The sequence below is a fragment of the Anabaena sp. UHCC 0253 genome (assembly GCF_009712085.1).
Lineage (GTDB): Bacteria > Cyanobacteriota > Cyanobacteriia > Cyanobacteriales > Nostocaceae > Dolichospermum.
This window is the reverse complement of record NZ_VILD01000009.1, coordinates 1-55,592: the sequence shown is the minus strand read 5'-3', so window position 1 is coordinate 55,592 and position 55,592 is coordinate 1. Positions and strand designations below refer to the sequence as shown.

Sequence of the window (55,592 nt, the reverse complement as noted above, 5' to 3'; positions counted from 1 at the left end):
TCAGCTTTGCAATATCGCTGATAGTTGGAGATCGGAATAAGCAAATTAAAGGTAAATCCACATTAAATACCGAGCGAATTTCCCCAATTAACCTAACTGCAACTAAAGAATTCCCACCCAGATGAAAGAAATTATCTTTAATTCCCACTGGAGAAATCTGAAGTACCTGCTGCCAAAGTTCAATTAAAGTTTGCTCAATTTGATTTTGAGAGATTCTTGAATTGCAAATATCCCCAGCCGCAGCAACTAACATCGGTGCAGGTAAAGCCTGACGGTCAACTTTCTGATTAGGAGTCAGGGGAAATGCTGTCAACAAGACAAAATTAGAAGGAATCATGTACTCAGGCAATAGAGAGAGTAGGTATTCTCGCATAGTTGCATTGGTCGGCTCATGTCCAGGCTGTGGGACTAAATATGCCACAAGACGCTTATCCCCCGGCACATCTTCACGGACAACAACCACCCCTTCCCACACTGCCTCATGTCTGTTTAAAATTGTCTCAATTTCTCCCAATTCAATCCGATATCCCCGCACCTTTACCTGAAAATCCATTCGTCCCAAAAACTCCACATTCCCGTCTCTTCCGTAGCGAACCTCGTCCCCAGTCCGGTATAAACGTGCCGTGGCATCCGTACTAAAAGGATTGGCAACAAATCGCTCCTGAGTCAACTCTGGTCTATGCAAATATCCCCGCGTCACTCCCTTACCGCCAATATACAATTCACCAGCAACACCAACAGGAACAGGTTGCTGATTTTTGTCAAAAATGTATAACTCAGTATTCACAATCGGACGACCAATAGGAACTACTCCATCAACTTTACCTAGAGTATGGGTTGCTGACCAAATAGTGGTTTCTGTTGGACCATACATATTGTGGACTCGTCCCGGCACAATTTCCTGGAGTTGAATTGCCAAAGCCTCAGTCAAAGCTTCTCCACCCACCATCATCTCCCTAAGTTGTCCCATGGCTTTGCGGGTAGCGGTTTCTGCAATTAGTAAATTTGCCATAGAGGGAGTACATTGCAGATGTGTTACCCCATGACCTTGAATCAGGTCAGCTATAGATTCAGTCGGAGTTGGATCATTAGCCAGTGTCTTCAATTCATTTAGCAAAGGTAGTTGAGATAGCACCCTATCCGTATCTACGCCATAGTCAATCAGGCAGGCAATTTCATCAACACCAATGTCCCTCACTCGATTCACCATCTGCAAACAGGTGTCCACAGTCCCAAACAGACCACTGGTTTCAAAATACCGCTCAAAAGAAAAATCTAGCACCTCAACCATATCCGGATCAGACAAATGAGATATGGCAAACCGTCCCTTTTCGTCCGTAGTTTTCTGCTTGAAAGTCGGGAAAGACCAAGCCGCAAGCTTGATTAAATCCAAAGAACTAGCCAAATATTGCCGCATGGGTTGACGGACAATTTCTTTGACAATATCATCACTTTCCCCCACAAAAGTGTGCATCATCACAGTGACAATTCCCTGTCCAGAATGTCCATTTTCTTGCCAAGCTTGACGATAAATAGCAATCTTGGCTGCCAACTCATCTAAACCCTGCCCCAATAAGTGAGTTAAAATATTAGCGCCGCTTGCTCCTGCCTGATGGAACGTTTCCGGGTTGCCTGCCGCTGTAATCCAGACTGGGAGAGTAGGCTGAATGGGGCGGGGCAGAGTTTGCACCTCGACGATTTCGCCTTTACCGTTGGGATATGCTAAAGTTCCACCTTGCCAGAGTTTCCGCACCTCCTCAACTTGCTCAAACATAATTTCCTTGCGGTTCTCAAAGGCTTGGGGACACAGCACAAAGTCATTAGGCTGCCAACCTGCTGCAAAGGATATACCAACTCGACCACCAGAAAGATTATCAACCAAAGCCCAATCTTCAGCCAATCGCACCGAGTGATGCAAAGGAGAAACACAGCTACCGGCACGAATTTGGATATGCTTGGTAATAGTAGCGATCGCTGCACTACTAATCACAGGATTGGGAAATAAGCCACCAAAAGCATGAAAATGACGTTCAGGAGTCCAAATAGCTTTAAAGCCATTGGCATCAGCAAATTTAGCCCCTTCTAGCAACAGTCTATACTTGGTTGCTGCATCTTCACCTTGCTCATGGCTGGAGAAGTAAAAAAGACTAAAATCAGTGTGTTTTAATTGATTTGACGGCGGCAAAGTTGACTGTTGTCGTTCTTGTTTGGGGTTATAAATGACAACCTTAAACCCCCGTGCCAATGTCCAAAACAATTCCAAGACGGAAATATCAAAAGATAAACTGGTGACAGCCAACCATACCCCCGGCGGATCATGGTCAATCACAGCATCCATACCAGTGAAGAAGTTGACCACATTCCTATGCTCCACCATTACACCTTTAGGTTTCCCCGTTGAGCCGGAAGTGTAGATGATATAACTCAGGTTTTCCGGTTTCACCCCACTATGGGGATTTGTGATTGGTTGTTGAGTAATTTCGCCCCAGATCATATCAATGGGGATAATGCAGACATCATCATTAACAACCAGTTTAGGAATTAATTTCTCCTCAGTTAAGATCACCGGAGCTTGGGAATCTGCCAGCATCAAAGCCAAACGCTCTGGGGGGAAATCGGGGTCAAGGGGAAGATATGCCCCACCGGCTTTATGAATTGCCAATAACCCAATCATCATTTCTAATGATCTTTCGAGATGAATACCTACCAAAACATCGGGACCAACCCCCTGTAGTTGCAAATAGTGGGCTAATTGATTGGCTTGTTCATTCAATTCCCGGTAAGTTAATTGTCGCTCTTGAAAAGCCACCGCTACACCATCAGGAGTAGATTCGGCTTGAATTTCAAACAACTCATGAATACACCGATTTGTAGGCAAAGGCTGTGCTGTATCGTTCCAATCCCCCAAAATTTGCTGCTGTTCGGACACCGATAACAGCGGTAATTGATGTAGCGGTTGTTGAGGATGCTCTATACAAGCAGTGATAAAACTCTGGAGTTGTTGAACAATGGCTTGAGAGTCAGCTTCATTCAGAGAGCTAGTATGAATTAACTCTGGTAAACTGCCATCCTCATAAGCCACAAAAACCATAGATGCTTCCAAATAATGCCAATCTAGGCAATCTGGACTGCTTGCTAAGGCGATTGCTACAGGCAGAAAATTACTCTGGAGGCTATCTTGTAATTCTGGATAACGTCTCAACAGGCTATGTCTAAAGCTACCCAACCGCGAAGTATCATCTAAAGCAATTGCAAACCGCTTTTGAAATTGACTAAATGACTCCCCTATCTGAGTTTGTATACGGATAGGAACTCGTTGAGCAAATATTTCGGGCGCAATGCTACGTTGTGAATCCGTTTGCAGTCCCAAATCAAATTCCATTTCCGTTGCCAAGCGCCCACAGTAAGCCGCAAACATAGCCAGCAAAGACTTAGCCTCTACCTGCTCTGTGGACAACAAAATGCCATAGCAATCCATGGAGATATCTAGAGACTGACTAGGCATTTCCCTCGGCAAATAAGGATGTCTAAAGGGTGCAAGCTGCATCAAACGTTGTGACCAAGTTTGCTCATAGCGACAAATAGCCGCATTGCGTTGATTAATTGCCTCCCTGACTTCCCCATCAATTACTGGCAAGACATCACCGACGCGCACACTATAATCTTTTCTCAATTGTGCTGGGGAAATATTCTTTCCCCTTAATGTCGTTAAACCACTTAATTGCACAGCCCCATCTATAGTGGCAACGCACATTCCCTCCTCTCCTAGTTTCAGCACTTGTCCTGGAGTACCAGAAGCAGTTTTGATGACATGGGCAGAACCGACAGCAACCACTCCTCCTGGCAACCACACCTTGGGCAAACCTAGTTCATTGCGAATGGGTCCAAAATCTAATGCTTTGACCAGATTACAAATATCCTTACTACTAACATCAAAAGAAATAAGAGCAGCCGCATCAGGGCGATCGCTAGAGCTAAAATAACTTCGTTGTGATAGGTCTTGATGCCAAGGCTCTATCAGATCCATTGCCAGTTCTTGCACCAATTCGGTGAAGGAATTAACTGCTGCATCAAAACAGCTAACATTCAGGTTAAATACTGTATCATCTGCCAAAATCGGCACAGCTTTTTGTTTAAAGATCCGCCCAGCGTCAATTTCACAAGCTACTTCGTGCCAGGTAATAGCATATTCAGTTTCACCATTCAGCAAAGCCCAAGAAGTTGCATACAAACCTGCATACTTAGGTAATGGGGAATCATGGTAATTAATAGTAGCTTTTTTTGCCCTAGCGATCGCATCGGCGGGAATGATCCATTTGATGTTATTAATACTAAAAAGATAATCGTACTCAGCCTCCAAGAGTGTTTTATGGAAAACGTGTCGAGAAGGAGCATGAGTGATGCCATGTTCTTGAGACCACTTTTGCAATGAATGATCTGTGGAATACACTCCCAGCACTTGGCAGTTTTTCTGCAACAAAATTTCTAAACAACTCAAAGGCAGGACACCATCGCCGACAACAAAACAAGAAAAGCTGGACATAATTCATCTATCCTCGAAGAAAATAATTGACAATTGACAATTGATAATTGACAGCTAAGAAGGGAGGCGTTGCATAATTGAAGTATGAATTAGCCTCACGCAAAGGCGCAAAGACGCAAAGGTAAGAGGTTTCAAAGTTGGACTGGGTGGATTTCATACCTCGATTTAGCAACGCCAGAAGGGAAAATAGTCTCGAATCTGGGTTATTAAGCGTTGTCAATTGTCAATTATCAATTGTCAATTAGTTAAGTGATGTATCGCCGAATCTGATCGGCAATTCTTTGACTAGCTCTATCAGCAGTAATTAGTTGAATCTGGTCTGGATGAGATACTCCCACACCTAACTCTACGGCGGTGCTAATCTGTGCTAACTTCCAAATAGATCCTTGGGTAACTTCATTTGTACTGCCTAACAAACGCAGCATTCCCAACCCAATAACATCAATAGCTATCCGATCTGTACTGGCTAGAATCACATTGGCCGCCACCTTCTTACCAGACTCTGGTCCCCCTTCCACAAAGGTTTCCACACCATCCATTAAGACCAAACTGGGCTGATAGACGGCATTAATTTCCGCGATCATCTGCTGCATATATGGTGAAGTATGCAAATCATTCATATAGTTGAAGGGATCACCAGGAACATACTTTGCGACCATACCTACTGTATTTTTGAGTGACAGGGTATAATGCGCTCCCCTATGAGTTTTCAAACAACAGGTATTGACAACCGCTCCAGCCTGGAGAATTGGCCGCGCAAAGGCGAAACCTTGTTGCCAGTGAGTTCCTGATGGTGAAAAATATTGCCACTGTTCAGTAGACATTTCATCAAAAACCATCGCTTCTAATCCATAGCGTTCTGCCAGTTGGAACACCCCTTTTAGCTTCATAGCTTCACGAGTCTGAGCCATTCCTGAGCGATCGCCTACAGTAATTTTTCCCACTCCAGCTTTTTGCAGTTTTTCCACCAAGGCTGCTAATAATTTAGTATCTGTAGCTGCTGGCGATGGATCGGCGGTATTGTAATTGGGTTTGAGAAAAATACTTTTTCCTTCGATCCCATCTGGCTGTAATAAGTCAAGTGCTTGCTGTGTCCCTGATACCCGATCTTCGGTGTGAACTAAGACAACTTTGCTAATACCAGTCGGTTTTGGTGATGCTACTATTTTCATGGCCTGACTATTCTTGGCATTAGCAGCTTCCAGAATAGATTTAGATGTTTTCAGGGTATGAATCACAGATCCAGGGGAAAACCCCGATATTTTCAGGTTGTGAAGAACAGGAGCAACAATAGCCGCCCCCGTAGCGATTCCAGCTAATTGGAGAATATTCCGCCTTGTGCGCCGGGGATGAGAAGATTGACTACGCATAACACTAAGTAAGGTGACAGGTTACAGGTAAGAAGGAATAAGCAGGAATCAGGAGGTAGGGGCGCAGGGCCTGCGCCCAGTCATGAGAAGGAAGAAAAAGATTAGTCTCGAATCTGGATTATTAAACGTTGTCAATTATCAATTGTCAATTGTCAATTGTTATTAGATTCGGACTAAGTTACTTGGGACTTCAAACTTGACAGTTTCCCCAGGGGAGTAAACAGCTTTGTCTTCTGTATCACTGAGAATGATTGATCCTGCACCAATAATATTTTCTTTGCCAATTTTGATGTAATTGCGGATAGTAGCATTCAAACCCATAAAAGTGTATTCTCCTATGTTGACTCCACCACCAAGAACGACATTAGAGGTCAGAAAACAATGATCATTGATCACACAATGGTGGGCGATAGAATTCACACCCAAAAGTAGACAGTTGTTGCCGATGGAGGTGAAAGGCTGAATAACATTATTTTCCATGATAAAGCAGTTTTCACCCACTGGTGTACCATAATAAGATGCTTGAGAACTGATATAGGAAATAAAGCTATATCCTCGCTCTTTTGCATTCAAGTATTTTTCTGCCCGCAATTTATTAACTTGTTGGTAACTAATGGCTATGAATAATTTGTATTGATCAGGCGGATAATACTTTTCTAGTTTTTCATAGGGGACAATTGGTAAATTATGGAAACTCTCTGTTTTCAGATAGGCTTCATCAACAGTAAAACCAACTACTTCATGTTCAGAATCTCTCTGAAGATAGAAATGGGCTATTTCGGCTATTTCACTACTTCCGAAAATAACAACCTTAGCCATGATTTATACTCCAATTATATCTTTTATTGATGTTACTTTTCATGGCTAATTTAATCTCCCATAAATTCTTCCATTGTGGCATGATTTTGCTGACTAATCCCTTGCTGTTGCATAACTGTCCAAACAGTCAGGAAAATAATTTTCAAGTCTAGTAATAAACTCCAATTGTTGATATACAAGATATCTAGGTTAAATTTTTCTTCCCAACTCAGGGCATTTCGACCTCGAACTTGTGCTAAACCTGTAATCCCTGGTTTTACTTCCTGTCTTCGTGCTTGTTCTGGGGTATATCGAGCCAGATATTGTACTAATAATGGTCGTGGTCCGACAAAACTCATATCTCCCTTGAGAATATTCCATAGTTGGGGAAGTTCATCAAAACTTGTTTTTCGGAGAAATTGACCAAAAGATGTTAAGCGTTTTTCATCGCTAAGTAGATTACCTTTTTCATCGCACTCATCGGTCATGGTACGGAATTTGTAGAAATTAAAAACCCGTGCATCTTTACCTGGACGAGGTTGGATAAAAAGAACTGGACTACCCATATTTATGTAGATAGCGATCGCGACACCTAGCATAATCGGAGAAAGAATAATTAAGGCGATCGCTGCTACAAATCTATCTAGTATTGATTTGAGAAATCTGCTATATTTGTTCATGAGTTCACCTTTTATTCAAACCAAAAACCATGAATACGAAATATTAAGCAGCAATTAATTTGCAGAAATACCTGCTTGATGTTTTCACTAATCAGCAAATAATGAAATTATTGAATTCCATTAAATCTATCAAGCCTTATTTGATTTTTTGAAGTCTTTTTTGCACCGTGAATAATTTACAGGATAGACTTGATTTCTAAAATCAAATCGCCAGCCTGGCACTACTTTTATGAGTATTTGATGAACAATATTTAGTTAAGATAATTGACAATTGATAATTGACAATTGACAATTGAAAATGCTTAATAATCCAGATTAAAGACTGTTCTTCCTCTTCCTCTTCTTCCCCCTTCTTCCCTGTCACCTGTCACCTGTCACCTGTCACCTCCCTTCTTCCCTATCACCTTCTTCATATAAAGCTTCGTGTAACTTAATAATGTGGCGGAGGTCATAATCTATTATCCGGTTACGCCCTTTTTGACCCATAATACGAGCTGCTTCGGGATGATCTAATATCCATGCCATTGCTTTTGTTAGTTCTTCTATATCACCCACTGGCACAAGAAGACCACAACCGTCCGCTAGTAAGTCTCTAGTTCCCCTAATTGCTGTGCCAATCACAGGAGTTTGTAGTGATATTGACTCCATTACACATCGGGGTAATCCTTCTTGTTCAGAAGCCAATATAGTAGCCACTGATATAGATATTAAAGTTGTAATATCCTGACGCACACCCAAAAAACTAACTTGATCTTGTATCCCCAATTGCATTGCTAACTGCTGCATCTGATTCATCAGTGGACCATCTCCAGCAAAAGCTAGGCGGGTATCAGGTCGCGCTAGACAAGCATAAGCTTTTAAAACATCTTGAGGGCGTTTGCGGGGAATTAACTCTCCCACTGACAAGAATAGTGAGGTTTCTGGTGCTAACTTTAATTCTTGGCGTAGTTGCTCAACTTGAGTTTCGGTAATAGCATCCTGACTGTAATAATTGGTATCTAAGCCAATTCCCGGCATATAGCAGATGTTTTCGGGAGATTTAATTCTGTGGGACTTTGCGGCTTGTTCATCATCACGATTGATCACGATTAAACAGTCATGCCAATTTCCTGCTAGTTTTTCTAACCCTAGAAACAAAGCATTCTTCAATGGTTTTCCACCAGGATGGAAGTGAAAGCCGTGAGCAGTATAGATGACTTTTGTATGGAGATGCTTTTTTAAGTTTCTCAGGGCGTACCGAGTCACAAAAGCAGCGACAGGCGTATGCACATGAACTATGTCATATTTCTCTTGCTTGACTATATTTTGGATAATTTGCGGTGTCTTTAGCAAATTGCGTGGATCTAGGGGATTACGTGACCACTGGATATCCCAAACATGATCAAACTCCTGTATGCAATCTCCACAAGCCGAAATACCACAAGCCATACCATCTACACGCCAACCTTGATCACGAAAATGACGGGCAAAAGGCAGGAGAAAGGCACGTAGAGTAGCCGGAATAGTCGCTACTATTAAAATTTTCTTCATGTTTTGATTTTTAAGCATTTGTGTGAGGACTTACGCAAAATATCTCTGAACCCCTCTTTTCTATCCCTAACGGGACGCTGCGCGAACGTGTCCTTCGTTCCTATCCCTAACGGGACGCTCCGCGAACGTGGTTCGTTCTTTCGTGACTGTGTGTAAGTCCTGTGTGTGTTGTCTCTAACAACTCTGCTAAACCTTCACGAATACTGATATTTGGCAACCATCCCAAAGTTCTGAGAGCGGCATTATTGGCGAGACTGTGACGAATATCACCAGGGCGGGATTCTTTGTAAATGGGATGCAAATTTTGATCTGTTAAATCGTTGAGGATATGAACGATATCTAGTAAAGATGTGGCGACACCGCGGCCAACATTAAAGGTTTTACCTGTGGCGTTTGGGTGTTCCATGACGAGTAGGTTAGCAGCCACGACATCAGAAACGTGAACAAAATCACGACTTTGCAAACCATCACCGTAAATAATTGGGGCTAAACCTTGACGGATGCGATCGCAGAATATAGAAATTACACCTGAATAAGGACTGGATGGATCTTGACGCAGACCAAAAACATTAAAGTACCGTAAGCAGACAAATTCTACCCCTAAAGTCCGGGCATAGAAGTGACCCAACAGTTCTGAGGCTAGTTTGTCTACTCCATAGGGTGTGATTGGGTTTGCAGGTATTGACTCTATTTTTGGCAGAGTTGGTTCATCACCATAAGCAGCAGCACTGCCAGCAAAGATTACACGGTGAATACTATGTTTGCGTGCCGTTTCCAAAACATTGAGAGTAGCACCATAGTTGACCTTACTGCTGCCGATAGGATCGTTGATAGATTTGGGAACACTAGCGATCGCGGCTTCATGAAAAACATATTTGCATCCTTGCATAGCAGCATCAACGGTGGATAAATCTGCAACATCACCGATGATGACTTCAATATCCTGGGGATGAAGAGTAGCAATATTTTCCAACTTCCCAGTCGAAAGATTGTCCAAAATCCGCACTTTATAGCCTTTTTTCACGAGGGCTTCGACAATATGCGATCCAATAAATCCACAGCCACCAGTTACTAAGACGGTTTTCTGAGCTATTTTCATCGTCTTTCACTTATTTGCTAAGTTTTCTGAGTTAAAAGCCATTTTTCGGTCTGCGATCGCACATAACGGTAAAATCCAATTCTTTGCTCGCGCAGCACTTCATCTCTATAATCTTTCGCTTTCTCTAGGTTACGGGCTGACATTCGCGCCATGCGTTCTGGGTCAGTCACAACCTCCTGGATTTTGCTGGCTAAAGCATCTACATTACCGGGCGTTACCATATCCTCAATTGGCAATAGTTCGGGAATACCGCCTACTGTTGAGCCAATACAGGGTAGTCCCCGCGCCATTGCTTCTACCATTGCTCTAGGTAGCCCTTCTTGGTAAGAAGGTAAAACAAATAAGTCAGCTTGATCTAACTCAGTAGTGACAGCTTTTCCTGCCGCTAACTGACCACGGAAACAGACTCGCTCTTTTAAACCCAAGGCTGCTGCTTGTTCCTCCAGTTCAGTGCGGTGCTTACCATCGCCAATCATGGTCAATTTCAGGTCTATTCCTTTTTGTATACAGATAGCCATGGCACTGAGCAGTATATGAGGCGCTTTATAGAGTTGAGCTAAAGTACCCACAAAAATCAGATGCAATGTCTTCATCTGGTGAAATTGACGGGGAGTTAAAATTAAAAACTCCTCTGGGATGTCTACGTCTGATATGCCTACTGAATAATGAGGACAAGGATATCTAGTTTGTAAAGCCTCTTTGGTGACATAAGCTGCTGCACAAGCATTGGCACATTGTCGGCGCAATATTTGAGGAGACCACCACCGGAAAAACGGACGCAAAGGATGTCTAATAGAACCTGGAGCGAAGACATCATAAGGATCGGCAACGACTTCTACAGCATAAGGATGATGGGTAGCGCGGAGTTTGGGTTCGATACAGGAGGCAATTGTCGAACTGACTCTCAAAATTACAGCATCTTCTGGATTTACAGCCTGTTGAGCAATCCGTTTGACTTGGAGCGATCGCCATAAATACTGCACTGGTCCAATATAATAGGGAATAGCAGTAAAGGAAACATGATCGCCATTAGCCTCTTTGCAATCAGATGGTACTGTGGGTAAGTTCCGAACACGGGCAACCACCTGCACATGATCAAAAACCTCCAGATATCGCTGCCAAAATGAATATGGGAACTGTGTTTGTGTCCATACCATTCCATCCGGTGTGCGATCGAAACGGTATTCAAGTGCAACGATAATATTCATAACATTTGACAAAATGAAGAGTTTTTTCTGTACGTATATGAAAGCCAGTTAAGTAGGTAAACGGAAAAAAACGATATTTTTTACTTTGCATAAATTCCCTACAAAATAAGTAAAACCAACTAAATCATTTAAAGTTCGTAGTGAGGACTTCAGTCCTCAAATGAGCAATAAATTCCTCACGACGAAATTATCTCCAGACTTTTTTACATTACTTAATCTACTGATGATCAGTTAAAAAAAATTGATTGATAGCAATGGACAAGGCAGTTAGAACATCAACTAATCCTAAAACTTAGACAATAAAAGGCTTCTTGCACTGTCACCTGCGATGCACTGAGCTTGTCGAAGTGTCACCTGTTCCCTGTCACCTGTTATATCTATCAATTCCTTTTGAGAACTTAACCAAACAACTAAAACAGGCAACCCACTATTTTTGATTAAGAAAAAAATGTCATTATCAAAGTCACTTGTAAGCACCATAAAACAAAAATTGACAAGCATCGGCAATAAAATCAAGCGACTATCTGAAGATTTCCAACTAAGCAGGCAACGCTGAACCCAGCCAACCAAAATCCCTAGTGGAATAAATGCTAGGGGGACAGCAAAAAAACCAAAATTAAGCATTGCTTCTCCTGCAATTCCGTAGACTTTGGAAGTTTCCCATACACCCATTTTGTAAGATCCTTTACCAAAAAATAGTTCTGTTCCTTGCATAACCTTATGTTTAAAAGGCTTATCAGGCATAATGAATTTGGGTATTAAAATAGTTGCTCCTGCTATATAAGTTTCTCCCCAAACATATTCATAATCACTATGAGGAAGCATCAATCTGTAGAGCATATAAGCATGGACATCACTGCGTCCAATATCTCCCAGCAGCAAGCCTTGCCATGTTCGTCCTGATTTCTCTTCCAATTGGGCAGCATCTTCACGACTTTCTAGCGCCGTATTGACTCCATCCAGTCCTCCTGCTTTAAAGAAACCATACAAGTACATAAAAAAGAGCAGAAAAACTATTCCTATAGCTACTTCTTTTTTAGTAATTGGACGAATCATGAAATGAATCATACCTGCCGCCCAAAATAAAGCCCAAATTGTATTAGAACGACTGCCTCTAAGACCACCAAAAAACATCTGTAATACTAGAAATACTAGCAAAACTAAAATTAATATTGGCCAAGATTGAAAACGTTTATTTCTTTGGGCGTAAATACTAAATACCATCATTGCCAAGATAGGGAAAGTTTCTGAAAATAAGAATACAATTCCCATACCTTCTAAATTTGATTCACCCTCTTGAGTGGCAGAGGCAATATAACCCATCACTCCACCAAACTGCTGATAGACTCCAATCTGAAGTACCGCAGAAAAGATCATAGCAAAGCTAACAATAAAATAAAAACGCTTGAGATTGATTTGCCATACAATTTGAGTTGACGGATTTTTTGGTTTTTTGACAACGAGATTTCTGCAAAAGCGATATGCTAAAAGACCTAATAAATTGAGGATTGCCATACCACCTAACCACGGTCTCCAGTCTGGTGGATAGTCAAACCAAGCCTCTAACCAACGATCCCAACTCACATGAAGTATGGGGGCTAAAAAAAAGAAATGGAAACCTAATACACCGATAATTCCCACTGGGTCAAATATATTTAGGTGATTGCGAAACCATTTGATAGCATCAATACCAATCACAATTCCACTTAATGTGACAGGTATTAAAAACCAATGCTCGAATTGTTTTGAGCTTTGAAGACACCACAACAGTATGACGCAGCAGATAAAAACAGAAATAAAGATGCTATTTACATAAGTTTTGGGGAAAGTTCTTTTGTGATTCATTATGAAATTGCTTTGGTAAACTGGGTTTGATAAATCTTTTCCAACTGCTGTACGGAAGTTTCAATATTGAAAGGACTAGTTTTTACAAGTCCCAAAGAATCTGGTTGCATATTATGAGAGAGTTTAGATTGTTGAGACAGGATCTCATGAACCCACTCGGAAACAGGTTGGTGGAGAGAAAGTCGCTTGACTAATTGCTTTACTATGTCTGCTTCTTCTGGAATCGCATCCGATAAAATACAAGGTAATCCTGCTGCTTGGGCTTCAATTAATACTAAAGGTAATCCTTCTGTGAAGGAGGGAAATACAAATACATCCATAGCACCCCGCATTATTCTGGCAACATCAGGGCGACTACCCGCAAAGATGACTCTATCAGCAATACCAATATCCCTAGCTTGCTGTTTGATTTCCGAGATTAAACTACCTTCTCCTACTATTAAAAGGTATGCTTGCTGTTCTTGGCTGGCAATAGTGGCGAATATTTTCAAAAGAAATTGATGATTTTTTTCTTTCTCAATGCGACCAACATGACCAATAACAAAAGCATCTGCTGGAATATTCAATTCATTGCGAATCTCAAACCTATTTATAGATTGTTGGAAAGGGGTCAAATTGATACCGCAGTAAAGTATTTGCCAACGAAGATCGTTTTGCCAATTTTGACCAAAGAAATCTGCATTAACAACTTCGCTGCATCCCAGACCAATAGTAGAATGATACTTAATCAAATATTTTGTCAACCTTAGATACAATTGCCGATATATTCCTTGGTTGGCTTCTAGTGCCGAGCTACAATGGCTATGGAAAATACGGTTTGGTATACCAGCTTGTTGGGCTAAATGCAAGACATATCCACTGAAGTGATAAACGTGACTGTGGATGATATCATAATGTCCATGTTTGTGGAGAATCTGTCGGAAATTGGCAGCATATAGCCAAGGATTTGAGGGATTTAAACAAGGGATAATCTGGCTACCAAGGGCGAGTATTTCATCATCGTAAGCACAAGGTTGATCGGTATGAACTAGAAAATCCATTTGAAAGCGATCGCGGTCAATATGACGGAGAATATTCATTAGCCAGGTTTCAATCCCCCCCCGATTCATCCCGCCTACAACATGAAGAATATGCTGTTTCATGATTTGCATTCACTCCTTATTTAGATAAAAAAACTATTGCTTTACCCAGAACAAAATCACCATTATTAGCAAGCGGATAATTCAGTAATTAGTCAATTTAATCTTCTGAAATATTCACTGCTGCTAAAAAGTTTGACCCAATTAGGTAATCATTTTTATTCGGAATATTCTCTAAACTTAAAATCACGGTTGAAATCCTTTTTTGTTGAGTAGTTTTTATAGGTTTAATGTCAATATATACCTCTTTCTTTCCAGGTGGAATCGTTATAGAATTAGAAATCTTTTGATAATCAACCCCATTCTTTGCTGTGCCTCTAATTGTATATTTAACCTGTAAATCCTGACTGATATTACCTGTGCGATTGATGCGGAAATGCCCAGAAGGTTCAGATTTAGAGGTATACAATTTAGCTGCTACTATTTCCACAATTGTAGGGTTGCTACGAGTAAATTGTAAATCAACATATTGGTTTTTTAGCTCAAAGTTTGCATCTGTGGGATTGGTAATTAGTTTTTCGTTAACATACATATTATCAAAGTTGATATTGCTAATATTTATTTCTCGATTATGTCCTTGAAATATTGATGGTTCTCTGCCAATATCATCAACTTTTAAGTTATAAAAATAAATATTTCTAATATATCCTAAAGTATTTAGTGTGGATGTAGGTTCCCAATTAGCTTGGATGATACGCCACTGAAATAGGGAAGAGGAAGCATCTCCTTTTTTTTGGTTAACTATTTCTTCTACTCGAATATTCTTAAAATAAATATTTTCAAAGTTTGCCCCTGTCACTGGCCAAAATCCTGATAATTCACCTGCAAAAACTACATCTATATTTTCATAGGTAATGTTGCGAATAACATCTTGTTCTACTGTCGTCCCAATTTTAAAGATGCCACCAGAATAGTAATTGTAAAAAACCGAATTTCTGACATTAATATTCTCGTTATTTGTGATGCTTTTTAATTTGCTACCGCCATGAGAAGTAGCATCATCTGTGCCTTTATAAAGTACATTATCAATGGTGATATTTCTTGATGACCAAAAACCAAAGCCATCTGTGTTAGCAAAAATAGGTTCAGGATTAGCCAAAATTTTCACATTGTAAAATGTACAATTATCTGTGTAACCCATCCAAACATTTGCTACAGCCGCATCTATAAATAGAATATCCTCAACACTAATATTATTAGTATTAACCAACTGAATTAAACTGTACCATCCCCCTCTTGGTCGCCAATAAGATCCATTTCCATACAGTAATCCACGTCCCATAATTTTAACGTTGCTAACATTCTCTAAGTGCAAGACTCCGCGACCATAGGAGGGGTTAATCTCTTTTGTTGCCAATAAAACTGATCCACCTGCTAAATACATGGTCATGTTACTTTTGAGATTAAGTTGCTGAGTTTTATAAACTCCTGGAGGAATATAAAGAATTCCTTTGCGAGCAGAAACTTCGTCAATTGCTTGTTGAATTTTATCAGTAACATCATTTACACCTGTATTATCTACGCCATAATTCATGAGGTTAATGACGTTAGGATTACTTTGATCAGGTTTCTGATTTTCTAATGGGTCTGCAAAAATATACAATTCCTCACTCACTCCATTGATTTTATGAAGAATCAGTTTTCTCGGAGTTTGCAGAGAAAAAGAAATTTTATTGTTGTTATGACGTGATGAAATATTGGCACTTTTGGGGCTAAGGGTATAGCTTTTGATTGGTTGTTTATAGCTGATATTAATGTCTGCTATGCCAGCAAAAGCAAAGTGAACATAACTAATGGAGTTGTATTTATGAACGAAGATTGGTTGACCGTTAACTGTAACTTGATAGCTACTGCTTTTTTTGGCAATTTTAGGTGTAGAGTATACTTCCAAAATCCTGGGCTGACTAATAACTGGAGAAGTATTTCCGGCTATTAATGATAATGTTACACCGCCAAAAGTTAATAAGTAAATAACGTGGCGACGTTTAACTAAACTATGTTGCTGATTGGGAATTTTCATATTTTTGGAGTTTATAAAGGATATAGATCATGACTCCTATACTAATAATGAGTTGGGTAATTGATCCCAATAAAAGGGCTACTGCTCCCCCCAATAAACCTAATTTTGGTAATAACCAAAAACAAGCTATTCCGGAGATGCTTGCTACAGTCATAAACAAAGGCATTTGAATCCGAAAGTATCGTGCTGCGGTCATTCCATAGCCCAAAAATGATGACATATAGTTAATTCCCGCAACAACCATCAAGCAAACAAATAACGTTGTTTGTTCTCCATATTCAGGTTTATATAACAGTGTTAAAATGGATCGCCCACCGATAACGGCTATTAAGACACCTATTCCACCTAGTGCAGCCGCAATTCCCAGCAGTTTCATCAAAAGAGTACGGAAAGCTAGGCGATCGCCTTCTGCATAATATTTGGCAAGTTTGGGATTAGCTGACTCTCCCAGGGCATTAATGAGCATTCCACCTGCTACCATCAAGTAGGCTAAAGCAGCAAAGATTCCTAATTCTCTCTCTCCTAAATATCGCTCAATAAAATAACGGGGAATATTGGCATTAAATGAAATTAACATCATCACAAATCCCAAGGGTAAACTGAGCCATAAAAGCTGTACTAGAGTTTGCCAATGCCAACGGGGTTGTAATTCTGACCTCTGCTTCACTATTATTAAAGCATTACGAATATCATAGCTAAATAACACCACAATCCAAGCAAAAACCAACCCTAATACCCCCCAAAAAACCCGTCTAGATAGATATACGCCAATGCCTAGTAGTAGTAATGATAGAACTCCTTTAATTATCAAGGATATGGCAATTCTATCCATCTGTTCATGCTGCTGAATTAGCGCACAAAATATATCACTAATAGACTCAAATGCCTTGGCTAATCCTATTAAGAAAATAACTAAAGATGTCTCTGTCTCATATCCACCAGAGAAGCTAATGAATGTAATAATTAGAAGTGCTAAACCTGTGGATATTAGTCTCAATCCCAAGTAATCACTAAACAAAAACTGTTGTTTAACATCTGTTACTTGGACAACTCGTAGTTGGAGATTTGTAAACATCATTATCGGTGCTGTTACCGCTAAACCCAAGGTAAACTGCCCTACCATCTCTGGACTACCAAGTTTAGCTAAAACTACTAACATTCCCCATTGGCAACCTGAATAAACAAAATTACCAACAAAAGTCCAAGAGAAATTGCGCCGTAGGGTTGGTTTATTTTCTAGCATTGGCTTTAGTCATATTCTTGACTTGTTTATGTTGTGCCATGCCAAATACAAATACTATTTGATAACCATCTACACAGGCTATCCATTTACCATGATCAAGTTGATGAGGATCAATATTGTGCATTCCCATTTTATTCCACCCATAACCACTGGCTTTAATAATTGGATTATCATCAATTGCTTTTTCTTGATAATTAGTAGTTGTCAAATTGGTAATTTCATAAGCACGCACCTGATTACCATAATTACCTTCAACATCTTGGGTATAACGGAAAATTTTACCATTCCAAACTAATACTCTACCTCCCGGTCTGGATGTATTTAAGTTTTCTTCTATTAGAGGGATTTGGGGATGCTGAATCCAATTTCCCATTAATTCATCAGCATAGTAAAGATGCAGAGTATTTCCTTGGGGTGATGTTGTAAATATCCACCATTTCTCATCGAAATTAAAAATCGAAGAATCTACATAATTATCACCTTCTAGTAATGTTTTGACTAATGTCCATTGAGTTGGAAATTCAACGGCTTTGTATAACCGAACCGAATTCGCTTCATAACTTTCTGGAATCATATAGTATTCATCTTTGACTTTGAATACATAAGGGTAAGACAAGTGAAAGTTTTCCTTGATGACTATTTGTTGATAATTCCAGTTAAATCCATTATTACTAGTTGCTAGTCCTATTTCTCCTCGATTATTTACATCATTTAAAACTTCAAAAAACATATACCAAGTCCCATTTTCATAAACCATAAATGGATCAGCTACAAATTTGGCTGTTATATCAGTAACATCTTTAGCTGTTAGAACTGGATTCTGGATATTTTCTGGAGAACTTAACTTAAATGGTGATTCACCTGTATAAATTCCTATTGACCAATCCTGCTTTCTTCTCACAAAAGTTTTTGCTATTTTTTGGAGAAAAGATTCCGTTTTATTGCTATTTTTTAATTCCATATTCTCTATTAATGTTTATCAAGTTTATGAAGGCAAAATCCAAACATTTGATATATTTACGCGCTCTTTTTTTCGATATTTGTTAGAACATTTACTTGTATATTCGATCCGTGATTAGCATATTTGGCGGATTCTAAGGCACTGCTTTCTTCTGGGAATTTTGGTTTATAACCTGCTACTAATTGTGACAGTAAAAAGATAATAGAATGGGTATCATTTTTAGCTGCAACTCCTAACAATCTTTCTACAGTAATATCCAAGTAACTAGGGATAATCTGACTGGCATTTTTCACAACTAACAGTTTTTCATGTTCAGTTTTTTCATACTCTTCTCCTTCAATAAACAATTCTTCAAAAAGCTTTTCTCCTGGTCTTAACCCTGTAAATACGATGTCAATATCTTTATTAACTTCATATCCTGAAAGATGAATCAGTTCTTTTGCTAAGTCTACAATTTTTACTGGTTCACCCATATTGAGCATTAGAACTTCACCACTACGACCAAGAACAGATGCTTGTAAAACTAGTTGAACTGCTTCTGGTATAGTCATGAAATAACGACAAATATCGGGATGAGTAACTGTAATTGGTCCACCTGCTAAAATTTGTTTTTGGAAAGTAGGAACTACGCTACCACGACTTCCTAAAACGTTACCAAAACGCACAGCAACATAGGATTTACCACTTTCTCTTGCTGCTTGTAAAACTAACATTTCGGCTACTCTTTTACTAGCACCCATAACGTTTGTAGGATTGACGGCTTTATCTGTGGAAATCATCACAAAATGTTCTACATCATATTGCAGTGCTACTTGTAATAAATTCCTTGTACCAATCACATTGTTAGTAATTGCTTCTGCGGGATTTAATTCCATCAAGGGAACGTGCTTATGAGCCGCAGCATGGAAAATTACATCTGGTTTAAATCTTTCAAATGCGTGTTCTAGTCTCGACTGCACTCGAATATCAGCAATGAATGTATAAATCTGCGGAATATTTATGGCTGATTTACCGTTGTTTTTAAGTGTTTGGATCAGTTGTTCTAGTTCTTGTTGAATATTAAACACAGAGTTTTCTCCATGTCCAATTAGGATGATTTTCGCTGGGTGACAACGGAAAATTTGCCGACATAGTTCACTACCAATTGATCCACCTGAACCTGTAATTAATACTGTTTTATTTTTGAGAAATTTGGAGACTCTTTCTCTTTCTATCTGAATTGGTTCACGTCTGAGTAAATCTTCAATTTTGATATCTCTAACACTATCTAACTTAATGCGACCATTCAATATTTCATATACTCCTGGTAATGTGCTAGGTTGCACTCCATTGGTTTGACAAATATCGACAATTTCTCTAATTACTTTTCCAGAAGCTGTGGGCATGGCAATGATAACTTTCTGGATTTTTAGTTTTTTGATAATCTCGGATATTTGATAGCGATCGCCTAATACAGGAATTCCTCTTAAATGTATTTGCTTTTTTTTGATATCGTCGTCAATAAATCCTACAGGATAAACCCCAAATTGAGGATTTCTTTGCATATCTTCTACCAGAGAAACTCCCGCATTACCCGCACCAATAATCAAGACTCTTTCTTTATTTTGAACTATTTCTTGCCGATGATTTAACCTTTCTACAACTCGAAAACTAAACCGTAATACAATCACAAAAATACAGGATAGCAATCCCTCCAGAATTGGTAGTGATTGTGGTAACTTATCTAATGGAAAATTGAATGTTTTATATAATATATTAAACAACGTTGTTTGGATAACTATTATCCCCATCATCAACGTGACTATATATATTACTTCCTCAATACTTGCGTATCTCCAATAGCGTCTATAAAATTTACCGCATGACAGGACAATTAGTTTAATTACTAAAAACAAAATTGTCGCAATTCCTAATTGTGAAATATATTCCTGTAAATTTAGATTACCGTCTAAACGCAAGAACAATGCTAACAATGGTGTGATGGTAAAAATAATGATGTCACAAATAAACCAATGTCTATTTCTAACTTTACTTAATTGAATTGATAAATTACTAACTATTTTTTGAATAGTGAAATGAGAAGCGAAAAATATGATATTCATATCCGTATCTCCAGGAAAATTTGCAGAAGCTTTCACTGGATAAACACCTGGAACTTTAATTAAAAACTAGAAGGGCAAGGGAACAGAAAGAGAGTTTTGGTTTCTTCACATACCTTTAAATTTTTCTGTTCATCTACTTAACTCTATAGAATGATTGAGTCTGTTTTCATGTCATTAACCTGTAAAGGGGAATCCAGAAATTATTTGTGTCAAATCATATAGCATCAATAACTGATCAATGAAAATATATCCTACTTCTGGGGTGATAATTTGCAATAATCTATCTTCATTAATCACATCACAGTGCTATATTATTTATATTTACTAAGCAAACATGAACATTAATTTATGGGTTATTATTTTTTGTCTTGAACTATAAACTTTTTATCAGGTTTTCACTTGTTAAGTAACGCCAGTTTGACATAATTCCTAATCAAAATAAAATAATAGCAGCAAACATAGTATTTACACTATATCTGCTGCTTTAATATCTTGTAATCAAGCTAAATTTTTGCTTGTAAAGACTTTAGTAATTCCGTATTTACACCCGATTCACGAGTCAGAGAGATTTTACCTGTTCGAGCAATTTCTCTCAGTCCAAATTTTTGTAGAACTTGAACTATAGCTACCATTTTACCAGGATCGCCAACAACTTCTAAAGTTAAAGAATCTTCAGCTACATCAACAATTCGCGCTCGGAAAATTTGAGACAATTCAATAATTTCTGAACGATTATTGCTAGTAGCATTTACTTTAAGAAGCATCAATTCTCTTTCTACACAAGGGATTTCTGTAATATCTTGCACTTTGAGAACATTAACTAACTTATATAGTTGTTTGGTAAGTTGCTCAATAATGCGATCGTCACCAGGTACAACCATAGTAATCCGAGATACCCCTCCCTGTTCCGCTGGTCCAACAGCAAGGCTTTCAATATTAAAACCCCGACGAGCAAATAAACTGGAAATGCGGGATAGAACTCCCGCTTCATCTTCAACGATAACTGACAGCGTATGTTTCATCTTCGACTAAAAAAGCATGGCATGAACGCAGACCGGCACTCATGACTGCGAAGCTAGTTTTTACCACGCTGAATTGTCGGTCTGAATTCTTATTCTAAACTTAATCGTTACAGAAATATCCGGCAAGCGTAAAGCTCAGTCACAAAGCGTGCTGAGATACAAGCGACACGGGCAGTTCGGCAAGCTCACTGACCACGGTTTTAACTGCCTTCAATCTTACACGTTCGTTTTGCCACAGTCTAGCCTTATATCAACTACCTTGACAGTTTTACGCCAGGGGTAATAGTATAAGAGTGAAGGGAAGGTAAGAACAATGCTAGTTTTTGAGTTTAAAGTTTACGGAAAATCAGTTCAGTTAACAGCAATAGATGATGCAATTCGGACTGCTCAATTCGTTCGCAATAGCTGTATTCGGCTATGGATGGATGTTCAGGGAACAGGCAAAAACGACTTGCAGAAATACTGCGCTGTATTAGCTGCTAATTTTCCGTTCGCTAATGAACTTAATTCGATGGCACGACAAGCGAGTGCTGAAAGAGCATGGTCTTCCATTGCCCGTTTTTATGATAATTGCAAGAAGAATATTCCTGGCTTAAAGGGATATCCTCAATTCCAAAAAGATTGTCGTTCTGTTGAATACAAAACATCTGGATGGCAACTTGCGGATGATCGTAAATCTATTACTTTTACCGATAAAAAAGGTATCGGTAGGCTAAAGATCAAGGGAACTCGTGATTTGCATTTCTATCAAATCAATCAAATCAAACGAGTTAGATTAGTTAAACGGGCTGACGGTTATTATTGTCAATTTTGCATTGATGTTAACCGCCAAGAAAATATAGAACCAACAGGAAATACAATTGGATTAGATGTAGGTTTGAAAGAATACTACACCGATTCCAATGGCGTAATAGTGGAGAATCCTAAGTTTCTTCGTGAAGGAGAAAAGGTTCTTAAACGTTCTCAACGCCGTGTTTCCAGAAAAGTTAAAGGGTCAAAGAATAGAGGCAAAGCTAGACAGATTTTAGGGAAACGCCATCTCAAAATAAGTAGGAAACGTAAAGACCATGCTGTGAAATTAGCACGGTGCGTAGTTCAGTCAAACGACTTGATATCCTATGAAGATTTGAGAATTAAAAATCTGGTAAAAAATCATTGTTTAGCTAAGTCAATAAACGACGCATCTTGGTATCAGTTTCGTGTCTGGCTTGAATATTTTGGAAAAGTATTTAAGAGAGTCACGGTTGCAGTTAATCCGCAATACACGAGTCAAGAATGCTCTAGCTGTGGTGAAATCGTCAAAAAAACTCTATCCACCAGAACCCACGCTTGCAAGTGTGGTTGTGTAATGGATAGAGATGAAAACGCAGCTAGAAATATCCTAAGTCGAGGATTGGGTACGGTAGGGCATACCGGAACTTTTGCGCTAGACGCAAGCAACGCTTTAGGAGATAAGGCCTCTACTTGTGCCGGAGAAATCCTGTATGAGCAAGTCATATCGTCGATCAAAGAATCTCAGTGTCTTTATATCTGAGAGTGTCAATTATGAAAATTATCTCTTTTCGGATAGATGCAGCCGTTGGCTTAAGAGCTTATATTATTTAATAAAAGTGAACATTGAGGGGAATGAAGTATTTATGAGTTGGTTAAAAAGACTTTTTGGCTTAGAACAATCGAAAAGCAACCAAGTTAATCCTACTGCTAATAATGATACGACCACACAAACAATACCTCCAGAACGCATGGGATTAAATGGAGAATATGACCAAAGTGGTTTAGCCAAGCGGGTAGCATTAGCATTTGATCAAGATCCTCAACTTAATGATATTGATACTCTATGGGTGGCTCAAACGGGTAGCACGGTGGTATTAAAAGGTAAAGTTCCTAGTCAAGATATTCTCAACAAGATGGTTTCCGTTGCTAATACTGTCAATGGCAGTAGCAACATTGATACTACAGCAGTCAGTATTAGTTAAATTTAGACAAGCAGGTTATTAACCCAATCTAAAATTGCTTGGTTAACTTGTGCTGGTGATTCATCATGGGGACAATGACCGACATCTTCTAGATATAGTAACTGTAGTTTTTCGTTGTAGCGGACAAATTGATGCGCTAGTGTGGGGGGAACAAATCTATCTTTTTGTCCCCACATTAATAGCATCGGAATTGTTAAGTTTGGTAAAATCTTCTTGACACTAGGACTAAAGTTTACTCCTGTTGTTGCCTTAAATAAAGCTCTAAAAGCACGAGCAGATCCTCTATCCTGGGGGGGTCCAGCCAAAATATCTATAAGTTCATCTGTAATAGCCTCTGGATTAGCGTAAGCTAAACTAGCCCAACGGCGCAGGAGACTGGGACGACGCACAAAATAAAATATCGGTTTCAATATCAATCTTGAGGTAAATATAGTTTTGATCCCCCTAACGAGAGGTTGTAAGACAGTAGGAATCATTTCTTGTTCGAGTGTGGGATCTGGTAAACTCATCATCACTATGCCCTTTACCATGTCAGGATGGGTAGCGGCTGCGACTAGAGAAATTAGTGAACCAATGGAATTACCTACTAAAATTACTGGTTCACGAATAAAGGTTTTCCAAAAGTCGTAAACTTGTTCTACCCAGAGTTCTACGTTGTAGCTAGTTGCAGCTTTTTCGGAAGCACCAAAACCAATCATGTCTAAAGCATAGACGGTGTGATATTCACCTAAAACTTCTAAATTGTGTCGCCAATGACCAATGGAAGCGCCAAATCCGTGTAATAAAATTAAAGGTGTTGTTTTTAGATGATTAGTGGCGGGACGAATGTAAGTATAACGGGTTTGCCAACCACGCCACACCCAGTCCCTTTGATTACCCACTCGGTGCTGCCAATGTATTGTGGTTGTCACATTTCCCCCTCGCTGATTAGCTAGTTTTTGTAGGTTGGCTTCGTGCGACAGCGCAACCTAACAAAAGTCCGTAAATTTTGGGTAACAAGAGCGTCAACCCAACCTACCTGATTTTATGTTTTTAGCTTTGTTCCTGATTTACTAAAATGTTACATTATATTTGATTCACTTCAATGTCTAGTTAATTTTGCTATGCTAGAAATACCCTTATAGATATCTGATATCTATAACTAATGTAGAGAAATTATCTCGAAGTGAGTAGAATAACAAATATATACGTCACCTACCCTAGAGATGGATACTCGTTTTTCGATTCTGAGTTATTGTTGTATTTTGCCTTGATTGGCATAGCAAACACCAAGACCAACCCAAATTCTTAACTAAAGAGCTGCCACTAATCATAATGCCTGTGATTGAGAAAAAAAGAACTCGCGATCTGCCCCAAATTAACGAACGGATTCGCTTCCCGAAAATTCGGGTGATTGACACTGATGGCGCACAACTGGGAATCATCACTCCCCAAGAAGCCATACAATTAGCAGAAGAAAAGGAATTAGACCTAGTGCTAATCAGTGACAAGGCTGATCCGCCAGTATGTCGAATCATGGACTATGGGAAATATAAGTTTGAGCAGGAGAAAAAGGCGCGGGAAGCCCGGAAGAAGCAGCACACGGCTGATGTGAAAGAAGTGAAGATGCGCTATAAAATAGAAGAGCATGACTATAATGTGCGCGTCAAGCAAGCTGAACGCTTCCTCAAGGATGGCGATAAAGTTAAGGCTACTGTGATGTTCCGAGGTCGGGAAATTCAACACAGTGACTTGGCAGAAACTCTGCTCAAGCGAATGGCTACGGATCTAGAGCCTTTTGGTGAAGTACAGCAATCACCAAAGAAAGAAGGAAGAAATATGATGATGCTTATTTCACCCAAAAAATAATCTTGTCAATAAACTGGTGATGAATGCTGTATAAATTGGGTAATAATTTTACCTAAGATTGAGATCAGAGGATTTTTCCATCCCCTCAGCGTTCATCAGTGCTATATTCTTGTAAATTTATTTCAAAGTGATAGTCCTGACGGCTGAGTGGGAAAGATAAGACTCAGTTGTTCAGGACTTTTGCTATGGGAAAAATCTGATGATGATTCTTCCTTTCTGACATTTGTTACTGTCTTTCATTAAACTGAAAGTGTAAAAGTCTTTTTCCTCTGTCCTTATCCTGACTAAAGTATAGTTATTTCTACCTAATTAACTCAGAAAATCAAACTACATGGAATTGAAAAATCAAGGGTTTAATGCCAATCGAGGCTTTCTGTCCCGATTGCTTCAGTGGGTGAATCTCCGTCCGGAAGAAGTTGAACGGACTTGGATGATGTTTGCCTTCTACACAACTGTGGCTGTAGGATTACGATGGGCAGAAGATAGCACTGTAGCCCTATTTTTAGATCAATATGGAGCGGGACAATTACCTTGGATTTATATTGCTAGTGCTGCTCTGGGTGCAGGATTAGTAGGTTTATTTTCTTGGTTGCAAAGGATTTTCCCTCTGCGTTGGGTGATTGTAGCGATCGTCCCTTGTATGATCGTGCCTTTATTTTTATTAGTATTATTGCGGTGGGGAATTAGTATTCCGTCCGTTTCTATGATAATTATTTTTCTACTGCGATTGTGGGTAGATGCTTGTTATGTAGTTACTGATCTCAATGCTTCCATTGTTGCTAATCAACTATTCAATATTCGGGAAATTAAGCGGACTTACCCACTAGTTAGTAGTGGTTTGTTGGTAGCAGATGTAATCAGCGGTTTTAGTTTACCTTGGTTAGTGAAAATAATGTCACTGAATCAGGTGATCATTATGGCTTGTTTGGTGGTTCTTTGTGGTTCAGTAATTTTATTTCTTTTAACTTATAAATATCGTGGCGCTTTTCCTAGTAAGCCTCAAAGGGATATTCCCGAAGAACAAGGTTCTCGCCATCGTCGCTTGCAAACTCCTTTGAAACGTTATGTCTGGTATTTATTTATTTTTGTAGCTCTGTTGCAAGTCATGGGCTTGTTAATAGATTTTCAATATTTGAGAGAACTAAATTCTAATTTTGGTAATCAGGACTTAGCGAGTTTTTTGGGGCTGTTTGGTGGCATTGTAGGGGTATGTGAATTATTTACTCAATGGTTTGTTTCTAGTCGGTTAATTGAGAAGATTGGGGTATTTTCGACAGCAGCACTTTTACCAATCACTGTAGGATTTTTATTACCATCAGCGATCGCTCTTTTGAGTTTCTTTCCTGCTATTCAAGCACAAACTGTATTCTGGGGCTTAGTCAGCTTGAAGTTCTGTGATGAACTCCTCCGTTATACCTTTGTTGTCAGTAGTGGACCCGTCTTATATCAACCCATTCCCGAAGAAATTCGCAGTTGGATACAAACATTATCCGGTGGTACAGCCGAAGCAATCTCATCTGGTTTAACTGGTATAGCAATTTTTATCACTTTGTTTTTTGTCGAACAATATGTGCCAGCATCCTTACAAAAATGGGTGTTTGTGGGAGAAACAGTGATTATCGCCGCCAGTTGTTTAAAAGTAGTTTGGGAATTGCGATCGCGCTACGTTGATCTATTAGTATTAAGCGCCGAAAGAGGCGAAGTCAGTGCAGCTACCGTCGGTTTACGAGTATTCCAACAAGGGGTAGTCAAAGCCTTAGTAGAAACAGGCAACGCAGCCGACAAAGGCGCTTGTGTCGAACTTTTAGCCCAAATTGATCTCCAGGGAGCAGCCCAGGTTTTAGCCCCCTTACTCGGACAATTACCACCAGATTTACAATCTAAAAGCCTAGAAGTCATGCTGTTAGCAGGTGCAAACCCAGCCTATACGAATGCAGTTAGCCCCCTATTAGAACAATCCCCAGAAGCATTTGAACCGGAAGTGTTTGCTCTCGCTTTGCGCTACATTTGGTTAGCTGATCCTAATCCTGATTTGAGTCTCTTAGAAAAATACCTACACCCTCAACATCATTCCCTAATTCGAGCTACCGCTGCCGCCTTACTTCTGCGTCAAGGAACAACTCAGCAAAGAATAGCAGCCACAGATACTATGCGGGGAATGCTGACTCATCCCCAAGAGCAAGAACGGATCAATGCGGTCAAAGCTTTCCGAGAATCTGTAGATTTACAAGAACTACAAATATATATCCCCAACTTATTAAAAGATCAATCATTGCGGGTGCGTTGCGCCGTCTTAGAAATGATCGCTGCAACTAGATTAGAAGAATACTATCCGACACTATTAGCAGCCCTATATTACAAATCTACCCGCACTACCGCCATCCGTTCCTTAGTGCGATTGGAGAATGAAGGACTCCATTTGTTATTACAATTAGCGACAAATATTTATAAACCCGAAGTAGTGCGAATGCACGCTTGGCGGACAATTGCCCAAATCGGTACTGTAGAAGCACAGGAAAGTTTATGGCTGAATTTGGATACATCTTGGGGTAGTACCAGAGAATATATTCTCCGTAGCTTAATCAAAATCCTCCAACAGTCAGAAAACAATCATGTCGGCGATAAATTGGACGAAACGAGGATAGAAGCTTTAATTAAAGAAGAAGTGCAATTTTTAGGAGAAATCTATGCTGCTTATATAGATTTAGAAATGATCAATTCCCTAGATCATCATCATTCCCATGAAAGACTAATTGCCATTGGTGAATTATTGCAAACCGCACTATTAGAAGTAGAAATTGACGTTAAAGATCGCTTACTATTACTACTAAAATTACTTTATTCTCCTGCGAAGATCCAAGCGGCATCATTAAACCTTCAATCTGAGTCAGTGGTAAGTTTATCCAGAGGTTTAGAAATCTTAGATCACACAGTGAAGTTAGCATCTAAATCAATTTTATTACATATTTTAGACCGCCGTTCTCCACACGAAAAACTCCAGTATCTTATAGACAATGGAATTGTGGAACGTGAAAAAAGACCAGGAATAAATGAGCAAGAATCCACGATTATTGCTAATCGTCTTCGTAAGTTAATTATGCTCGGTAACTTGCTTTCTGATTGGTGTTTGGCTTGTTGTTTTCATTTTGCCCAAGCGGCTCATATCCGAGTGAGTTCTGATGAAATTGTGGCAACTTTGCGTCATCCTACAGGCTTTGTTAGGGAAGCAGCTATTTCCTATCTGAGTGTTGTTTCTGGGCGGGTTATCCAAGAAATTCTTCCCTATTTAAAAACAGATCCACATCCTTTAGTTGCGGCTCAAGTTCAGGAATTAATGAAAAAATCGGGGCGTTGCTGATTAAGAGTATGATTTTGTTTCACGCAGAGGCGCAGAGGTGCAGAGAGTAAGAGTTTGAAATCATTGATTTTTCAATTTTATCCCCTAATATGGCTATCGCCACGCAGGCTATCAGCAATGCCCAGATTTTTAGTGTGACACTTACTCAAAACGGTAATTGCGGTTTCTAATGGATAAACCCAAAGGAATAGCATTACCTTGAGGATCTACTTTTACCCGGACGAATATTGGTTGTTGTCTACTATTTCTATTTCTATTGCTATTTCTGTTTCCCTGGAATTGTGCCAGATCATTATTAATTTGCTGTCTTTGTTCGTCAGAAATGAAATAGTTGTCCAAACCATAATTAACCAAGCCATCTTGATAATTACCTTTTAAGGCTACCTGATTATTAGGAAGAGTATTAGGACGATTACTGCTTACCCGTACAGGTTGCCAAGACTGAAGTTCACTTCTATCAAAAGATTGTCGTTCTTGCAAAATTAGGTATAAGGTACTTCCCTGAATAATTTGTCTATTTCTGCGGGAATTTCTCTGTAACCATTCATTCCAACCTCTTACTCTTCTCAATGTTTCGGGACGGGAAATATTATAATCCAAGTTTAATGAAGAACCCCGTAACACATCATTAGAATTTGCAGATGTAGTTTGCAAAATTACTGTTTTACCAGTGACATCTGTGTACATTGCTTGGACAGGTACAGCGAGAATCAAACCTACCTGGACTATTAAAGGGGCAATTAATCGCCAAATTGGTAAAGGTTTATTAGCCTTATGTTCTGTAGCAATTAGATAATCCCGAAAGGTCAACTTTTCGGAAAATTCCATTTCGGGAGTTAAGGTTCTTTTTGATTCAGGGGAGTCACTTTTCATGTGATTAATTTAGTAATTGGTAAGGAGGTAATAACCCAAGTTGCTAGTTATAGTCATGATGATTTAGGGAGTGCTGGGTAAAATAAATAGTAGGGGCGAAGCATTCGGACGGAAAATCAATGGTTTGAAGAATAGGTTATCGCCCGAATGCTTCGCCCGTACAACTCCTAGATTATTACCCGTAACTTGGGTTAATAGATAATAGGAAAAAATACTTTTCCCATTACCTCTGATTTTTTGATAGGAGTTTATACGCAGAGATTTATATAGAAAGAATTCAGAATCATTTATAGATGTAGCAATATCCGTTAGAGTATCACCAAATAACTGATTTTAACAACTGAATTCTCTTTCATGAATATGTCTTCATTTTAGTCGAAATTGCTCTATTACTTTTTATTACTCCCTCCGCTATTTCCACTATTTCCGCTATTTCCACTATTTCCGCTATTCCCGCTATTTCCACTACCACCACTATTTCCACTACCACCACTATTTCCGCTATTTCCACTACCACCGCTATTCCAACTACCACCGCTGTTTCCGCTACCACCGCTATTACTAGTTTTAGAAGTAGTAAAACGACGTTCAAACCAAAGTCCGGCTGCAATTAGGGAATAACCGCAAATACCAAATACTAAAGCTCGGAAAAGTACATCAGTGTTATACTCTAGAACCCGGCTGATAATTTGCAGGGTAAATAATAGCATACCACACCAAAAAGAGGTTCTATTCCGTAACTTTAACCCCTCTTGAACTAATCCCCAGGCTAATATCGCTAACAAAACATTGAAGATAAAAATGCCTAGTTCTGTAATTCTGGTGATAGCTTGATGCCAAAAGGGAGTAATCAGAATGAATCCCAAAAAAGTAGTAATGATGCCAAGTGTGAAAAATACTTCCCGACGGAGAGGACTGTTGCTATGACGGATGAGAAACAACCATTGCAACACTGCTAAACCACTGAGAATCCCTAAATCAATAATTGGCAAAGACCGGAATACACTTGATAAATTGTTAGATTGAGAATAGCTGAAATCTACAGCTTGCCATTGCCAACGAAAAGACAGAAGATAAAAAACTACCCCAAAACAGATCAAGCCTAAATTACGGGCTAGGGGTTGAAACAATCTGTAATTAACTGTGGGGAAAAGTAAATCGTCATAACTCCAAAGTAAGGCGGCTGGAAGGGCTAAAGCAAAAGAAGCTATCCACGGCACGACATCAGAAAATGTCAACAGTGGCAAAGGTCTGAGGTTATATTGCAAAGATACGGTAAATGCCACTACCCCTAGTCCAAAAATCCACCGGGATCTGCAAATATAAGCTAGGGGGACAAACAGTAACCATGATAATAAAGGCATATGGCGCACAGCTAACCGCGCCCAAGTCACTTCCCCAGAACCAGACCATAAATCACCAATTCCTATCCAATAGCCAATTTGGATGAGGACAATGGCCATAATTCCCAAGGAGTTGAGGGAAAGACTATAAGCCATGACTAACACTCCAAACCCCCAAGCTAAAAATAACTCGGAAGCTGAACCGCTAATATTGAATATTTGTGCCATCAAGAGTAAAGTTGCCCCTAAAATGAAAGCACTGAGAATTAATAATGCTTCCCCGATTGCCCGTTTACCCTTTTGAGACTTTTTACCTTGATTTGTGATCATGGTTGGTTCTCTCCAGGTTAAAAAACCAGTAATGGCGGTGGAGAGAAATAAACTCATTAACAAGATAAACTTGACTTCCCGTGACCAACCTTGCCAATTTGCGCCCACTAAGGTCATTAAACCTAACCCTAAAAGTAAGCCACCGATGACAATAGCGATCGCACCAAAACTATCACGGGTAGACTCTTCTATGTTATTAAATTGATGACGCTTGGCTATTTGGTCATACTGGGAAGAACTAATAATTCCTTCATCTCGCCAACGTTGTGCTTCTTGGCGCAGTTTTTGCAGAAAATTGTTAAATATCATGACCTCTCCGGTACAAAAGACTTTTAAACCCGTTTCCTCATCCTTCCCGTTCCCTGCTATATCAAAATAAGGTTAGCTTCTAGCTACAAGCCGTACTGGACGCGCTTTACAAACGCCATCTGAATATTCAATTTTTTAGGGTGGTCATTGTCTTTTCAGTATGCAGCCAAATATATTGATTGCATTGTTCTTCTGTAACACTTTCTCTGCTGACTTAATTTTGTGAAAATTAATATGGAAAAAGCTTCTAATTTATTGCTTAAAGTTACCCGTCGGTTATTTACAAATGTAGATGAACAAACAAAGTTTATTGATGCTTTAGTTCATCCCCAACCTTTTGCACCTTGTATTCTGTGGTGTCAAGATAAACCAGATATTTCGCCTTTTGCTGTGGAAATGCCAACACTTTGGCAACCGCATTTTGTAGATAGGTTATCTGTGGGAGAAAAACCTGGTAAACATCTTTTACATCAACAAGGATCTTTTTATTGTTTAGATTTTTCTTCGGTATTTTCGGCTTCTGTTTTGTTGGCTATTCCCGAATCAATATCTATTATTTTTGATATGTGTGCTGCCCCTGGTGGTAAAAGTGTGTTTGCTTGGAGGGCTTTACAACCTGATTTATTAATTAGTAATGAGGTGATTGGGAAGCGGTTGGGAATGCTAATTTCTAATTTAAAACGTTGCCAAATTAAACCCAGTGGGGTAGTAAATAGAGATTCTAGTATTTTTGCGGAATTGTTACCAGCTTCGAGTAATTTAGTCATGGTTGATGCCCCTTGTACTGGGCAATCTTTATTAGCTAAGGGTGAGAAAGCACCGGGATGTTTTCACTCGACTTCAATTAATAAAAGTGCCAATCGCCAAAAAAGAATTATTGCTAATTCTGCCCAAATGGTTGCCCCTCAAGGTTATTTGGCTTATATGACTTGTACTTATTCCCCGGAAGAAAATGAGCAGGTTTGTGAATGGTTTTTAGAACGATTTCCTGATTTTCAAGCGGTGGAAGTTGGTCATTTATCTGCCTATCAATCTCATTTAACTAGCATTCCTTGTTATCGGATGTTTCCTCAAGATAGGTTGGGTGCTGGTGCTTTTACGGTGTTGTTTAAAAATACGGCGGAAGGTGATGTTAAGGGGGTTGATTTAGAGGATCTTTCTGCTATGTGGAGATATCAGAATAATTGACAATTGACAATTGACAATTGATAATTACTCTTTTTTGTAGAGACGTTCCATGGAACGTCTCTACATTTGTATATGAAATGTTTCTACATTTTTATGCGGGTAATACATTTATTTTCTGTGGTTTTGTAACTATAAAATGTATAAGTTACGTAAATTCTCTATTGCTTTTTATGTTGATAAATTGATGAATTTGTCAGGAATATCTATAAAATAAACAATTTTTGGCTTGGCTGAAATAAAAAATACAATCATGATTATAATAATTTTAGTTATTTAACACACATGATCATGAGTCCAAAAATCCAGGATTTACAGGTTGGTTACGCTCAAACACGCTTGCTGCTTGCGTTGTGGGATTTGGGAGGAACTGAGCAGAAAGTGGCTAAGGGTAAATTAAGCAAGCGGATAGTGTCTAAAGGACATAAGATGACCGACTATCAAAGTATTTTAGAGGATTTGGAAGCGCAAAAAGCTATTACTGTTGCTAAAAAAGGTTCGTCAACTAATTATACTCTTACGTCTCCTATAGGTTTAGATGTGTTGAAGGCAGGTTTGCGTAGTGATGAATTTGAGTTTAATACTAATCTTGGTGCGTGGGTAGGAAATTCTTTGTTGCGGTTGTTTCGTCAGGTTGATGTTGTGGTTGCTGCGCCGGTTGTGTCTGGTGGTGGGGTGATTGGTTCTTATGAGGAGTTTAAATCTGTCGCGTTGGCTGTTTATGACAAGTTGAATCGAGATCACATTTTCGATGATTTAGTGCCTATTTATCGCATTAGAAGAGAAATAGGTGAACAAGTTAGCCGTGAAAAATTTAATAAATGGCTAGTAGAAATGCAAGCTGATGACATTTTGCAGCTAATTGCCGGAGAAATACCAGACTTTACTTCTGATAAACGCGAAGATTCAATTTCTATACCTGGTACACAACTACGTTCTTACGCTAAACGCTTGAGTTAATCAAATTATCCCTACAGTTTCTACTTCCTCACACCATACAAATCACCATGACAGATACCCCTATTTCTCCCATAGAAGCCGTTAACGCCGCAATTAATAGTCACAATCCATTTATTAACGCTGGGATTGTTAAAGAACAGGATGTTTGGGGAAAAGGAGTCCCCGACGTACCCACATTAAATGCCCATGCTTCTAATCAAGTTTTTAAAGCCATTGAATTTGTTCGCAAAAGTCAATCTAGTCAAGATAAAGTAACTTCAATTGCTATTACTGCACAGCAGGGAGTTGGTAAAACCCATCTTTTGAGTCGCATTCGTCATGAACTAGAAAAAGTGGGTTGTGCTTTATTTGTTTATGCAGGTGGTAATAACTATACAGACTTAAATTTTGTTAAGTACCAATTCCAGCAAACTTTAGCAGATAGTCTCAGTAAAACTGGTAGTCAAGAAGTCATGCAGTGGCAGGAAGTAGCCGCAGCTATGGTAAACGAAGTTAAAACTGATAATTCCTCCACTCCAGCAGAGTTAGTCAAAAAATTTGACCAAGCCTGTGCAAATACTTTTGCTAAAAATAAAAACTTAATGAATTCTCTGCAAAAAGAAGTTCTTAAAACTAAACCCAATGCAGATCCCTATATTCTTCGCGCTATTCTGTGGACACTTTCAGAAACCCAAGCCCCTTTTGCAATTAAATGGCTATCTGGTGAAGAATTAGCTCAATTAAATGCTGAAGAGTTAGGATTACCTAATCCTAGCAAAACAAATCAAGATAGAGAAGCTGAGGCACTTAAAAATATTCAACAAATTTTGAATTTAGTTAGTTACTACAACTCAATTATTATTTGTTTTGATGAAATAGATGTTCAAAACAACTCTACTGAAGATGGGTTTCCCACAGAAACTGTAATTGCTAATTTTGTGAAAATTCTCCATGATACTTTGGAAAATTCAGCCCTTAGTCAAGGTGTGGTTATTCTGACAGTTATGTTACCACAAACATGGAGAGACAAAGTAAATTCTTTACTGAACGGTACACCTGATAGAATTTCTAAATTTACACAACGCAAACCACTAGATCTAAAATATGTTAATGGAGATTCTATGGTGGAATTAGTAACAGTTTGGCTACAAGAGTATTACAATTTAAAAAATTTAATTCCACCTTATCCACTCTACCCATTTGAAGAAACGCAACTGAGAGAATATGGAAAGGTAAATAAACCAAGTGTTAGGGAAGCTTTACAATGGTGTGCAGATAACTTTAAGGTTGAAGAAGAGCAACTTCCTTCAGATCCGTTTGAAAGGTTTGAACTAGCATTCAAAAGAGAAAGTGAGGCAGATATTGGAGATTATCTAGAGGATAGTGATCTAATTGCTGATGCTCTTTATTTTGGCTTTGAAACTTTAAAAAGCCAGACATTAGAAGGCGTAATAATTGAAGAGATCACAAAGGATGTTAAACCTAAAGCATATCATATCAAACATTATATAAACTTCAAAATTATTGGAAATGAGAAAGGAGAAGAGGTAAAAATTGGTGTCGCTGTAATACAGTCTCCTCAAGTGAAATTAACGGCAGGATTAAAATGGTTAATAGATTACCAAAAATATGACCTTACTCGTGGTTGTTTAGTTCGTTCACAATCCAGAATAGAACAAATAAAGAAAAATTCAGAAGCATATAGATTGCTTAATGAACTGATATCAGAAAAAGGTGGTGAAAATGTAGATTTAATAGAAGAACAAATCCGCCCACTCATAGCAATTTTAGCTATTTATAATAAGCGACAAAATTATCAATTAACAGAAGAGCAGATTTTTGATATTATCTCTAAACATAATATTACCTTTGATAATTTGTTACTTCGAGAAATTTTAAGCAACCCATCTGGTAATATGCCTTCATTGGATGATGAAGATAAAGGAATAATATTTGACGCATTCGATTTTTCAGGTACAAGTGAAACAGACGAATCAGATGACTTAAGTGAATTATAAAATTAATCATGAACGAATCAATTTTGATTTATAACGCCTTATGTTTACCTGCTCCCGATGTTGAAGCTTTAATACAAGGGCGAATTATTGCCGCAATTCCTCGGACATTACTAGATTTGGGTAAAACATTCGCTCTCTATCCTGTGGAGATATCCACAGCAGCAATTGATAGATATTACCATCCAAGTTTTTTACCAATTGCTAAAACTGCATGGGAAAAATCCTATCATCCTAGTATGTTATTACAACCGGAACAACTGAGTTTAATACCAACTCAAAAACAGTTACAATTGCCGTTATCTGAAAGCAAAGTTTTAATTAAAGCATGGGCTAAATGTGAACTTTGCGAAATGCCAGATAAAACTAAACCATTAGATATTTTATCTCAATTAACAATCTGGAAACCAGAAATATTTGAGGAAATATTACAAAAACGTCCGCATTTTTTTCTGGCTTATTTGCGCGTTTATCATTTAGATAAACCTTATGAAATTCCAGCAATTCCTAATATTCAAGATAAGTTAGGTAAATTTATCGGTTTACCTAATATTTCTGCTTCCGAAGATAAACCCGTATTAAGTGATCAGATATTTCTGCAACGTAAATATCAATTACAAAACCTAGAACCTCCCCTACATCCTAAACTGGAAGAATTGCAAAGTGCATTATCACAAATAGCTAACAATAATCCAGCAGCACAACAATTAGAAAATGAAATCAAAGTATTTTTAGGTTGGAGTAATGAACCAACTACAAATACAATAGATGCCGATTTAGCTTGGATAAAAACCATTGCATCTTTAGGAGATAGAAGTATAGAATTTGAAGAGAAAAAAAATAGCTATCAAGCGGGTACAGACTTTGAAAACATCGCACGGGATAGCCTTGATTTTTTAGGATTTAAAGTTGAAAATGCTTATAAAGGAGGTGCAGGAGGTTTAGATTTATATTGTTCACAGCCTTATCCTTTAGTGTGTGAATGTAAAGCAGGTAAAAGTATTCCTAGTGGTACAATTGAAGAATTACTTAAACTAGGTGGAATGCACTTAGGTGCAGATAAATTTTTGAATTCACCAAAATTGGTAATAGGACCAGGTAACGCTACCTCAGATACTCAAAAATCATCAAAAGAATGGAAAGTCAGTATTATCAAAGCCATGACATTACAAAAATTAGTTGAACTCAAAGCAAAATATCCAGGTGCAATAAACTTAATTGAATTAAAAGAATACTTAGAACCAGGACAAATTGATGATAAAATTAACGAATATATAGATAAAATAGAAAAAGAGATTAAATTGCGATCACTGATTATTCAAGCAGCAAAAGACATTCCCAAATCAAATAATCAAATAGCTGTCACAGTTATGGAAATTCGCACTCAATATAACGCCATTAATAAATCTAACTTAACAGATGAAATAGTCCATGATTTATTAATAGAACTATCATCACCATTAATAGGTTACTTAGGAAGAGAAACAGGAGATGATTGCAAAACAGATAAATTCTACTACCTGCGCGACTTACCAATTAATTAAAAATAACTCTCTTCTTTTCTTCCCTTCGTGTCCTTCGTTCCTTCGTGGTTCGTTTCTCAAATTATCCCAAAGTTAAAACACTTTGTTGAAAATTCACCACCAAAGGCAAAAATTCCAACCATTCTGAACCCAATAAAATCTCCGTTAATTCATCACCAGCATAAACAGGAATTTCATACTCTTGATTATCCAAAATTACCTTACCTAAATAAAGATCAAATCGTGATTCTCCCTGTGCAGTGCGTAACTTTTCCTTGGATATAAATGACCAATTTAAACCGTCTAAATCCTGTTTGTTAATAGCCATAAAGCCTGTGAAACCTGTATCAAATAAAGCATCCACAAGCAGATTTAAAGCATCAGCAGTAATTAATTCAACTTCAAAAAATAACCGCCCCCCATCACCAAAATAACCCTCTATCATATTCTCCCAGTTACTCCAGTTTCATTGATGCCAAATACAAAAGGTATCACATTAGGGTGTTTATCCCGTGCTTGTTTACTAGCAACTTCCTTATTCTGATCAATGAAATAATCACCACTATCTGGCTCTATAGCAATATACCAACCATAATGTTCTTTCATCAGATCAGGACGCAAACGCTCAAAAATTGCCCAGCAACGTTGATAAAATAGTTCATCTTCCGCTTTACGTTTAGCTAATTCTTCCGCTGATAAAGTCAGTTCAGGAAAAATTCTGCCTCTTCTTCTTGGTTGTTGTGATGTTAATTGTGTCATATTTTTTTAACTCCATTTTTACTATTATTTTAATATGAGTAGTAGGGGCGAAGCATTCGGGCGATAACCTATTACTAAAACCATTGATTTTCTGTCCGAATGCTTCGCCCTTGCCTAATTTTTCATCAAATTACTTGGATTTCATATCTGCGATCGCTCCTCTAGTCATAGCTGCGATCGCTTTATCAGTCGCTTTGGGTAAGTGATAATATTTACCTCCGGCTGTTTTTTATTATCAGCATTAGAATTTACAGAATTTAAGGCTGTTTTAAGATTAATTTTGAGTACAAATTCAAGTTGTCAATTGATATAACTTTAACTCTTTTCTGGCATCAACATCAAATTTTAAACCTAACTCCATTCCTGGGGTTGTTTCAATCTCATTAATTGACTCACCATTATGCTTAATACTCTCTATTCTAGCTTCTTGACAGTAGGAATCACCCACTAAAAAAAGACTACTTTCAAGGGACAATGAACATTCTTCAATTACTGTTAAAACACAAGCTTGAGGTTTTTTAAACCATTCTGTAATTTTACCAATTTCTTGAGCTTGACTGATTGATTTTTTCCTTTCAATCACCTGATAATTTACTAATTCAGTTAGTGCTTCACATAAACTTTCAACAAAATCACATAATTCTAACAGTGGTTTAAATCCTAACCAATCTTCTATTTTTGTACTATGTGAAGCCTCGTTGCGATAACTAATAAATATATTCAGTTCTTTTTCTAAAGTAGTTTGATTTCCCCTAATCTCCTTTAAAAAATTCTTTATATCTCTATGATTGACTACCCAACTCCAACTATCAAAAATACCAGCATTCGCTAATAATTTCTCCAGACTATTTTTACGTAAATTTTGTTCATGAAAGAGAAAAGCTTCTGGTAATAGTTCATATTTATTTTCACCAGTTTCTCCATTTAATAATCCAAGTATAACTTTTTGTGCAGACAATTCCTTATATCTATTATTATCTTCTCTTAATATTTCTTGTAAAAGTCTTCCTACCCCACTTTGATGGGTTTTGCGAATAGCATTATCTAAGTCTAAATAGTTAGGATATAAATCTGGAAGCAGTATCAGCCAAGATTGAATTAAGTCTTCAACAAAGCTTTCATAAATAGCATATAAACGAGTTACAACAGCACATTGATCATAAACCCGCGAATTATTTTTATCAGGAATATCTTGAAATATATTCATGAGAATTGTTTTTGTTTCTTCTGTATATAGAGAAACGTCTTCAAAATCAATCTCTCGCATTTTTTCATTAGTTTTAATGATGGAACGAATTGTAGAAATATTAGCTTTTACAGCCATAAGCAGATTATGAAACATGGCTTTTTACTCTGCTATGACATGAGACAACATATCATCAAAAAGTCTGATTCTTTCTTGGATATCAGCCTTAGTTTTTCCACCACCAGTAAATAGCTTTGATTTATCTTCACTAAACAAAATTTTAGTTTTCTCAATAACTCTTGGCTTACGTTCGAGTAAAATATTTGAATCTGAATCTGCTAAATGTTTGCTAAAACCAACCATTACAGCATCATAATAATCTTTAAATGCTTTATTTTCCCAAGTATCAGATTGAGTATTAAAAGGCTTGAATAATTTATCTCCATAAATTTGGTGAGCTAGAGTGATAGTTTGGATAAAAATATTTCTCAGAAATTCTATATCATCATCAGAAAATGATACACTTTTCATCATATATAGATTGAGAAATTCTTGCATACCATTACGGAATTTATCTGTATTACGTAATGCAAAAAAACGCAGCACTAATTCTGCATCTTCCATTTTTTTGTAGAGGTTATTTTTTTGAAGTTCTTCTTCATCACTAATAGGAATATTCCAAGCATCTGCAAATATTGGATTAGTTGCTAACTCCAGCAATAATTGATTAAAATGACTATAAAATGAACAATTACGTATTTCCTGACGACTAAGTTTTTCTCCTCCAGTGTTGAGACGTTCAAAAGCAAGCTGCTTTAAAAATAGTGCTTTTTCTGGACTAGATGCCGATTCAGTAATCAAAACCACATAGGATATTGAACGACGATCAATTCCTGCTTTAATATTACCAGGAAGTGTATTATATGTACGTCCATTCAATTCTGGCCAAAGTTTTAATCCTGTTAAATGAAGGCGATTTTCATAAAAATCTTTAAGAGCAGTGATTCTCTGTTGACCATCCATTACTTCATAAACATTATATTTCTTTTCATAAAGAATAATGGGAGGTACAGGAATATTAATTAAAAAAGATTCTATTAGTTGAGATTGTTTTTTATGATCCCATCTATTTCTTCTTTGATAAAAAGGTCTAAGATCCATATAACCGGGTTTTTTTAAAGACTCTACAAAAGCTGGTAACTTTTCCCGGTTCATTTCAGTTAATATTCTTTGTTCACCTTTTTCATATTTATCATTTATTTCTTGATCAGACATAGTGATGTGGTTTGGAGAGGGTGTTTTTTCCCACATCTTTTCTTCAGTTGGAGCTAGAAGTTGCATTTAGTACATTCTCCTTTAATGATGATAAAAATAAATAGACCTATCTACAACTTAGCTTATAAACCTGATCAGTTAAGGGTTAAAACAAAATTTACAGATAGGTCTAATTACTATTTTGCTTTCATATCGGCGATCGCTCCTCTAGTCATAGCTGCGATCGCTTTATCAGTCGCTTTGGGTAAGTGATAATATTTACCTCCTGCTGATTTTGCCAATTCCTTAGCAAAGCCAGTTGATACAAACTTACTCTCCGTATCAATTACCAACAACTGCATCCCTGAAGCCCGAATTCTCCCCGCAATATCTAATAATTCGGCTTTGATATCTGGTTTTTCACCTGGTTCTATGGGTTCACCTAAAGAACGAGCCAGAGGAATATTACCACGTCCATCAGTAATTGCCACTATGACAACTTGACCGATATCGCCACCCATTTGGGCATTTACACCCACACGCACCGCTTGAGTTAAACCATGTGCGAGGGGTGAACCACCACCACAGGGTAATCTTTCTAAACGATTTTTGGCTAAAGCAATGGAACGGGTAGGAGGTAATAAAACTTCCGCTTGTTCTCCTCTAAAAGGTATCAAAGATACTTGATCCCGATTTTGATAGGCTTCTGTTAAAAGCTGCATTACTGCACCCTTAGCAGATTGCATCCGATTTAAAGCCATTGAACCAGAAGCATCAACTACAAACACCACCAACGCGCCGGCTTTTCTCACCAACCGCTTAGAACGGATATCTCCCTGTTCCACAATCACCTTTTTATCAGGTTGTCTAGCCCGGCGTGATTTTTGATACGGGGCTGCGGCTCGTAATGTGGCATCTACGGCTATGCGGCGGGCTTTACCTTTGGGAATCATCGGTTTGATGTAACGTCCCCGGTCATCTGAGAAGATAATACTGCGACTTCCAGATTTACCTTGACGTTGTGCCATTTGCGTAAAATAAAGCACTTCTGGATCAAGAATTACCCCTTCAGGATCAAAGATAAACTCTTCGGGAATATCTGGGGGTTCTTGCTGTTCTTGTTCTTCTTCTTTTTCCTCTTCCTGTTCTTCCTCTTGTTCTTCTTCTGATTCCGACTCGTCTTGATTTTCTGGTGGTGGTGGGGGAGGTGGAGGTGGTTGGTCTGGGGGTGGTGTCTGCACTATCGTGGTTCTGGGAACTATCACCAATTCGACAGCCCGACGTAAATCTTCAGCGTTGACGGTATTGCGTCCTTCTAAGGCTGCTGCGGCTTTGGCTACTCGCACCGCAAACAATTCTGCACGATGTCCTTCTACACCACCGCGAATAGCTTCATTGACGAGGTAAGTAATTTGTTCTTGGGTAATGGTGACTTCTTTTAACCATTCCCGTGCGAGGAGAATTTGGGTTTTGAGTGAGTCTATATCTTCGCTGTATTGTTGGAGAAATTCTGAGGGAGACTTAGAATAGGCGATCGCTTGTTCAACTGCCTGTACTCTTTGATCTATACCCAGAACTCCGTCTGCTGATAATGCGATCGCAATTCTATCAAGTAAATGCTCTCTTAACGCACCTTCTTCCGGGTTATAGGTAGCGATAAACAACGGTTTACAAGGATGTTGAAAACTTATCCCTTCCCGTTCAATTTGGTTACGTCCGTCAGATAATACAGATAACAGTTGATTACTAATTTGGTCATCTAATAAATTGATTTCATCCACATACAGCACACCTCTGTTAGCTGTAGCCAGTAATCCCGGTTGAAAAATGGTATCACCTTGTTTAACCGACTGTTCCACATCCACAGAACCTAAAAGCCGATCTTCCGTAATCCCCAAAGGAATTTGCAAAAAAGGTGCAGGGATAATTTCTGTTTCTATCTCCTGTCTTTCTTCAGCCAAGAGTTTATCATCCCATTCTTCTGGATGGTTGGGGTCACAGTTGCTAACGGAATCTTTAACAACTTCAATTGGTGGTAATAAAGCGTGAATAGCACGCGCCATCACAGATTTAGCCGTACCGCGACGACCTGCAATTACCACACCCCCCAAAACGGGATCAACTGCTGTCAACAGCAAGGCTATCTTAATCGCTTCTTGACCAACTACAGCAGTCAGCGGAAAAGCAGTCATTGTCGGGGTAAGAGTAGGCGCAGGCATTGTTTCCTTAATAGTTATTATGGTTTTAGCATAGCAATTTCTGGCACATTTAGGAGATGTTTTCAAAGTGTATGGTAACTATCGTCGTCTTGATTAACTTCCTGATTTCCTTCGCACTTTTTTATTTAGCTCAACAATTATGGAAAATAAAACATACTTTAGCAGTTGTAACCGCCAGCTTTGACAAATATGAACGCGCTAGTTATGCAGCTTTACACACAGCACCAGAAAATATTTATATAGGTCAACAAAAGATTAATAATTTACGGTTAGATAATCAAATCCTCAAACAGCAAATCCAACAACTGCGGCAAATTCTCAATCTCATTTTATTAGTTAAACAAATTGCTCAAGGATCATTTTGGTTGCCCATATCTAATCTCAAAAATAAAAATCATCCTAAATCGAAAAATCCGGGTAAACTGGGATAGAATCTCCAAAGTCATAAATTATGCTTAAGCGTTCAAAATTCGAGACTACTCAGTCTCAAATCATGCACCGTGCAGAAGAACTAATTAGTGCTGCATCAAATCGCTACCGCATTACAGTACAAGTCGCAAATCGTGCCAAACGGCGACGTTATGAAGACTTTGAAAATAACGAAGATGCAATCATGAAACCCGTACTCAGAGCAATTATCGAAATGTCTGATGAGTTAAATCAGCCCGAAATTATTGGCGAATTATAAAAGTTAAATTAATCACCGTCATATCTGTAATAGGTTTGGCGGTATTCTCAGGTAATGCTAAGTAGATGAACAGAAAAAGTAAAGGTATGTGAAGAAAAGTAAAATCGCCCAAAACTCTCTTCTTCCTGTTCCCTATTCCCTGTTCCCTGTTCCCTTTTTTTGTAATGCTAATGAAACAGCAAAAAATTTTTAATCGGCAATTCTTTACACTATTTATTATTACCTTAATGACGATGGTAATAATTGTTTTGGGAACAGGAAATACTAATTTATTGCATATTTCACCAGCCGTAGCCCAAAGAGTTAGTCCTAGTGATGTATGGCAAAGAGTATACCAGCAAATTCCTGATTTACCTCAAGAAAATCAGTATATTAGTAAATCAACAGGACAAATTGCAGAAAATAATACTTTTGCTAGTCGTCTAATTCGTTATCATATTTATAATAAAGGTAGATCCCCTATTTATCGCCTTGATTGGAAATTGACTTTAGCTGATTACTTGGATGCCAACGAGACTATATATGCTGATGATTATCCAGGTAATGATAGTTTAAAACAAAATCCTTTGGCAAGCGATCGCCTGATCATTAGTAAACTTACCCGTGTTCAAAGAAACAACCTTGTCCAAGTTTTAGTGGATATTTTTAATCCTCCTAAAAACAAGATGTAACTTCAGCAGATATGGCGGATAAAAACTTAGAAGATTTAATTGTCAAAATCGTTAAGAAAGTAATCAAAAAAGAGATCAAAAGCCTCAATCAGGATGATGTACCTCTTGTTATTACTGAATCCCATCCTGTATTAGACAATTGGCAAAATCCAGATCCTACAGAAGCAGTTATTGACGATTTACAGATTAGTCCTTACAGCAGATTACCCAATCAAGAAGATTTAGAACTTGAACGTAAATTACGAGAACTCAAGTTTAAACAAGAATTAAGAAAAGATTGGATTAACTTTCTGGTGAAAGATGTAATTGTCTATTCTGCAACTATGATATTTATTCTGGTACTTGCCGGTTTTTATCTATTTCGTATTAATTAACGATTAGTTCCTATTCTAAAATATTTTTAGAGACGCTCCATAGAACATCTCTACATAATTATCAATTGTCAATTGACAATTGTCAATTGTTGATCCATCCAATTACTTAAATCAGTCATTACTTCCAGATAATTAATATCATAGTGTAAATCATGATAGCCTCCAGGATACTCAATTCTTAACTTATCTGGATAAGTCACATTTTGGTAAAAAATTTCACTTCCTTTTGGTAAAGCGATTCTATCAGCACCACCATGTAAAATTAACAGCGGTAGTTGCCATTTTTCAGCGTGAGTATGAATCCAATCTACTGTAGCAAAGAACTCTGTAGATAACCTAGCAGTAGCGAGAGTATGACGTAATTTATCTTGAGTATAGGTATCTAAAATTTTCTGATCTCGTGAACCTGCGTTAAAATCCAAACCAATATTTAAAGAAAACCTCGGCCATACACTGGAAAGCAACTTACCTAAAATTATACGACTCCGTGGCACTCCTACTTTACCAATGCTGGGTGCAAAAGCAATCACACCTTGCAACGCAGATTTATCTTGGACATAACGGAGAGTATAATCTAATGTAATCACACCTCCCATGCTATGTCCCAATAAAAAAGTTGGGATTCCTGGTTGTTGTTGTTGAATTAATTTGAGGAAAGCTTGCAAATCATCTCGAAATTCAGCCCAGTTATTAATGTAACCTCTTTGACCTGCTGAACGGCCATGACCACGTAAGTCAAAACCATAAATAGCATATCCTTTCGATAACAGATGTTTAACTATAGTTTTGTAAAGTCCGCTGTGTCCTCCAAGTCCATGAACAATAGTTAATATTCCCCTTAACTCACCTTCAGGATTCCAGCTTTGGTAATACAAATCCAGCCCCCCCACACCTGAAAATGTCCCTTCTTGATAAGATGCAATCGTGTCGCTATGGTAAATCATAGAGTTAATTTTTTACGTCTTTAACTAGCAAGCTACTAGCCTATCAACGTATATTGTAGAGAAAATTGCTTCTCACTGTAGGAAGAAATACAGATAATTTCCCAAAAATTATCATGTTCTGAAAATAACCAGCATAGTTGAGGTTGGATCTTGGGAAATTTAAAAAATATATCTGCAAAGATGTGATTTACAGTACAAAATTTTATATCAAAAGGGTTTAATATTAAAAATTTAGCAATTTGGTGATTAGTTATTGCTCATAGCAATACTGAATGCAGCTTCACAAAATTACCATGTTTTGCCTCTTCTTCTATGGCTTGAGCTATGCTATCAGAAGTTAGTTATATATGGGCTGACATGAAATTGCTATCACTCGCTCACAGAAACAACTAATAACTAACAAATTATGAAATTCTCCTTAGCTGCAAATGCTGTTCAAGCCCGTCAGACAAAAGAACGATTTGCTAAACCAGAAGAACAATTATCCTATGAATTGGGTAAAGCCGTACAGGAACTACCACCGCTTTATACAAGATTGTTAGCGGGAACAATTAGTATGATTATATTTGGGGCGATTTCCTGGGCAAATTTTTCGGAAATTGATGAAGTCGCTACAGCACCAGGAGAATTAATTGCTTCCACCCAAGTTAGACCGGTGACAGCTTTGGGTAATGGTTCTATTTTAGCAGTAAAAGTCAAAGAAGGCGATCGCGTCACCAAAGATCAAATCTTAATTGAACGTGATCCCAATTTTCAACAAAGTAATGTTAACCGTCTCGCTAAATCTAGTAAATTAATTGAAGACGACTTACAACGATTACAAGCTGAACGTTCTGGAGGTAAGACTACAGGAACAATTATCCAAGATGAACTTTTAAACTCCCGTTTATTAGACTACAAAGCCAAACAAGCAGCAGCGGAAGCCGAAGCCAAACGTCAAAAATCAACTATTAATCAAGCCAAAGTTCGTTTGAGTCGTTTACAAGAAAATTTAGCGAATGCAAAAATTAGTTTTACTAATGCTCAAAAAAACTTAGAGAATGTAAAAAGCCTGCGTTCTATGTTAGATAATAATTTGGCAATTGCTAAACAACGTGAAGAAAATCTCCGTACCTTAATTCAACCCGGTGCTTTAGCTAGAGTTGATTATCTCGAAGCTCAAGAAAGATTAAATCGTGCCAATACAGATATTATTAGAAGTTCCGATGAAGTTACAAAAACTCAAAATAGTTTAACAGAAGCTCAAGATAGAGTTACATCTTTAGAAAAAGATATTGCTGCTCAATTTCAAGCAGTGAGTCAAGCAGAACAAGCCTATCAAACAGCACTTAATCAAAATATTCGTTTAACCTCAGAACGTCAAAGTGAAATTCTCACCCAAATCAATAGACGTAAAGAAGAATTAGCTAATATTGTTGGTCAATTAGAACAAGCTAAACAACAAAAAGACGGAGAAACTATCAAAGCCCCTGTGGCTGGGACAATTTACAAAATTAAAGCTACCAAAGGTCCAGTACAATCTGGAGAAGAACTACTCTCGATTTTACCAGCAGGAGAAGAAATGCTCCTCGAAGTAAAAGTTCTTAACCGTGATATTGGCTTTATTAATCAGGGAATGAAAGCAAAAGTCAAAATTGCCACTTTTCCTTTTCAAGAATTTGGTGTAGTTGAAGGAGAAGTATTACAAATCAGTCCCAATGCCATAATTGATAAAGATTTAGGTTTAATCTTTCCGACAAGAATTAAGTTAAGTAAACATTCCTTGAACGTGCGCGGACAAGAGGTAGAATTCAATCCAGGTATGGCTGCTAACGCCGAAATTGTCACTCGCAAAAAGTCGGTTTTGACATTCATTATTGAACCAATTACTCGACGATTTAGCGAAGCCTTTTCTGTGAGATAATGGAAAAAGTTATCTAAAAATGACCAAAGACAGGAGTTTTTGTTTGAATACAGTTTTCCTGTCTTTCTTCCTTTGCGTTTTTGCTCCTTAGCGTCTCTGCGCGAAATCAAAACAAAATATGGATAAACAGCATTTACAAAAACTGCTTATTGGTGATTTAACCTGGAAACGAATGTTAAAATCATTACTTTTTATTTACGCCTTTTTTGCGGTTTATGTTTATTTTCGTGCTGACAGCATGATTTTTTTACCTCAACCATCCAGCTATCAAGATAATCAGGATATTCTCAAACTCAAAAATACAGATAATAAAAATATTTCTGCTATTTATTTACCCAATAATCAAGCTAAATATACAATTCTTTATGCTCATGGCAATGCTGAAGATTTGGGATATATTAAACCACATTTAGAAAAAATTCGCAATTTGGGTTTTAGTGTCTTTGCTTATGATTATCGTGGATATGGTACAAGTGAAGGCACACCTACAGAAAAAACTGCTTATCAAGATATTGATACTGCTTACAATTATTTAACTCAAACGTTAAAAATTCCTCCTCAACAAATTATAGTATTTGGGCGTTCCGTTGGTGGTGGTTCAGCCGTAGATTTAGCATCAAGAAAACCTGTTGGTGGGTTAATAGTTGAAAGTAGCTTTACTTCTATTTTTCGGGTAGTTGTTCCTGTGCCACTTTTACCCTTTGATAAATTTACTAATCGCGCAAAAATCAAAAAGGTAAATTCCCCAGTTTTGATCATACATGGTAAAAATGATGAAATTATTCCTTTTACTCATGGAGAAAAATTATTTGCTGCGGTATCTTCTCCCAAACTTTCTTTTTGGGTAGAAAAAGCCAGCCATAATGATTTATCTTTTGTTGCAGGAGAAAAGTATGGAGAGATGTTAAAAAAGTTTGCTGATTTGGTTGAGAAAAATCACCGTAGGGGCAAACCCCCTGTGGTTGCCCCAAATAACGGGTAGGCACGGGGGCGCTACCCCTACATTAAATAAATGACGTAGGAGCAAACCCCCCTGTGGTTGCCCCAAATAACGGGGTAGGCACGGGGGCGCTACCCTTACATTAAATCCAAATTCCGTGGAATCCGTAAGGTATACGTTGGGGGATAATTACCCGTGCTATGGGTTCATTAGTCATGTCTTGGGCGTTAATAACTACAAGTTCTGATGTTTGGGAATTTTCATCATGAACAAATGTTACTAACCATCCTTCGTCTTCTACTGTGGAATTAGGACATGGTGCAAATACTGCTTCTCCACCATAGCGATTTTTACCAAATTCATGGATGTGAGATTTACCATTTTCAAAGTCGTATTTGATAACACCATCAAATAAAGGATTTTGACTATGTGCCATTTTTCCTACATAGCCAAATTGGGTTTTTCTCCCTAACAGATTTTCGTTGATACGGGGAAATTCTCCCGGTATATCATCTAGTTTTTCTTCTGTGACTGCACCTGTAGAAAGGTTAAAATGCCAACGGTGGAGAAGAGGAATATCTCCTTTTTCGTCACGGTATGTATCTTCAGAAACAAGAACATTACTAGAATTCATGCGACAAGCGATAAGTACCACTTCGTCTCCTGCTTCATAAGCGTTGAGGGTGTGGAAGACGTAACAAGAGGGACTTTCAAACCAGCGAATATTGCTGTTGTCACCATGACGAGGCATTATACCAAACCGACTGGGGCGATCGCTCTCAAACATCATCATTGGTTCTCCCCGTTGCATTCGTTCCACACTAAATGTCAGGGGTAAATCCATAAAAATGGTATAATTTTCTGTGATGGCGAAATCGTGCATCATCACCGCCATGGGGATGTCAATGGGTACTGTTCGCAATAATTCACCTTGGGCAGAAACTATGCCATATTGTAGATAAGGTGGTTCAAAACCGTAACCGAAAAACATCATTTCCCCTGTGACTGGATCTACCTTGGGGTGGGCAGTAAAGGCGGAAACTAGTTTATTATTATAGGTGTGTTCCCCAATAGTGGCTAAATCAGGAACGCTGATTTGATGGGGCGCACCTCCCTCCCATAAAGCCAAAAGTTGTTGATTATGCCATGCTAGGGCTGTATTAGCGGTATTTTTGCCAGATCCGTGGGGGTTATCTATTTGCGGTGGTTCTAAAAGTCCACTCCACACAGCTTTACCCACTTCATGTTCAATGTTCCATCCTTTCGTTCTGATGTAGCGATTACAATAAGTAGCTTTACCGTTCTTAATTTCTACTCCATGTAACATTCCATCACCATCAAACCAGTGATATTGGCCAATGGGTTGCCATTGCGGGTTAGGACCATTCCGAATAAACATCCCTGATAATTTTGGGGGTAGTTCTCCGATTACTTCTAGGGTGTCAGTGGTGATTTCAGTATTTATGGGGGCAAAGTTGCCTTCTAAATAGGGATTTATGACTGTTGATGCTATGGTCATAGTCAGTGAGTTAGATAGCGACACTTTACTTAATATAATAAGCGATCGCTATTTGTGCTATAAGAGACAGTAAAATTCTGATTTTTCCTTTTTTTTATGATCATAATTATGTAATAATTAATTTAATCAAATTCAAAATAATCTATTTATCATAAATCTAAACAATGCAAGTAGAATCACAAGTATCTAATATTGATAATAATATTTTTACTGATTTCGGTGGGGTAATGATTCCTCAATCACCTGCTGGATTTAAATCAGGTTTTATCGGCATTATCGGCCGTCCTAATGTGGGTAAATCCACTTTAATGAATGAATTAGTTGGGCAAAAAATCGCCATTACTTCCCCCGTCTCCCAAACTACTCGCAATCGGTTAAAGGGGATTTTAACCACAGAAACAGCCCAGTTAATTTTTGTGGATACACCAGGTATTCACAAACCTCATCATCAATTAGGGGAAGTGCTGGTAAAAAATGCGAAAATTGCCATTGAATCAGTAGATGTGATATTATTTGTAGTTGATGGTACAGTAGCTTGTGGTCCAGGCGATCGCTATGTTGCCGAACTACTAATTAATAGTCAAACACCTGTAATTCTGGGAATTAACAAAATTGATGAACAACCAGAAGATGCTCAAAAAATAGATGAAAGTTACATCCAATTAGCTAATAGCTATAATTGGCAAAGTGTAAAATTTTCCGCTAAAACTGGCGCGGAATTATTACAACTACAAGATTTATTAATTAGTCATCTCGAACCAGGACCATTTTATTATCCACCCGATTTAGTTACAGATCAACCAGAACGGTTTATCATGGGTGAATTAATTCGAGAACAGATATTATTATTAACTCGTCAAGAAGTTCCCCATTCCGTAGCGATCGCCATTGATTTAGTCGAAGAAACCCCAAAAATTACCCGCGTCCTTGCTACTATCCATGTTGAAAGAGATTCTCAAAAAGGAATCCTCATTGGTAAAGGGGGAACAATGCTCAAAGCTGTGGGTAGTGCAGCCAGAGAACAAATTCAAAAGCTAATTGCTGGGAAAGTTTATCTAGAATTATTTGTCAAAGTACAACCTAAATGGCGACATTCACGAGTGCGGTTAGCCGAATTAGGTTATCGTGTCGAGGAATAGGTGATTAACAATGGACAATTAACAATGGACAATTGACAATTGTGTTAATTGATAAACTGTAGATTTTATTGTAATATCGTTGCGTCCGACTTTTTTGAAAGTCAGCACCAAGGCAATTATGATTAAATCTTGGATGATAATTGGCAGTATAACATTTTTAGTAGCCTTCGCTGGTAACTGGATTACACCTAACCAGAATCAATGGTTTCGGCATTTAAAAAGACCTAAATGGTTAACCTTTGAATCAGCAATTCCCCTGATTTGGACTATAATATTTATCTGTGGTGCTTGGTCAGCTTACATCATTTGGGAACACAGCCCAAACACCGAAATAACTCGTTTAATGATGGGTTTGTACCTACTACTAGAGATATTTACTATAGCTTACACCCCTGTAATGTTACGTCTTCGTAGTCTCATTGTAGGGACAATCCTTGGTGGTACAGGCTTACTCATTTGTATTTTAATTACACTAGCCGTTTTATCAGTATCATCCTGGGCAGCATTACTATTATTGCCCTATTTACTGTGGAGTCCCATAGGTACATATACCACATGGCAAATGAGTCGTCTTAATCCTCAAGATGCTTAAACAATATACTTTTTCTTCTTGTAGAGACGTTGCATGGAACGTCTCTACATTTTTTTGTTTTGCTTAAACCTCATAAAACAGAAGATTTATTTTCTGTTGTCTGAATGAAAGTTTGAAAATCTCCATTTGGTGTCCATTGAATAGCACCATCTTTCCCAGTAAAGAAAAGTTTTGTTTGCCCTTTACTCAAAGAAGATAAAGTTTTACTATCTAGATTACTCCCAGGAGCGATCGCTATTTGTGGTTTTAGTGCTAAAACTAAATCTTGTAAAGATTCTGATGGACACCATAACACCTGGGGAGAAGATAAATCTCCAGTTTTAATCAATTCAGCAATTTGTTGAGATTTAATATTACCTACTAATAACCAACTTTGATTGAAAATTTGTAATTTTAAAATCGGTACTTGGTCATTAATTAATTGTGCCATAATTGTGGGAGTATTGATAAGTTGTCCCAGTGGCAAATTTTGATAGATTCCTTGGTGTTTTTGGAGTTGCTGTTGCAGGATCTGCGTTTCAATATTATTTTCTAAATTGGCAGTATATTCATACAAATTCTTAATTGGTAAACTTTGCATAATTTCCAACCAAGCATCATGAGTATAACCGGGAAACTTACTTGCGATCGCCCAATTAATTTGATTTATTCCTTGTTGTCTTAAAAATGGTAAAATCGTAAATCTGCCTGTGCCTTCATTCCCACTATTAATTACTGTAGTCTTCCCCCGATCTTGAATTACTAAAACAGGTTCTGTTCTCGTTTCTAATAAAGTGATTCTTACCAAATTATTTGCAGAATGCCAAACGGGAACAATTACCAAACCAACTGCAATTAAACCCGCAAACCACCAACGTTTTTGCCACCATTTAACTAACCAAACTAAAATAATCAAAAAATAGATAGTCAACATTTGCCAAGTTGAGATACTACCAACTGCTACCAAACTTCCTGGTAAATTAGCAAAAAATTCCACAAGTTGAATTAACCAATGGGTAGGATAATATAAAAAACTGGCTAAAGTGCTACCTAAATCGGGTGAAATTAAACTTACCAAACCGCTAATCATTCCCCCAATACTAACAATAGAAATAAATGGTGTTGTCAGAATATTTAGAGGCACACTATAAATAGGAATGACACTAGAAAATTCCAGCAATCGGGGTAAAGTCCAAATTGTCGCTGCTAAAGGTACAGAAATTAAAGAAGCGATCGCCGGTGGTAGCCAATCTAAACGTTGAGTAATGGGTGATGCAGTGACAATTAACCCCAACGTTGCTAAAAAACTCAGTTGAAAGCCTAAATCCCAAATCCACAGAGGATTAAACAATAATAATAATGTTGCTGCTATTAATAAAGATCCCAATTGCTTCACATTTCGTTCCAAAGCCAAACCCACCAAAGCCGCAAAGCCCATAATTACGGCTCTTAATACCGCAGGTTGAAAACCTGATAAAAACAAAAAAGTAATTAATCCTAAGCCACCAAGAGTAATCTGCGTGGCTTTATTAGCACGCTTGGTTAGCTGTAAAATTACACCCAAAATTAGAGAAGTTTGAAATCCAGATGCAGCTAAAGCATGAGCCAAACCAGCTTTGACAAATAAATCGCGGATATCATAAGGTAAATCAACAGCCTTACCACCTAAAACCATGGCACTGACAAGAGGCCCTTCAGGAACACCCAATGAACTAGCTTGCGATCGCCCAATTTTCTCACGAACTTGCCACCATCCCCAAGGACGTTCATCATCCAAAATATTAATCTGTCTACCAATTAAACCTGCAAAAGTCTCCTCCTGTCGCAGATATTTCTGAAAATCAAAACCACCAGGATTGGAAGCTGCTGTTGGTTTATACAAAAATCCCGTCACCGCAATTTGTTGTCCAGGATATAAACCAGTAGATTGTAGTATCGGTACAGTTACATATAACCTACCCGTCACTCCTTTAGAAATCCCCGCAGGACCTTGATTATTTTTCACCTCATCTAACTGAGTTGCTGCTAACCAAAATTGTCCTCTTTGACTACGAGTTACGCGGGGATTACTATCCACCAACCCACGCACAATCACCAATTGTTCAAAATTACTATTATCACCAGCAGCAAACTGACTAATATCTTTTATTCCCGGTTGAGGTACACGCAATTGCAAATAAACAGTAGCCAACAAACCCACCAACCCAGCAATTAACCATATTCTAGGATGGGGAGTACCCGTCCAGTTATTCACAGCAGCCTTAGTTTTGCCAACAGCACCTTCTTTTTTAAGAGCAAATTTTCGCAGCTTATTATATATTCGCCGAAAGAAAACCGCCCCAACTACACCCAATAGTAAAATCCATACACCACCCCAAGGAATTGCCGTAAACAGCAAACCCAAAATATAACTAAGACAGATAATTATTCCACTTGTCTGCATCATAAAAATTTAATTGCCAAAGCACCCAGTTCAGAGAATACCGTATAAATATTTAACTTGCTTGGGAAAGATATAATTCATCCTTGGTAGCTTTGGCAATCACAACATCACAAAGAAATACCCAAATTCAACCCTAAAACAGCATGAACAAACATAATCAAAAGTGCTGTGCTTCCTAAATAAGCATGAACCGCACGTAATCCAGCCTTATCCCCAAAAAATCCACTCAGAGAAATTACACCATTAATTAATAACAGTATCAACACCAGTGAACCAGTCCAAAAATGTGGACTTTCAAACAGTGGTTTTTGCTGCATCACCAACGACAAAACCCCACCAGTATAGCCACCTGCCAAGAACACAAACAACCAAGGAGCTAATTGACGATGGGCGTTACGGCTTTGAATTGCTGCATCCTTATTCTTCCCCTCCAGCAACTTTCCGCGCCAACCCGTCACCCCCACAAAAGTCCCTACCACAAAAATCACAATCCCCATCATCACTGGATGTCCCCAATGCACAACCACTTCAGGAACACCCAACGAACGAAACCAAGCCGCAATCGGTTCTAAAGCTGCACTTATATTTATCATTCAACACACACCACTATTTTTAACATCAACTTCCGCATCCCACAGGGCAGGGGGGGATTAAAAAATTTGGCATTGCTGATAGCCTGCGTGGCGAAGCCATATTGAGGTATGAAAATCAAAAATTCCATGTCTCAAACTCTTACCTTTGCGCCTTTGCGCCTTTGCGTGAGCTTATTCATACTCCAATTAGGCAACGCCAAAAATTTTAGCTTACGGTATCTCTCAGCAACGGAAAACCTAACTTTTCCCTTTGTTCAACATATAAATGAGCTACTTTCCTAGCCAAATGCCGAATCCTAGTAATGTAACGAGTCCGTTCCGTCACTGAAATTACTCCTCTAGCATCAAGCAAATTGAAAGCATGGGAACACTTAATTACATAGTCCAAGCTAGGTAAAACCAATCCTCGCTCCGTTAATTGAGTAGCTTCCTGCTCATATAAACTAAACAGCGTTAGCAACATCTCAGGATTCGACGCTTCAAAGTTATAAGTACACTGCTCAATCTCACCCTGAAGATGAACATCACCATAAGTAAGGTTATCCGTCCACTGAATCTTAGTAATTGCCTCCACTTGCTGAAGATACATCACCAATCTCTCTAAACCATAAGTAATCTCAATGGACACAGGACGGCAATCAATTCCTCCACATTGTTGGAAATATGTAAATTGAGTAATTTCCATCCCATCTAACCAAACTTCCCAACCCGTACCCCAAGCCCCCACAGTCGCATCTTCCCAGTTATCTTCCACAAAACGAATATCGTGGTCTTCAGGACAAATCCCTAACGCCCGTAAAGAATCAAGATAAATTTCCTGAATATTATCCGGTGACGGCTTAATCAACACTTGGTATTGATAGTAATGCTGAAACCTATTCGGATTTTCGCCGTAACGACCATCTGTAGGACGACGACAAGGTTCAACATAAGCTACAGCCCAAGGTTCAGGACCCAAAGCCCTTAAAAAAGTATGGGGGTTCTTCGTACCCGCGCCCTTCTCCATATCATAGGGCTGGGCAATCAAACAGCCACGCTGTCCCCAAAACTGATGCAATATCGTTATTACTGACTGAAAATTCACTATCTACTCTTCCTTGAGTCAACAATGCCTAACCCATTGTGGACTA

General features: G+C 38.3%; 45 protein-coding genes. 17 read left to right on the top strand and 28 right to left on the bottom strand.

Translation table 11 applies throughout. From position 1 onward, the window contains the following. The 15 genes from FJR38_RS21745 to ilvN all read right to left on the bottom strand — a co-directional run. Positions 1–4,543 (bottom strand): MupA/Atu3671 family FMN-dependent luciferase-like monooxygenase (locus FJR38_RS21745; RefSeq protein ID WP_168539387.1); only part of this gene is annotated, 4,543 nt, incomplete at its 3' end. A 245-nt stretch (positions 4,544–4,788) separates the two neighbouring features. Then, positions 4,789–5,913 carry a DUF362 domain-containing protein gene (locus FJR38_RS21740; RefSeq protein ID WP_168539385.1) on the bottom strand — a complete coding sequence of 375 codons (1,125 nt, stop codon included), beginning with the start codon at positions 5,911–5,913 and terminating at the stop codon, positions 4,789–4,791. Between the two features lie 162 nt (positions 5,914–6,075). Continuing rightward, positions 6,076–6,732 (bottom strand): acetyltransferase, encoded by a 657-nt coding sequence (locus FJR38_RS21735; protein ID WP_168539383.1) that lies wholly within the window; start codon positions 6,730–6,732, stop codon positions 6,076–6,078. A 50-nt stretch (positions 6,733–6,782) separates the two neighbouring features. Continuing rightward, on the bottom strand, positions 6,783–7,391 hold the full coding sequence (locus FJR38_RS21730) for a sugar transferase (protein ID WP_168539381.1): 609 nt from the start codon (positions 7,389–7,391) through the stop codon (positions 6,783–6,785). Positions 7,392–7,772: 381 nt separating this feature from the next. Then, positions 7,773–8,921, bottom strand: a complete 1,149-nt coding sequence (locus FJR38_RS21725; protein WP_168539379.1) for a glycosyltransferase family 4 protein — start codon at positions 8,919–8,921, stop codon at positions 7,773–7,775. Positions 8,922–9,027: 106 nt separating this feature from the next. Beyond that, positions 9,028–10,020 (bottom strand): SDR family NAD(P)-dependent oxidoreductase, encoded by a 993-nt coding sequence (locus FJR38_RS21720; protein WP_174764089.1) that lies wholly within the window; start codon positions 10,018–10,020, stop codon positions 9,028–9,030. 17 nt (positions 10,021–10,037) lie between these two features. Further along, positions 10,038–11,228 (bottom strand): glycosyltransferase family 4 protein, encoded by a 1,191-nt coding sequence (locus FJR38_RS21715; RefSeq protein ID WP_168539377.1) that lies wholly within the window; start codon positions 11,226–11,228, stop codon positions 10,038–10,040. A 285-nt stretch (positions 11,229–11,513) separates the two neighbouring features. Further along, positions 11,514–12,926, bottom strand: a complete 1,413-nt coding sequence (locus FJR38_RS21710; RefSeq protein ID WP_168539375.1) for a hypothetical protein — start codon at positions 12,924–12,926, stop codon at positions 11,514–11,516. Between the two features lie 146 nt (positions 12,927–13,072). Continuing rightward, a complete protein-coding gene (locus FJR38_RS21705) occupies positions 13,073–14,215 on the bottom strand; it encodes a glycosyltransferase family 1 protein (protein ID WP_254445215.1) in 1,143 nt (380 codons plus the stop codon). Positions 14,216–14,312: 97 nt separating this feature from the next. Beyond that, positions 14,313–16,232, bottom strand: a complete 1,920-nt coding sequence (locus tag FJR38_RS21700) for a glycosyl hydrolase family 28 protein (protein ID WP_168539373.1) — start codon at positions 16,230–16,232, stop codon at positions 14,313–14,315. After that, positions 16,207–17,475 (bottom strand): lipopolysaccharide biosynthesis protein, encoded by a 1,269-nt coding sequence (locus FJR38_RS21695; protein ID WP_168539371.1) that lies wholly within the window; start codon positions 17,473–17,475, stop codon positions 16,207–16,209. The genes FJR38_RS21700 and FJR38_RS21695 overlap by 26 nt, the downstream gene beginning before the upstream one ends. Next, positions 17,462–18,436, bottom strand: coding sequence for a hypothetical protein (locus FJR38_RS21690; RefSeq protein WP_168539369.1), 975 nt, complete (start codon positions 18,434–18,436; stop codon positions 17,462–17,464). The genes FJR38_RS21695 and FJR38_RS21690 overlap by 14 nt, the downstream gene beginning before the upstream one ends. Positions 18,437–18,492: 56 nt before the next feature. Beyond that, positions 18,493–20,538 (bottom strand): nucleoside-diphosphate sugar epimerase/dehydratase, encoded by a 2,046-nt coding sequence (locus tag FJR38_RS21685; RefSeq protein ID WP_168492828.1) that lies wholly within the window; start codon positions 20,536–20,538, stop codon positions 18,493–18,495. A gap of 174 nt (positions 20,539–20,712) precedes the next feature. After that, a complete protein-coding gene (locus FJR38_RS29120) occupies positions 20,713–20,835 on the bottom strand; it encodes a hypothetical protein (RefSeq protein WP_256366788.1) in 123 nt (40 codons plus the stop codon). A 206-nt stretch (positions 20,836–21,041) separates the two neighbouring features. Next, entirely contained in the window at positions 21,042–21,560 is a 519-nt protein-coding gene (ilvN, locus tag FJR38_RS21680) for an acetolactate synthase small subunit (protein WP_168492837.1), read from the bottom strand. 313 nt (positions 21,561–21,873) lie between these two features. Between ilvN and FJR38_RS21675 the strand changes: the two genes are divergently transcribed. Beyond that, positions 21,874–23,094, top strand: a complete 1,221-nt coding sequence (locus FJR38_RS21675) for an RNA-guided endonuclease TnpB family protein (protein WP_168492839.1) — start codon at positions 21,874–21,876, stop codon at positions 23,092–23,094. 103 nt (positions 23,095–23,197) lie between these two features. Further along, complete coding sequence (locus FJR38_RS21670; protein ID WP_168492841.1) at positions 23,198–23,536, top strand: BON domain-containing protein; 339 nt, start codon at positions 23,198–23,200, stop codon at positions 23,534–23,536. 2 nt (positions 23,537–23,538) lie between these two features. Here the strand turns inward: FJR38_RS21670 and FJR38_RS21665 are convergent, their stop codons facing one another. Next, positions 23,539–24,447 (bottom strand): alpha/beta fold hydrolase, encoded by a 909-nt coding sequence (locus tag FJR38_RS21665; protein WP_168492843.1) that lies wholly within the window; start codon positions 24,445–24,447, stop codon positions 23,539–23,541. A gap of 403 nt (positions 24,448–24,850) precedes the next feature. Between FJR38_RS21665 and infC the strand changes: the two genes are divergently transcribed. Together infC and FJR38_RS21655 are read left to right on the top strand one after the other, a co-directional pair. After that, on the top strand, positions 24,851–25,384 hold the full coding sequence (gene infC, locus FJR38_RS21660; protein WP_168492845.1) for a translation initiation factor IF-3: 534 nt from the start codon (positions 24,851–24,853) through the stop codon (positions 25,382–25,384). 331 nt (positions 25,385–25,715) lie between these two features. Beyond that, positions 25,716–28,742 (top strand): Npt1/Npt2 family nucleotide transporter, encoded by a 3,027-nt coding sequence (locus tag FJR38_RS21655; RefSeq protein ID WP_168539367.1) that lies wholly within the window; start codon positions 25,716–25,718, stop codon positions 28,740–28,742. 141 nt (positions 28,743–28,883) lie between these two features. On the opposite strand, the gene FJR38_RS21650 is transcribed toward FJR38_RS21655, so the two are convergent. Beyond that, a complete protein-coding gene (locus FJR38_RS21650) occupies positions 28,884–29,615 on the bottom strand; it encodes a GDYXXLXY domain-containing protein (protein WP_168539365.1) in 732 nt (243 codons plus the stop codon). Between the two features lie 389 nt (positions 29,616–30,004). Further along, the gene (locus FJR38_RS21645) at positions 30,005–31,597 is read right to left on the bottom strand and encodes a DUF2157 domain-containing protein (RefSeq protein ID WP_168539363.1); all 1,593 of its coding nucleotides are present in this window, start codon (positions 31,595–31,597) and stop codon (positions 30,005–30,007) included. Positions 31,598–31,831: 234 nt separating this feature from the next. Between FJR38_RS21645 and FJR38_RS21640 the strand changes: the two genes are divergently transcribed. The 4 genes from FJR38_RS21640 (at position 31,832) to FJR38_RS21625 (ending at position 37,280) form a co-directional block, all read left to right on the top strand. Beyond that, positions 31,832–32,785 carry an RsmB/NOP family class I SAM-dependent RNA methyltransferase gene (locus FJR38_RS21640; RefSeq protein ID WP_168539361.1) on the top strand — a complete coding sequence of 318 codons (954 nt, stop codon included), beginning with the start codon at positions 31,832–31,834 and terminating at the stop codon, positions 32,783–32,785. 288 nt (positions 32,786–33,073) lie between these two features. Next, a complete protein-coding gene (locus FJR38_RS21635) occupies positions 33,074–33,742 on the top strand; it encodes a hypothetical protein (RefSeq protein ID WP_168539359.1) in 669 nt (222 codons plus the stop codon). Positions 33,743–33,789: 47 nt separating this feature from the next. Then, entirely contained in the window at positions 33,790–35,739 is a 1,950-nt protein-coding gene (locus tag FJR38_RS21630; RefSeq protein WP_168539357.1) for a P-loop NTPase fold protein, read from the top strand. Positions 35,740–35,747: 8 nt separating this feature from the next. Further along, positions 35,748–37,280 carry a DUF1802 family protein gene (locus FJR38_RS21625; RefSeq protein ID WP_168539355.1) on the top strand — a complete coding sequence of 511 codons (1,533 nt, stop codon included), beginning with the start codon at positions 35,748–35,750 and terminating at the stop codon, positions 37,278–37,280. 61 nt (positions 37,281–37,341) lie between these two features. On the opposite strand, the gene FJR38_RS21620 is transcribed toward FJR38_RS21625, so the two are convergent. Beyond that, entirely contained in the window at positions 37,342–37,704 is a 363-nt protein-coding gene (locus tag FJR38_RS21620; RefSeq protein ID WP_168539353.1) for an aspartyl protease, read from the bottom strand. After that, the gene (locus FJR38_RS21615) at positions 37,701–38,018 is read right to left on the bottom strand and encodes a hypothetical protein (RefSeq protein ID WP_168539351.1); all 318 of its coding nucleotides are present in this window, start codon (positions 38,016–38,018) and stop codon (positions 37,701–37,703) included. Before FJR38_RS21615 ends, FJR38_RS21620 begins: the two co-directional genes overlap by 4 nt. Positions 38,019–38,101: 83 nt before the next feature. On the opposite strand from FJR38_RS21615, the gene FJR38_RS29115 reads away from it, so the two are divergent. Then, entirely contained in the window at positions 38,102–38,224 is a 123-nt protein-coding gene (locus FJR38_RS29115) for a hypothetical protein (RefSeq protein ID WP_256366935.1), read from the top strand. A gap of 86 nt (positions 38,225–38,310) precedes the next feature. On the opposite strand, the gene FJR38_RS21610 is transcribed toward FJR38_RS29115, so the two are convergent. The 3 genes from FJR38_RS21610 to bchD all read right to left on the bottom strand — a co-directional run bounded on the left by FJR38_RS21610 (position 38,311) and on the right by bchD (position 42,677). Beyond that, positions 38,311–39,360, bottom strand: coding sequence for an MAE_28990/MAE_18760 family HEPN-like nuclease (locus FJR38_RS21610; protein WP_168539349.1), 1,050 nt, complete (start codon positions 39,358–39,360; stop codon positions 38,311–38,313). A gap of 6 nt (positions 39,361–39,366) precedes the next feature. Further along, a complete protein-coding gene (locus tag FJR38_RS21605) occupies positions 39,367–40,545 on the bottom strand; it encodes a DUF262 domain-containing protein (RefSeq protein ID WP_168539347.1) in 1,179 nt (392 codons plus the stop codon). Between the two features lie 110 nt (positions 40,546–40,655). Continuing rightward, positions 40,656–42,677: a magnesium chelatase ATPase subunit D gene (gene bchD / locus FJR38_RS21600; RefSeq protein ID WP_168539345.1), complete on the bottom strand. Its 2,022-nt coding sequence runs from the start codon at positions 42,675–42,677 to the stop codon at positions 40,656–40,658. 71 nt (positions 42,678–42,748) lie between these two features. Between bchD and FJR38_RS21595 the strand changes: the two genes are divergently transcribed. The 4 genes from FJR38_RS21595 (at position 42,749) to FJR38_RS27605 (ending at position 44,410) form a co-directional block, all read left to right on the top strand. Next, positions 42,749–43,108 (top strand): hypothetical protein, encoded by a 360-nt coding sequence (locus FJR38_RS21595; RefSeq protein ID WP_168492863.1) that lies wholly within the window; start codon positions 42,749–42,751, stop codon positions 43,106–43,108. 20 nt (positions 43,109–43,128) lie between these two features. Further along, on the top strand, positions 43,129–43,365 hold the full coding sequence (locus FJR38_RS21590; protein ID WP_104389471.1) for a DNA-directed RNA polymerase subunit omega: 237 nt from the start codon (positions 43,129–43,131) through the stop codon (positions 43,363–43,365). 227 nt (positions 43,366–43,592) lie between these two features. Then, on the top strand, positions 43,593–44,036 hold the full coding sequence (locus FJR38_RS21585) for a hypothetical protein (RefSeq protein ID WP_254449535.1): 444 nt from the start codon (positions 43,593–43,595) through the stop codon (positions 44,034–44,036). Between the two features lie 11 nt (positions 44,037–44,047). Next, a complete protein-coding gene (locus FJR38_RS27605) occupies positions 44,048–44,410 on the top strand; it encodes a hypothetical protein (protein WP_174764088.1) in 363 nt (120 codons plus the stop codon). 68 nt (positions 44,411–44,478) lie between these two features. Here FJR38_RS27605 and FJR38_RS21575 read toward each other — a convergent pair whose 3' ends face one another. After that, positions 44,479–45,354 carry an alpha/beta hydrolase gene (locus FJR38_RS21575; protein WP_168539341.1) on the bottom strand — a complete coding sequence of 292 codons (876 nt, stop codon included), beginning with the start codon at positions 45,352–45,354 and terminating at the stop codon, positions 44,479–44,481. Between the two features lie 406 nt (positions 45,355–45,760). Between FJR38_RS21575 and FJR38_RS21570 the strand changes: the two genes are divergently transcribed. Next, positions 45,761–47,257: an HlyD family efflux transporter periplasmic adaptor subunit gene (locus tag FJR38_RS21570; protein WP_168539339.1), complete on the top strand. Its 1,497-nt coding sequence runs from the start codon at positions 45,761–45,763 to the stop codon at positions 47,255–47,257. Between the two features lie 118 nt (positions 47,258–47,375). Continuing rightward, a complete protein-coding gene (locus FJR38_RS21565) occupies positions 47,376–48,239 on the top strand; it encodes an alpha/beta hydrolase (protein ID WP_168492871.1) in 864 nt (287 codons plus the stop codon). Between the two features lie 100 nt (positions 48,240–48,339). Here the strand turns inward: FJR38_RS21565 and FJR38_RS21560 are convergent, their stop codons facing one another. Then, positions 48,340–49,716 carry a carotenoid oxygenase family protein gene (locus FJR38_RS21560; protein ID WP_174764087.1) on the bottom strand — a complete coding sequence of 459 codons (1,377 nt, stop codon included), beginning with the start codon at positions 49,714–49,716 and terminating at the stop codon, positions 48,340–48,342. Between the two features lie 164 nt (positions 49,717–49,880). On the opposite strand from FJR38_RS21560, the gene era reads away from it, so the two are divergent. Together era and FJR38_RS21550 are read left to right on the top strand one after the other, a co-directional pair. Beyond that, positions 49,881–50,855: a GTPase Era gene (gene era / locus FJR38_RS21555; RefSeq protein ID WP_168539337.1), complete on the top strand. Its 975-nt coding sequence runs from the start codon at positions 49,881–49,883 to the stop codon at positions 50,853–50,855. Between the two features lie 118 nt (positions 50,856–50,973). Next, the gene (locus FJR38_RS21550; RefSeq protein ID WP_168492875.1) at positions 50,974–51,447 is read left to right on the top strand and encodes a TspO/MBR family protein; all 474 of its coding nucleotides are present in this window, start codon (positions 50,974–50,976) and stop codon (positions 51,445–51,447) included. Between the two features lie 70 nt (positions 51,448–51,517). On the opposite strand, the gene FJR38_RS21545 is transcribed toward FJR38_RS21550, so the two are convergent. From FJR38_RS21545 to glyQ, 3 genes are all read right to left on the bottom strand, one after another. Continuing rightward, on the bottom strand, positions 51,518–53,872 hold the full coding sequence (locus FJR38_RS21545; protein ID WP_168539335.1) for a ComEC/Rec2 family competence protein: 2,355 nt from the start codon (positions 53,870–53,872) through the stop codon (positions 51,518–51,520). A 104-nt stretch (positions 53,873–53,976) separates the two neighbouring features. Further along, positions 53,977–54,462, bottom strand: coding sequence for a DUF4079 domain-containing protein (locus tag FJR38_RS21540; protein ID WP_168492879.1), 486 nt, complete (start codon positions 54,460–54,462; stop codon positions 53,977–53,979). A gap of 205 nt (positions 54,463–54,667) precedes the next feature. Next, positions 54,668–55,546: a glycine--tRNA ligase subunit alpha gene (gene glyQ / locus FJR38_RS21535; protein ID WP_168492881.1), complete on the bottom strand. Its 879-nt coding sequence runs from the start codon at positions 55,544–55,546 to the stop codon at positions 54,668–54,670. Positions 55,547–55,592 lie beyond the last annotated feature (46 nt).

Coding starts and splice junctions, on each gene's coding strand:
- FJR38_RS21740 (WP_168539385.1), bottom strand. CDS start 5,913: ATGCGTAGTCAATCTTCTCATCCCCGGCGCACAAGGCGGAATATTCTC.
- FJR38_RS21735 (WP_168539383.1), bottom strand. CDS start 6,732: ATGGCTAAGGTTGTTATTTTCGGAAGTAGTGAAATAGCCGAAATAGCC.
- FJR38_RS21730 (WP_168539381.1), bottom strand. CDS start 7,391: ATGAACAAATATAGCAGATTTCTCAAATCAATACTAGATAGATTTGTA.
- FJR38_RS21725 (WP_168539379.1), bottom strand. CDS start 8,921: ATGAAGAAAATTTTAATAGTAGCGACTATTCCGGCTACTCTACGTGCC.
- FJR38_RS21720 (WP_174764089.1), bottom strand. CDS start 10,020: ATGAAAATAGCTCAGAAAACCGTCTTAGTAACTGGTGGCTGTGGATTT.
- FJR38_RS21715 (WP_168539377.1), bottom strand. CDS start 11,228: ATGAATATTATCGTTGCACTTGAATACCGTTTCGATCGCACACCGGAT.
- FJR38_RS21705 (WP_254445215.1), bottom strand. CDS start 14,215: ATGAAACAGCATATTCTTCATGTTGTAGGCGGGATGAATCGGGGGGGG.
- FJR38_RS21700 (WP_168539373.1), bottom strand. CDS start 16,232: ATGAAAATTCCCAATCAGCAACATAGTTTAGTTAAACGTCGCCACGTT.
- FJR38_RS21695 (WP_168539371.1), bottom strand. CDS start 17,475: ATGCTAGAAAATAAACCAACCCTACGGCGCAATTTCTCTTGGACTTTT.
- FJR38_RS21690 (WP_168539369.1), bottom strand. CDS start 18,436: ATGGAATTAAAAAATAGCAATAAAACGGAATCTTTTCTCCAAAAAATA.
- FJR38_RS21685 (WP_168492828.1), bottom strand. CDS start 20,538: ATGAATATCATATTTTTCGCTTCTCATTTCACTATTCAAAAAATAGTT.
- ilvN (WP_168492837.1), bottom strand. CDS start 21,560: ATGAAACATACGCTGTCAGTTATCGTTGAAGATGAAGCGGGAGTTCTA.
- FJR38_RS21675 (WP_168492839.1), top strand. CDS start 21,874: ATGCTAGTTTTTGAGTTTAAAGTTTACGGAAAATCAGTTCAGTTAACA.
- FJR38_RS21670 (WP_168492841.1), top strand. CDS start 23,198: ATGAGTTGGTTAAAAAGACTTTTTGGCTTAGAACAATCGAAAAGCAAC.
- infC (WP_168492845.1), top strand. CDS start 24,851: ATGCCTGTGATTGAGAAAAAAAGAACTCGCGATCTGCCCCAAATTAAC.
- FJR38_RS21655 (WP_168539367.1), top strand. CDS start 25,716: ATGGAATTGAAAAATCAAGGGTTTAATGCCAATCGAGGCTTTCTGTCC.
- FJR38_RS21650 (WP_168539365.1), bottom strand. CDS start 29,615: ATGAAAAGTGACTCCCCTGAATCAAAAAGAACCTTAACTCCCGAAATG.
- FJR38_RS21645 (WP_168539363.1), bottom strand. CDS start 31,597: ATGATATTTAACAATTTTCTGCAAAAACTGCGCCAAGAAGCACAACGT.
- FJR38_RS21640 (WP_168539361.1), top strand. CDS start 31,832: ATGGAAAAAGCTTCTAATTTATTGCTTAAAGTTACCCGTCGGTTATTT.
- FJR38_RS21635 (WP_168539359.1), top strand. CDS start 33,074: ATGAGTCCAAAAATCCAGGATTTACAGGTTGGTTACGCTCAAACACGC.
- FJR38_RS21630 (WP_168539357.1), top strand. CDS start 33,790: ATGACAGATACCCCTATTTCTCCCATAGAAGCCGTTAACGCCGCAATT.
- FJR38_RS21625 (WP_168539355.1), top strand. CDS start 35,748: ATGAACGAATCAATTTTGATTTATAACGCCTTATGTTTACCTGCTCCC.
- FJR38_RS21620 (WP_168539353.1), bottom strand. CDS start 37,704: ATGATAGAGGGTTATTTTGGTGATGGGGGGCGGTTATTTTTTGAAGTT.
- FJR38_RS21615 (WP_168539351.1), bottom strand. CDS start 38,018: ATGACACAATTAACATCACAACAACCAAGAAGAAGAGGCAGAATTTTT.
- FJR38_RS21610 (WP_168539349.1), bottom strand. CDS start 39,360: ATGTTTCATAATCTGCTTATGGCTGTAAAAGCTAATATTTCTACAATT.
- FJR38_RS21605 (WP_168539347.1), bottom strand. CDS start 40,545: ATGCAACTTCTAGCTCCAACTGAAGAAAAGATGTGGGAAAAAACACCC.
- bchD (WP_168539345.1), bottom strand. CDS start 42,677: ATGCCTGCGCCTACTCTTACCCCGACAATGACTGCTTTTCCGCTGACT.
- FJR38_RS21595 (WP_168492863.1), top strand. CDS start 42,749: ATGGTAACTATCGTCGTCTTGATTAACTTCCTGATTTCCTTCGCACTT.
- FJR38_RS21590 (WP_104389471.1), top strand. CDS start 43,129: ATGCTTAAGCGTTCAAAATTCGAGACTACTCAGTCTCAAATCATGCAC.
- FJR38_RS21585 (WP_254449535.1), top strand. CDS start 43,593: ATGACGATGGTAATAATTGTTTTGGGAACAGGAAATACTAATTTATTG.
- FJR38_RS27605 (WP_174764088.1), top strand. CDS start 44,048: ATGGCGGATAAAAACTTAGAAGATTTAATTGTCAAAATCGTTAAGAAA.
- FJR38_RS21575 (WP_168539341.1), bottom strand. CDS start 45,354: ATGATTTACCATAGCGACACGATTGCATCTTATCAAGAAGGGACATTT.
- FJR38_RS21570 (WP_168539339.1), top strand. CDS start 45,761: ATGAAATTCTCCTTAGCTGCAAATGCTGTTCAAGCCCGTCAGACAAAA.
- FJR38_RS21565 (WP_168492871.1), top strand. CDS start 47,376: ATGGATAAACAGCATTTACAAAAACTGCTTATTGGTGATTTAACCTGG.
- FJR38_RS21560 (WP_174764087.1), bottom strand. CDS start 49,716: ATGACCATAGCATCAACAGTCATAAATCCCTATTTAGAAGGCAACTTT.
- era (WP_168539337.1), top strand. CDS start 49,881: ATGCAAGTAGAATCACAAGTATCTAATATTGATAATAATATTTTTACT.
- FJR38_RS21550 (WP_168492875.1), top strand. CDS start 50,974: ATGATTAAATCTTGGATGATAATTGGCAGTATAACATTTTTAGTAGCC.
- FJR38_RS21545 (WP_168539335.1), bottom strand. CDS start 53,872: ATGATGCAGACAAGTGGAATAATTATCTGTCTTAGTTATATTTTGGGT.
- FJR38_RS21540 (WP_168492879.1), bottom strand. CDS start 54,462: ATGATAAATATAAGTGCAGCTTTAGAACCGATTGCGGCTTGGTTTCGT.